We start from the raw sequence: 53,150 nt of genomic DNA on the forward strand, positions 1-53,150 counted from the left end.
GGGGCGGGCGCGGGGGAGTCGGCCCCCAGCGGGTCAGGGGCCGGAGCAGGGCCGGGCTCGGCGTTCGCCGGCGGGGTCGCGCCGGGCACCGGGAAGGCCGGGCCGCTGTCGTCGGGCTCGGACGCGTCGGTCGACCACGCGCCGCGGGCACCGGCCCACGGGTCGGTGCTGCTGTTGCTCGCCCACGGCTGGTCGGCGCCACCGCTCCACGGACCCGGTGTGCCCGGGCCGCCCCAGAGGTCGTCGGCCGGGGGCGTGGAGGCGTCGTCGGAGCTGCTGTGCGTGCCCCGGTAGGACGGTTCCTCCTCCGCCCCGTTCCCGCTCTCGGACCTCGGGATCCACGGGGGTTGACTCAACTCAGCTCCTGCCGTCGAACAGACTCGTGACCGATCCGTCCTCGAATACTTCCCTGATCGCCCGTGCGATCAACGGCGCGACGGAGAGCACCGTCAACTTGTCGAAGGTCTGCTCCGAGGAGACCGGCAGCGTGTTGGTCACGACGACCTCGCTGACCCGGCTGTTCTTGAGCCGGTCGGTGGCCGGGGGCGACAGCTCACCGTGGGTCGCGGCGATCACGACCTCCTTGGCGCCGGCCTCGAACAACTGCTCGGCGGCCGCGACGATCGTGCCGCCGGTGGCGATCATGTCGTCGATGAGCAGACACGACTGACCCTCGACGTCACCGACCACGCGGTGCGAGACGACCCTGTTCGGCACCATCGGGTCGCGGGTCTTGTGGATGAACGCGATCGGGGCGCCGCCGATCCGGTCGGCCCACTGCTCGGCCATCCGGACGCGCCCGGTGTCGGGGGAGACGACGACGAACTCGGTGCCCGCGTACTTGGTCGTGATGTGGTCGGCCAGCACCGGCAGGGCGAACAGGTGGTCGACCGGGCCGTCGAAGAAGCCCTGGATCTGCGCGGTGTGCAGGTCGACCGCCATGATCCGGTCGGCGCCCGCCGTCTTGAGCAGGTCGGCCATGAGCCGGGCGGAGATCGGCTCGCGGCCGCGGTGCTTCTTGTCCTGCCGTGCGTAGGGGTAGAAGGGCAGCACGACCGTGATCCGCTTGGCGGACGCCCGCTTCAGGGCGTCGACCATGATCAGCGTCTCCATCATCCAGTGGTTCGGACGCATGTGGATCGACTGCACGACGAACGCGTCGCAGCCACGGACCGACTCGTTCGGCGCGATGAAGATCTCGCCGTTGGCGAAGTCGTACGCGCGGGTCGGCGTGACGGTGACGCCGAGGTGCCCTGCGATCTCGTCGGCGAAGTCGGGGAAGGACCGTCCGGAGAAGAGCATCAGGCTCTTGCGGCCCGCGGTCTGCAGTGTGCTCATGGTGGGTCGTCCCCGTGTCTGTCGAGTGCAGCTGGCGGCGTGGACAGCCTACGGACCGGGCTCGGTGTCCGGAGCGGCGGCGTGACGTGCGTCGTGCGGGTCGGTGACGCCCCGGGCGCGGGCGGCGCTCTCGGCCGCGGCGGTGCCGGCGCGGCGGCGCTCGACCCAGCCGTCGACGTTGTGCTGCCGGGCGCGGGCGACGCCCAGGGCGCCGGGCGGGACGTCGGCGGTGATCACCGAACCCGCCGCGGTGTACGCGCCGTCCCCGATGTTCACCGGGGCGACGAAGAGGTTGTCGGCGCCGGTGCGGACGTCGTCGCCGACCGACGTGTGCGACTTGGTCACGCCGTCGTAGTTGACGAAGACGGTGGCCGCGCCGATGTTGCTGCGCTTGCCGATCGTGGCGTCGCCGACGTAGGTCAGGTGCGGGACCTTGCTGCCGTCGCCCACCTCGCTGTTCTTGACCTCGACGAACGTGCCGATCTTGGCGTGCGACCCGAGCCGGGCGCCGGGACGCAGGTACGCGTACGGCCCGACCGTCGTGCCCGGGCCGACCACGGCCTCGACGCAGACGGCGCGGGTGACCACGGCGCCCTCGCCGACGTGGGTGGCGGTGAGCGTGACGTCCGGGCCGACCTCCGCGCCCGCGCTGACGCTGCTGCCGGCAGTGAGTGTCGTGCCGGGCAGGACGACGCAGTCCGGGGCGAGGTCGACGTCGGCGTCGAGCCAGGTCGTGGCCGGGTCGACGATGCGCACGCCGGCGCGCATGAACGCGGCGGTGAGCCGGTCGTTGAACACCCGGTGGACCGCGGCGAGCTGGGCCCGGTCGTTGACCCCGCGGACCTCGGCGGCGTCGGCCACGACGGCACCGACCCGGCCGCCGGCGGCCCGCACGAGGGGCACGGTGTCGGGCAGGTACTGCTCACCCTGGGCGTTGTCGTTGCCGACCTCGGCCAGCGCGGCGCGCAGCGGGCCGGCCGCGAAGACGTAGACCCCCGACGCGCCCTCGCGGATCTCACGTTCGGCGGCCGTCGCGTCGAGTTGTTCGACCACCCGGTCGACGGTGCCGTCCGCGTCGCGCAGCACCCGGCCGTACCCGGTGGCGTCCTCGAACACCGCGGACAGCAGCGTCACCGCGTTGCCGTCGTCGACGTGCGCGGCGTGCAGGCGCAGCAGCGTCTCGGCCGTCAGCAGCGGGGTGTCGCCGAGCAGCACCATGACCGTGGCGTCGTCGGCGAGGTCGGGCAGGGCGACGAGTGCGGTCGAGACGGCGTGGCCGGTGCCCAGTTGCTGGTCCTGCACCACGGTGCGTGCCGGCGGGCAGATCTCGGCGAGGTGCGAGGCGACCTGGTCGCGGCCCTGGCCGACCACCACGGCGATGCGGGCGGGCTCGAGCGGCATCGCCGCGGCGAGGACGTGGCCGAGCAGGCTGCGGCCGGCGAACGTGTGGAGCACCTTCGGCCGCGACGACCGCATCCGCGACCCCATCCCGGCGGCCAGCACCACCAGCGCGGCCGGTGGGACGTGGGCGACCGGCGCTCCTGGCTCCTCCACGCGCGGCACTCTATGACAAGGGGGCGGAGCCCGGTCGACGAGCGGTCACAGCTCGGTCACCGGGTACTCACACGCTGGGTCACTCGCTGGGGGACCCGGATTCGAACCGGGACTGCAAGGCTCCAAAGGCCCGCGGGCTGCCGTTACCCCATCCCCCACTGAAGCGTCGACCCTAGCGATCGTGGCGACCCGGGTCGGACCGTCGCACCGGGAGACCGGCCGTGGAAGCGGTCCGCGCGGGAGAAGGTCCGTGGAGAAGGACCGGTCCATCCGCGTACCCGGGTGGCTGCGGTCACGTTGTACGACAGGAGTCGCCCACACCGGGACAACACGGGCGGCCCCGTAGCCGGACGCCCGTCCGCGCCCCCGTGGCGGCGTCCGACGCCGGCCGGTGACCATGCCCCCCGACGTGGTCACCGGCCCCGGCGTCAGGTGACGACGCCCGTGCCCGGGTCGACGTACTCGCCGCTCGCCAGCACCTCCTGCAGCACGGTCATCGCGCGGTCGACGTCGTCGCTCGACACGTAGAGCGGTGTGAACCCCAGTCGCAGCAGGTCGGGGTGGCGGAAGTCGCCGATGACGCCACGGGCGATCAGCGTGGCGCAGACCGCGTGGGCCTCGGGCATCCGCAACGCCACCTGCGAACCCCGTCGGGGGTGCTCGCGCGGGGTGACGACCTCGACGCCGTACCCGCGCAGGTGCGCGTCGGCGAACGCGATCACCTGGTCGGTGAGGGCGAGCGACGCCGCCCGCAGGTCGTCGAGGTCGACGCCGTCGAACACCGTGAGGGCCGCGGCGAGCGCGGTCATGCTCACCAGTGGAGGCGTGCCGAGCCGGGCCCGCCCGACCCCGGCCGCCGGCGTGAACGTCGGCGCGAGCGTGAACGGGTCGGCCGCGCCCTGCCACCCGACCAGCGGCAGGTCGGCCTCGGCCTGGTGCCGCGCGGCGACGTAGATCCACGCCGGCGCGCCGGGACCGCCGTTGAGGTACTTGTAGCTGCACCCCACCGCGGCGTCCGCGCCGAGGTCGTCGAGGTGGACGGGCAGGGCTCCCGCGGCGTGGGCGAGGTCCCAGACCATCAGGGCGCCGGCGTCGTGCACGGCGCGGGTGACGGCCTGGAGATCGTGGAGTTCGCCGGTGCGGTAGTCGACGACCGACAGCGAGACGACTGCGACGTCGGCGCCGTGTTCGGCCAGGTGCCGCGGCACATCCGCCGGGGTCAGGCGGACCGTTTCCCTGTGCAACAGTCGTCCGAGGGTGTCGGCCACGTACTGGTCGGTGGGGAAGTTGGCGCCGTCGGTGACGATGGTGGAACGGTCGGGCCGCAACCGCGCCATGGCCCCGATCGTCTGCACCAGTTGGATCGTGGTCGAGTCACCGCAGAGCACCTGGCCGGGTGCGGCGCCGACGAGTCGCCCGATGCGGTCGCCGACGGCGGTCGGCAGCTCCCACCAACCCTCGTTCCACGACCGGATCAGCCGCTCGCCCCACTGCCGGCGCACGACGTCCTCGACCGCGGCGGGCACGGCGGTCGGCAGCGCCCCGAGCGAGTTGCCGTCGAGGTAGACGACGTCGTCGGGCAGGTCGAACAGGTGGCGCCGGGAGCCGGCTTCGAAGGGCACGGGGTGAGCGTAAGGGGGCGGTTCCGGCCCGACCTGGCCTGACCGGATTGACCGTTATGCCCGGTTCCGGGAAGGTGGAACCCATGGACCTGCTGCGAACCCGCCGCCGGATCGGCGCCACCGTCGTCACCACGCTGCTCGCCGCGGGCGCGGCCGTCGGACTCGTCTCCGCCCCGCCCGCCGCCGCGGCCGAGACCGTCGTCGGGATGGACGTGTCCGGCTACCAGCCGGGCGTGGACTGGAACGCGGCCTACGCCGACGGTGCCCGCTTCGCCTACGTCAAGGCGACGGAGGGGACGTCGTACCGGAACCCCGAGTTCTCCGCGCAGTACACGGGTTCCCTCGGCGCAGGTCTGATCTGCGGCGCCTACCACTTCGCCCACCCGGACTCGTCCTCCGGCGCGGCGCAGGCGGACTTCTTCGTCGCCCACGGCGGCGGCTGGAGCGCCGACGGCAAGACCCTCCCGCCCGCCCTCGACATCGAGTACAACCCCAGCGGCGCCACGTGTTACGGCCTGTCGGCGTCGTCGATGGTGGCGTGGATCCGGGCGTTCAGCGACGAGGTGCACGCGCAGACCTCGAAGTACCCGATGATCTACACGACGTTCGACTGGTGGAGCACCTGCACCGGCAACTCCTCGGCCTTCGCCGCCACCAACCCGTTCTGGATCGCCAAGTACTCCGCCACCGCCCCGACCTCGCTCCCCGCCGGCAAGTCGTACTGGACGATGTGGCAGAACGCCGACTCCGGCGTCTTCCCCGGTGACCAGGACGTCTTCAACGGCTCCTACGCGCAACTCCAGGCTCTGGCCACCAACGCCGACTGACCTCCCCTGCATCGAGTGGCGCGGGAAGCGCTGACGTGGCGCACGTTTCGTCCGTTCCGTCGCGCCACTCGACGACGTGCGCGCCACTCGATCAGGTCGGGCGGCGCCGGGGTCGACACGGCGTCGGGTCCGAGGTGATTCGCACACCAGTCCCGTCCTGTGGACAACCCGGGAACGGGGGTGGGCGAGCACCACGCCGAGTTGCAGCGCATGCGCAGCGACATCACTCGCGGTCTGAGCTTCCACGAGGTCGACTGGCTGGTGCTGCCGGCCGGTCCTGCCCAGGTCTTCACCCATCCGGACCGGTTCCTCCGGCACGTCGTGTTCGAGTACGTCCGACGCGGTGGCCAGCTGCTCCAGCGATCGAGTGGCGCGGACGCCATCGAGTGGCGCGACATTCCGGTCAGTCTGCGCGCCACGTCAACGCTTTGCGCGCCACTCGGTGAAAGGGGTGGGTCAGCCGGCCAGTTCGAGCCAGGCCTCCTCGGCGGCTTCCTTGCGGGCGACGACGTCGCGCAGGCGGGCGTCGAGCTCGGCGATCTTGGCGAAGTCGGTGGCGTGCTCGGCCATCTGGGCGTGCAGGTCGGCCTCCTCGGCGTCGAGGCGGGCCACCGCCCGTTCCAGGCGTTGCAGTTCCTTGCGGGTCTCCCGCGACTCGGTGCGGGCGGCGGCGGCAGCGGGGGCGTCGGGGCGCGCCGTGACGGCGGTCGGGCCGGACACCGCGGCGGCGAGCGAGGCGGCGCGGCGGCGCAGGTACTCCTCGACGCCACCGGGGAGGGCGGCGAGCGAGCCGTCGCCGAGCAGGGCGACGGTCGACGTGCACACCCGTTCGAGCAGGTACCGGTCGTGGGAGACGACCACGACGGTGCCGGCGAAGGCGTCGAGCAGGTCCTCGAGGGCGGCGAGGGTGTCGGTGTCGAGGTCGTTGGTCGGCTCGTCCAGCAGCAGCACGTTGGGTTCGGCGAGCAGCACCCGCAACAGTTGCAGTCGGCGTCGTTCACCGCCGGAGAGGTCGGCGACCGGCGTCCAGTGCTGCGCCGGGTCGAACCCGAACCGCTCGGCCAGTTGCGCGGCGGTCTGCTCCACGCCACCGATGACGGCCCGGTCGGCGATCTCCCGGACGGCCTCGAGCACGCGGAGGGTGTCGGGCAGTTCGCCGACGTCCTGCGACAGGTAGCCCACCGCGACCGTCTGCCCGACCTTCACCTCACCGGATGACGGTGCAACGGTCCCGATCAACAGCCGCAGCAGGTGGGTCTTGCCCGACCCGTTGACCCCGACGATGCCGACCCGTTCGCCCGGCCCGACCCGCCACGTGACGTGGTCGAGCAGCAGCTTCGACCCGGCGCGCACCGTGACGTCCTCGACGTCGTAGACCGCGCGTCCGAGCCGGCGGCGGGCCATCGTCACCAACTCGACGTCGCGTCGGACCTCGGGGACGTCGGCGATCAGCGCCTCGGCCGCGTTGATGCGGAACTGCGGCTTCGAGGTGCGCGCGGGCGGCCCGCGGCGCAACCACGCGAGCTCCTTGCGCATGAGGTTCTGGCGTCGCGCCTCCTGGGCGTCGGCCTCGCGAGCCCGTTCGGCGCGGGCCAGGACGTAGGCCGCGTAGCCGCCGTCGTGCGCGCGCACCTCGCCGTCTCCGACCTCCCACGTGCGGGTGACGACGGCGTCGAGGAACCACCGGTCGTGGGTCACGACCAGCAACGCCTCGCGCCGCGACGCCAGGTGTGAGGCCAGCCAGGCGATGCCCTCGACGTCGAGGTGGTTGGTCGGCTCGTCCAGCACGAGGACGTCCGTGGGCTGCACGAGCGCCCGGGCGAGGTCGACCCGCCGGCGCTCGCCGCCGGACATCGTGTCGACCCGGGTGTCGAGGTCGATCGTGCTCGCCGCCGACGTCACCCCCAGGCCGTACAGGACGTCACGGATCGCGGCGTCCCCGGCCCACTCGTGCACGGCACCGTCACCGACGACCTCGGTGCGCACGGTCGCGCCGGCCGCCGCGCCGCCGCGCTGGGACACGGTCTGCACCCGCAGCCCGGACGTCCGCGAGACCCGCCCGGTGTCGGGGGCGAGTTCGCCCGTGACGATCTTCAGCAGCGTCGACTTGCCGCCGCCGTTGCGGCCGACCACGCCGATGCGCTCACCGGCGCCGAGGCCGAGCGAGACCTCGTCGAGGACGGCGCGGGTGCCGAACGAGATCGACACCCGTTCGAGGTTGACCAGGTTGCGGGGGGTCGCCGCCATCAGGTCACCCGCGCCGCGCCGGCCACGGGCCCGCTGGCGACGCCCGCGTACGGGAAGGTCGCGGCGAGGTCCCAGGCGTGGTCCTCCGACGACGCGAGGAACACGCACGTCGGACCCGACCCGCTCACCAGGCCCGCGAGTGCGCCGTGGTCGCGGCCGTGGTCGAGCACCTCGCGCAACGACGGCATCAGCGAGAGCGCCGCCTCCTGCAGATCGTTGCACAATGCATTAGCCAGCAGCTCAGGTGACCCGGCCCGGCACGCCGCGACCACCTCGGCGACCGAGTCCGAGTCCGGCACGGAGGCGTCGGGTCGCACTCGGTCGTACTCGGCGTAGACGGCGGGAGTGGAGAGGCCGGGCCCGGTCGACGGCACGACCACCCAGTGGAAGCGGCCGTGCCCGAAGACGGTCGTCAGCGCCTCGCCGCGTCCGGTGCCCACGGCCGTCCCGCCCCGCAGTGCGAAGGGCACGTCGCTGCCGAGGCCCGCGGCGATCTGCTCCAACGTCCGGGACGGGGTGCGCAACCCCCACAACGCGTCGCAGGCCACGAGCGTCGCCGCGGCGTCGGCCGAGCCGCCCGCCATGCCGCCGGCGACCGGGATGATCTTGTCGATGGTGAGGGCGACGTCGGCCGCGACCCCGGCGTGCTCGGCGAGGGCGAGCGCCGCCCGCCACGCGAGGTTGGTGGGGTCGGCGGGCACCGACCCGGCGTCGGGGCCGAGCACGGTCAGCGAGACGCCGGTCCCGGGGGCGGCGTCGACGTAGTCGTCGATCCCGATCGCGTGGAAGACGGTGGCGAGGCCGTGGAAGCCGTCGGCGCGCCTCGGCCCGACCCGCAGCGCGAGGTTGACCTTGGCGGGCACCCGGACCCGCACCCTCTCCCCGCTGCTCACGGGGCCGAAGGGTAGCCAGCCGGGTCACCTTGTACGCTGGCGAGGTTGCCCCGGCGAGGGACCACGCAGCCAGCACCGACAAGCGTGCTGGCGGACGTCCGTGATCGACGGCGCTGTGCACAGGAGTGATCTGTGTGCACCGCTCCCCGTCGCGCGCGGTCGACCTCCACGTGGTCCCCGTCCGGGCAGCGCGAACCGAGACCGCCGAGACACCGTGATGGAGTAGAACCCCGTGCCCGAGATCCGCCTCAGCATCGATTCCCGCACCGACTTCGGCAAGGGCGGCGCACGCCGCACCCGCCGTGCCGGCAAGATCCCCGCCGTCATCTACGGCCACGGCGGCGAGACCCGCCACGTCGCCCTCCCGGCCCACGACTTCGCCAACGCGATCCGCAAGAACGGCGCCAACGCGCTGCTCACGCTGTCGCTCGAGGGCAAGGACGAGCTCGCGATCGCCAAGGCGATCCAGCGTCACCCGATCAAGCCCGAGATCGAGCACGTCGACCTGCTCGCGGTCCGCCGCGGCGAGAAGGTGTCGGTCGAGGTCCCGCTCAACGTCACCGGCGAGATCGTCGCGGGCGGCCTGCTCACGCAGGAGTTCACCACCGTCGGCCTCGAGGCCGAGGCCACCGCCATCCCGTCCGAGATCGTCGTGTCGATCGAGGGCAAGGAGATCGGCGCCCAGATCACCGCCGCCGACCTCGAGCTCCCCGCGGGCTCCACGCTCACCGGCGAGGCCGACCAGGTCCTGCTCGTCATCTCCCCGGCCCCGACCGCCGAGGACATCGAGGCCGAGGTCGCGGAGGCCGCCGAGGAGCTCGGCATCGTCGAGGACGCTCCGGAGTCCGAGGACGCCGAGGGCGACGCCCCGGCCGAGGGCGACGCCCCCGCCGCCGACGAGAGCTGACCCGCGAGTCCCGGGAACCGAGCCGAGGGACGCCGGATGGCCGACGACCGCTGGTTGGTCGTCGGCCTCGGCAACCCCGGCGAGAAGTACGCGGCGACGCGCCACAACGTCGGCGCCATGACACTCGACCTGCTGGCCGAGCGCGTCGGCGGCCGGTGGAAGGCGCACAAGTCGCGCTGCGAGGTCGTCGAGGGGCGCCTCGCCGGGCAGCCGGCTGTGCTGGCCAAGCCCACGACGTACATGAACGAGTCGGGCGGGCCGGTCGCGAACGCGGCCAAGTTCTTCTCGGTGCCGCTGGAGCGGGTCGTGGTCGTCCACGACGAACTGGACCTGCCGTTCGCCACCGTGCGGGTCAAGCAGGGTGGCGGCGACAACGGCCACAACGGCCTGCGCTCGGTGTCCTCGTCACTGCACGGCAAGGACTACCTGCGGGTGCGGGTCGGCATCGGCCGCCCGCCGGGTCGGCAGGACCCGGCCGACTTCGTGCTCAAGCCGTTCGCGGCCACGGAACGGGGGGAGCTCGACTGGCTGGTGGACCGCGCGGCCGACGCCGCCGAGTCGCTGGTCGGGGTCGGTCTGCTCGCCACCCAGAACGCCTTCCACTGACCTCCTGGGCCGCGCCGCGCGCCCGACGCCGGCGCCCTCACAGCCGGTCCAGCACCACCGCCCACAGGTGGTGCGTGACGTACGAGCGCCACGGTGCCCACCGCTCGGAACCCGAGAGATCCAGACCCAGTTCGGCCGCCACCCGCCGCACCGCGAGGTCCGAAGCGAGCAGGATGTCCGGATCGCGGAACACCCGCATCCGCAGGTAGTTGGCCGTCCACGGTCCGATGCCCGGCAGGGCCAGCAACGCCGCCGTCTCGGCGTCCGCATCCGCACCGCGGCGCAGGGTCACCCGGCCGTCGGCCACGGCCGCCGCGAGTCCGACCAGCGCGCGTCCGCGAGCGCGCGGGAGGGGCAGCACGGCCGGGTCCAGCGCGGCGAACGTCGCTGCCGTCGGGAACAGCCGGTCCGGCCCGTCGCCCGGTAGCGGATCGCCGTGCGCGGCGGCGATCCGGCCGAGAACAGTGCGGGCCCCCGCGAGTGACACCTGCTGCCCGACCACCGTCCGCACCCCGAGTTCGGCACCGTCGGCCGCACCCGGTGAACGCAGGCCAGGGCGCGCCACCACCAGCGCCGCCAGGGCGGGATCCGCGGCCAGGGCGGCGTCGACGACCGCCGGGTCGCGGTCGAGGTCGAGCAGGTCGCGCACCAGCGTCTCGACGGTGTCGACGTCGGCGAGGTCGGTCTCCACCGTCACCGTGCCCGGTCCGCCGGCCCGTAGCGCGATCCGGCCCGTGGACCCGTCCGGCAGGCGCAGCGTCCGGCGGTAGGTCACCCCGTCCCACGCCTCGACGCCCGGTACGGCGTGCAGGCCGTGGAAGCGCAGGGTCGCGAGCACGTCGTGCGGCTGCGAACCGCACATCTGCAGTACATCCACACCCGCCAGTCTGAAGGCCGGTCGCGCCGCGCCGCCGTTCACCCTCGGACCTGCGTCCGCCGCGCAACGAAGTGGTGAGACAATCGTTTGCACAAGAGCGCGTCCCGACCGGACGCCACGGGCTCGCCCCTGTGTCGTTCGGTCGCTGAACATGCCAACATGCGAGGAACGGGCACAGCCACGGCAGTTGCGGCCGGTGCTCGGCGAACTGCCGCGACGAGCGGCTCGAGGGGGAGAACGAGATGGCAGCAGCAGCCGGGAGACGGCGTCGCGCGGCGGACCAACGCCGCGAGGAGACGGTGACCATGCTCGGCGAGCGCGGGGTGATGAGCCCGAGCGAACTCGCCCAGCACTTCGGTGTGAGCGTGATGACGATCCACCGCGACCTGAACGAACTGCAGCGGCGCGGGATCATCCTGAAGTCGCACGGTGGGGTCACCCCGCAGCCCGCGGGCACGTTCGAGTCGACCCTCGCCTTCCGCGAGAGTCACATGGTCGAGGCCAAGGCGGCGATCGCGACCGCCGCCGTCGAGCTCATCGGCGCGGGCGGCAGCGTGCTGCTCGACGACTCCACCACCGCGGCGCACCTCGTGCCGCACCTGGTCGAACGCGTGCCGGTGACCGTGGCCACCAACTTCCTGCCGAACATGCGCCCGCTCGCCGCGGTCGACGGTGTCTCACTCATCGCGCTCGGCGGCGACCACGACCCGGTCAGCGACGCGTTCACCGGCCTGGTGTGCCTGCGTGACATCGAGGCGGTGCGCGTCGACGCGCTGTTCGTCTCGGCCGCGGGCGTGGACGGTGGCACGGCCTGGCACGGCGACCCGCAGCTCGTCGCGGTCAAGCAGGCCATGCTCGAGTCCGCGGAGCGGGCCTACCTGCTGGTCGACCACAGCAAGCTCGGCCGCACCGCGCTGCACGAGATCGCGCCGCTGGGCCGGTTCACCGCCGTCGTCACCGACTCCGGCGCCCCACCGGACGCCCTGGCCGAACTGCACGCCACGGGCGTCGAGGTCGTCGTCGCCGACGTCTGAACCCCGACACCATCCACGACACGACAGGGGTCCGAGTTCGCGGGCTGTGCCCTCCCCGCCGCGAACTCGGACCCCTGTCGTCGTGGTGCAGGTGCGTCAGCCGGTGTTGCGCAGGCCGGCCGCGACGCCGTTGATCGTGAGCAGCAGCGCGCGCTGGAGGTCGCGGTCGGCTTCCTCGCCCGCAGCCTCGGCGTCACGGACCCGCTTGAGCAGGTCGACCTGCAGGTAGCTGATCGGGTCCAGGTAGGCGTCACGGACGGCGAACGTGCGGCGCAGCACCGGCTGCCGGTCGAGCAACGCGGTCTCCCCGGTGACGGCGAGCAGTTCGCGGACGGTGAGCGCGTGCTCGGCGCGGATGTCGTCGAACAGGTGGCGCAGCTCCTCGGGGACCAGGGCGTCGACGTACTGCGACGCGATGTCGAGGTCGGTCTTGGCGAGCGTCATCTCGACGTTGCTGATGAAGACCCGGAAGAAGTGCCACTCCTGGTGCATCTGGGCCAGGACGTCGCCGAGCCCCGCCTCGCGCGCCGCCCGCAACCCCGAGCCGACGCCGAACCACCCCGGCACGATCTGCCGGGACTGGGTCCACCCGAACACCCAGGGGATGGCGCGCAGGCCGCCGATGCCACCGCCGGAGTCCGGACGACGCGACGGCCGTGAGCCGATGTTCAGTGACCCCAACTGCTCGACCGGGGTCGAGGCCAGGAAGTAGGCGGGCAGGCCCTCGTCGTCGACCAGCGAGCGGTAGCGGGCGAACGCGGCGTCGCTGACCTGCTCCATCGCCTCGTCCCAGTGCGCGAGCTGGTCCGAGCCCTGTCGGGGTTCGCGGTGCAACGACGACGCCCGCAGGACGGCCGACACCGTGAGCTCCAGGTTCTCCCGGGCGAGTTCCGGCAGCAGGTACTTGTCGCTGATGACCTCGCCCTGCTCGGTCACCTTGATCTGACCGTCGAGGACGCCGTACGGCTGGGCGAGGATGGCGTCGTAGGTCGGGCCACCGCCACGGCCGACCGAGCCACCGCGGCCGTGGAACAGGCGCAGCCGGACCCCGTACCGCGCTGCGACGTCACGCAATGTCCGCTGGGTCTTGTGGATCTCCCACTGCGAGGTCGTGATGCCGGCGTCCTTGTTGGAGTCGCTGTAGCCGAGCATCACCTCCTGCACGTCGCCGCGCAGCCGGACCAGTTCGCGGTACGACGGGTCCGACAGCAGGTCGTCGAGCACCTGGCCGGACTTCCGCAGCTCCCCGACGGTCTCCAACAGCGGCACGAACCCGATCTGCGCGTACGGCTCGGGCCCGCGCAGCGAGACCAGCCCCGCCTCCCGCGCCAGGACGACGGCTGCGAACACGTCGTCGGCGCCCATCGTCATCGAGATGATGTAGCTCTCGATGACCTCCGGGCCGTAGGTCGCGATGGCGTCGCGGATCGCCGTGAACACCGCGAAGGTCTTCGCGCCGTCGGCGTCGAGCGGCGGCGGGAACGGCGCGAGCGGACGGCGTGAGGTGAGCTCGCGGGAGAGCAGCTTGTGCCGGTAGTCGCGGGGGACGTCCTCGTACAGCCAGGTCTCCTCGACCAGCCGGTCGATGAGCTGACCGACGGCGTGGTGGTGGGCGTCCGCGTGCTCGCGCACGTCCATCGTCGCGAGGGTGAGGCCGAACCCGTTGACCAACCGCTGCACCCGCGCCACCGCGCCGGCGGCCACCAGCTCGCCCGCGTGCTCGCGCAACGACCGGGTGACGACGTCGAGGTCGGCGAGCAGTTCGGCCGTCCCGAGGTAGTCGTAGCCGGGCTGGTGCCGCCCGCCCGTCTCGATGCGCGTGGTCGTGTGGCGCAGCTTGGACTGCATGCACGTGAGCTTGAGGCGGTAGGGCTCGGTGGCGTTGAGCTCGCGCAGCCGGGCGTCGACCCCGGGCAGCAGCTCGAGGTCGGCCGCGAGCGAGGTCGCGAGCTCGTCGGAGATCGCCACCACGGTCGTCGACGCCGAGAGCTCGCCGATGAGCCGGTCGAGCGCCTGGTGGATGACCCGCGCCGCGGTGACGTGCTGCACCCGCAGGATCGTGGTGGTGACCTCGGCGGTGACGTTGGGGTTGCCGTCGCGGTCGCCGCCGATCCAGGTGCCGAACGTGAGCGGGCGCAGGGCGGGGTCGAGCGCGAGGCCGCGGTCGGCGAGCTCGGCCGCGAGGTCCGCCAGCAGCTCGGGCAGGGTCTCGCCCGCGATGCGCGACAGGTAGTACAGCGCCCACCGCGCCTCGTCGACGGGCGTGGGCCGCACCTGGTTCAACTCGTCGGTCTGCCAGATGAGGTCGACGATCTCGGCCAGGGAGCGGTCCTGCCGGCGTCGGGCGGCGCTGCCGTCGTCGGTCGGCTCACCCAGGATTGCCGCGACATCCTGCAGCTTGGACAGCACCGCACGCCGGCTGGCCTCGGTGGGGTGGGCGGTGATGACCGGGCGGACGGCGAGGGAGCCCAGCGCCTCGAGCAGGGCGTCGTCGCCGAGTTCGTCCGCGACGTCGCCGACCGCGCCGACCAGCCACCCCTCGCTGGCGGGCCGTCGGCGCAGCCCCCGCACGCGGTGGACCTGCTCGGCGATGTTCGCGAGCTGGAAGTACGTGGAGAACGCCCGGACCAGCGCGATCGCGCGGTCGACGGGCAGACCCGCGAGCAGCGCGCGCGCGTCGGCGAGTTCGCCGTCGGTCGCGCCGACCTGCTGCTGCCGGCCCTGCTTGATGAGGCCCCGGACGGTCTCGACCAGCTCGAGCAGGTCCTCACCGTCCTGACGGACGAGCGACTCGCCGAGCAGGCGTCCGACCCGGCGCACGTCGGCGCGCAGTTCGACGTCGTCGCCCGGGGCGGCGTAGGGCAGGAGGTCGTCGTCGACGGAACCCGCGCCACGGGACGCGGACACGGCGAGCAGGAGGTCGTCGGACACGGGCGGCACGCTCCAGGACAGATCGGTGCGCGGCGGGTCCGGGGCGACGGTGCACCGGGCTTCCACGGACTGCGGTCGGACCCCATGAGTAAAGACCACCGGCTCCCGCCCGGGCAGCCCGGTGAGCGGTGCCCGTCTCCGGGCGGGCCGACGGGCGCGGATCACGACACACCCGGCCAACTTCTTTCTCGTTAACTGTGTTTTGACAAGAGCTCCGCGTGGGACACTCCTCGATGTCAGACTGGTGTGAGCTGAAGCCCGTTGTGAAGTAGATGCGAACTCTGATATCAATAAGGTGTTAGCTGTCGAGGGAACGTTCTCATCGGAAGAGAACGCGTCCCGCGGCAACCGGGGGACCGATGACCGCGCCGAGAGCGCGGCGGAGGCGAGGAACGAGACCATGGCTGCGGCACGTCGGTACGCCGGTCACACGCTCCCCGTCGAGGGGCATCGATGAAGATCGCGATGGTGGGGACGCGGGGCGTCCCCGCGCGCTACGGCGGGTTCGAGACCTGTGTCGAGGAGGTCGGGCGCCGGCTGGTCGAGCGCGGCCACGAGGTGGTCGTGTACTGCCGCACGCCGTTGACCGACGGCACCGGGTCGGCGCCTGCGCTGCCGTCCGAGCACCTGGGCATGAAGCTCGTCCAGCTGCCCGCCGTGCGGCACAAGGTGCTCGAGACCCTCAGTCACACGGGCCTGTCGGCGGCGCACCTGTTCGTCCAGCAGATGCTGCACCACGGCGGCCGCACCGTCGACGTCGCGCTCGTCTTCAACGCCGCCAACTCGGTGTTCCTGCCGGCGCTGCGCGCCGCGGGCATCCCGGTGGCCACGCACGTCGACGGTCTGGAGTGGCGCCGCGCCAAGTGGGGCGGTGCCGGCCGGACCTTCTACCGCCGCGCCGAGAGCCTCGCCGTGCGCTGGTCCGACGCCCTCATCGCCGACGCCGACGGCATCGCCGACTACTACCGCGACGAGTTCGACGCCGACACCGTGCGCATCGCCTACGGCGCCCCGATCATCTCGGCCGAGCGCATCGGCCACGCCGGCATCGCCGAGCTCGGGCTGACCCCGCAGGGCTACCACCTCGCGGTCGCCCGCTTCGAGCCGGAGAACCACGTCGACCTCATCGTCGACGGCTACGTGCGCTCGTCGGCCACCAAGCCCTTGGTCGTCGTCGGCTCGGCCCCCTACTCCGACCAGTACACGGCCCGCGTCCGCGCGTTGGGCGACGACCGGGTGCGGTTCCTCGGCGGTGTCTGGGACCAGGACCTGCTCGACCAGCTCTACGCCAACTCGGCGACCTACCTGCACGGTCACTCGGTCGGCGGGACCAACCCGTCGCTGCTGCGCGCCATCGGCGCGGGCGCGCCGTCGATCTGCTTCGACGTCGAGTTCAACCGCGAGGTGACCCGCGCCGCCGGCCGCTATTTCAGCGACGCCGACGACGTCGCCCGCCTCGTCGACGCCGCCGAGGCCGACCCGGCCGCGACCGCCGCGCGTGGTCGCGCCGGCCAGCAGCGGGCCCGTGACTACGACTGGGACGACGTCGCCGGCCGCTACGAGCAGCTGTGCGCGGAACTGCCCGCGCGTCGGGCCGCGCTGGCCGAGGGCACCCGCCCGACCGGCAAGCGCATGCCCGCCCGCCCGCTCACCCCGGCACCGGTCGCGCCCGTGACCGCCTCGGTCTTCCACGGCCGCCGGGCCCTCGTCCTCGGCACGTTCGACGTGCTGCGCAGCTCGCAGCTGGACCTGCTCGCGCGGGCGAACCGCGAGAGCGACCGCGTCACGGTCGGCGTCCTCGACCGCACCGCGTCGGACCCGGTCGCCCCGCGCGGCGAGGTCGTCAACACCCTCACCGACCGGCTCCTGCTCGCCCAGCACCTGCGCGGGGTCGACGAGGTCATCGACGTCGACGACCTCGACCCGGTCAAGCTCGCCGCCGACTTCGACGTCGTCTACCTCGACGACACGGTCGGGGTCGAGTCCCACGACAGCGAGTTCACCGACCGTCTGCTGGTCGGCGACGCCCCGCGGGAGAACGCGCCCCGGCGGTTGCGGGTCGTCACCGACGCCGACGCCGGCGAGCGCTCCGGTCTGGTCGTCGGGTACATCCCCGGCGCCTGGGACGCCCTGCACGCCGGGCACATCGCGATCCTCGACCGGGCCCGGCAGATGTGCGACCGGCTCGTCGTCGGGGTCGCCGACGACGAGACGCTGCTCGCGGTGAAGGGCCGGCTGCCGCTGGTCCCCCACGAGGAGCGCATGGCGATCGTCGCGTCGCTGTCGATGGCCGACGAGGTCGTCGCCGACCGCAGCTCGGACAAGCGGCTCGCGTGGGCCGAGGTCCACTTCGACGTGCTGTTCAAGGGCACCGACTGGCAGGACACCCCGAAGGGCCGCAAGCTCGAGGCCGAGATGGCCGAGGTCGGCGCCCGACTCGAGTACCTGCCCTACACCTGGCGGATCTCCACCACCCGCATCCGCAAGCGCCTGGACGCGCTCAGCGCGTGACCCGGCCGGGGCGGCTCACCCGGGTGCTCGACGCCCGCATCAGCCGGCTCAAGGGCGGCGACTACCGGCTCGACCCGGCGCTCGCACCCGCGGACCTGCTCGGCGAGGTGGGCCGGCGCGCGGTCATGCGGGTGCGGGGCAGGGTCGCGTTCCCCCGCCGGCCGCACCCGCCGTTCGTCGCCGCTGGCGCGCGGTTCGTCCACCGCGGCAAGCTGCACTTCGGCCGCGGGGTGACCTTCGGGCGCGACAGTCACGTCGATGCCCTGTCGCGCGAGGGCGTCCGCCTCGGCGACAACGTCAACGTCGGCCCGCGCACCCGCATCGAGGCGACCGGTCAGTTGCAGCACCTCGGGGTGGGGATGGTCGTCGGCGACGACGTCGGGCTGGGCACCGACTGCTTCTACGGGTGCGCCGGCGGGATCGAGATCGGGCCGGACACCATCGTCGGCAACTGGGTCGGCATGCACAGCGAGAACCACCGCTTCGAGCGTCGTGACGTCCCGGTGCGCGAGCAGGGTGTGACCCACCAGGGCATCGTGGTGGGTCGTGACTGCTGGATCGGGGCCAAGGTGACCGTGCTCGACGGTGTGCGGCTGGGCGACGGCGCGGTCGTGGCGGCGGGCGCCGTCCTCGTCGCCGGGGACTACCCCGGCCACGCGGTCTACGGCGGCGTGCCCGCCCGCCGGATCGCGGAGCGCTGACGTCGTGAGCAGTCCCTCGGGGTTCCGTGCCGCCTACGCCCGGACCCGGTCCTCGCAGAAGTCGCACGTCGGCGCACCGGGGTGGTCGCGCTGGGTGAACCGCCCGCTCGGGCGGATCTTCGCGGCGGCGGCCTTCCGCGTGGGGGCGACCCCCAACCAGGTGACGGTGCTCAGCACCCTGGTCACGCTCGGCGGGGTCGTGTCGATCGCCGTCTTCCGGCCGACCTGGGTGACCTCCACCGGCATCGTCGTGGCGCTCGTCCTCGGCTACGCGCTGGACTCCGCCGACGGCCAGTTGGCACGGCTGCGGGGCGGCGGCAGCGTCGCGGGGGAGTGGCTGGACCACGTCACGGACGCGGTGAAGAACACCGGCATCCACCTCGCCGTCCTGGTGTGTGTGTACCGGCACTTCGACGTCGCCGACGGCTGGTTGCTCGTCCCGATCGGGTTCACGCTCGTGGCTTCGGTGTTCTTCTTCAGCGTCATCCTGTCCGAGCAGTTGCGGAAGGCCCAGGGCAAGGGGTCCTCGCGTCGCGCCGTCACGACGACCGGCGGTCGTGCGCCCGTGCTGCGGTCCCTGCTGGTCCTGCCCGCCGACTACGGCATCCTCTGCGTCGCGCTGGTGCTGCTGCCTGCGCCGACCGCGTTCCTCACCGTCTACACGGTGCTGTTCGGCTTCGCGGTCTTCTTCCTCGTCGGCGGCCTGCGCAACTGGTTCCGCGAGATGAGCGGGTTCGCGGCCTGAGCCTGCTCGCCGGCCCAGTCCCACGCCCGGTCTGACGTTTCCGGACAAGTTCTGCAGGAAGCTGTCAACCTCTCACGAACAGGTGATGTGAGGCCCGTGTTGGGTATTGTCTTCCCCGGGTGCGACTTCCCGCGGCGAGGTCTACACAGTGGTCTCACGCGGTGAAGTGATCCGCCCGTCCGGGACCACCGGACCGTCCGTCCGACCGGCGAGGAGGCCGTCGTGCCGCTGCACACGCCGCTGTGCCGGGTGCTCGCCGCCGTCGCGCTCCCGCTGGTCGCCGCCGTCACGCTGACCGCGTGCGGCGGGTCCGATCCCGCCCCGGCACCGACGACCTCGGCCGCGCCGTCGAGCGCCACGCCCACCAGTGCGGCTCCCTCGACACCCTCGACCACGGCGGCGACCACGTCCGCGCCGAGTTCGAGCCCCACCGCTCCCCTGACGACCGCCGCCCCGCCGGCGGGCGGGGACCCGGGGACCAAGGCGCCGGTGCCGATCGCGAGCGCGGCCACCTTCACACCCGGCCTCACCGCCACGGTGATCACCATCGAGCCGATCACGACCACCGCCTCGTTGCCCGGCGAGATCGCAGGTCCGGGGGTCAGGCTCACCCTGGCGATCCAGAACCGGTCGTCGAGCCCGCTGGACCTGGGCAACGTCACCGTCGACCTGCAGGACTCCTCCGGGTCGTCCGCGACTCCCCTCACGGGGAACGGGTCGAAGCCGTTCACCGGCACCGCCGCGCCGGGCGGGTCCGCCACCGGCGTCTACGTGTTCACGCTGCCGGTCGACGACCGGTCGGGCGTGCGTCTCTACGTCACGAGCAAGGCGTCCCTGCCGGTCGTCGTGTTCACCGGCGACCTCGGCTGAGCGCCGGGGTCCACCCCCTTCGTCTGGAGTGCCCATGAGTGTCTCGTCGCTGCGCCGTGTCCCGCGCGCGGCCGTCGTCGCCGGTGCCGGTGCGGCCGTGCTGCTGACGGCCTCGCTGCTGTCCGCCCCGACCGCCCGCGCGGACGTGCCGCCGTTGCAGGTCCCCTCCGACAGCATGGTCACCGCCGACGCCCTGCCCACCGCGCAGATCGACGGCGTCGCCTGGGCGCAGGCCGTCCAGGGCAACACGGTCTACGTCGGCGGCGAGTTCACGACCGCCCGCCCCGCCGGCGCTGCGCCGCGCACGCAGACCGTGCCCCGCGGCAACCTCATGGCCTACGACCTCACGACCGGTGTCATGACCGCCTGGGCCCCCGTGGCCGACGCGCAGGTCGACGCGGTCGCGCTCAGTCCCGACGGCAAGCGCCTCTACGTCGGCGGTCAGTTCACGAAGATCACGGAGAAGGTCGGCTCGACCACCACCACCTCGAGTCGCTACCGGCTCGCGGCGTTCGACACCGCCACCGGGCGGCTGATCGCCGGGTTCCAGCCGAGCATCAACTACACCGTCAAGTCCATCGTCGCGACCAACTCCACCGTGTACGTCGGGGGTGCGTTCGCGAAGGTGAACAACGTCGCGCGCAACCGGGTCGCCGCGCTGCGGGCCAGCGACGCCGGCTTGCTGCCGTTCAACCCCGGCGCCGACGCCCAGGTCAACGCGATGGTGCTGACCCCGGACCGGTCGATGCTGATCCTCGGCGGGTCGTTCCAGAACGTCGCCGGGGGCGCCGCCTACGGGCTCGCCGCGGTGTCGTCCAGCACCGGTGCGCTCAAGCCGTGGCAGGCGAACACGGTGGTCCGGAACGCGGGCAAGAACTCCGCGATCACCTCGCTCACCACCGACGGCACGTCGATCTACGGGTCCGGGTACGTGTTCGGCACCGGCGGCAACCTGGAGGGGGCGTTCAAGGCCAACCCGACCACCGGTGCGATCACGTGGATCGAGGACTGCCACGGCGACACCTACGGCGTGTACGCGTCCTCGGCGGCCATCTACACCGCGGGTCACGCCCACTACTGCGGCAACATCGGCGGCTTCCCGCAGATCAACGGGACCTGGTACCGCGCGATCGCCTTCACCCCGAAGGCGACCGGGACGATCAACCACGACCCGACCAACGGGTCGTACCACGACTGGTACGGCCAGAAGGCGCCGTCGCTGGTCACCTGGTTCCCCCACCTCGAGCCGGGCAGCTACACCGGTGCCACGCAGGCGGCCTGGACCGTCACGGGCAGCGGGAAGTACGTCGTGTTCGGCGGGGAGTTCCCGACCGTGAACGGCGTCGGTCAGCAGGGTCTCGTGCGGTTCGCGAAGCCGGCGGTGGCACCGAACGCCGTCGGACCGCAGGTCGAGGCCGGCAAGTTCGTCCCGACCCTCACCTCGACCACCGCGGGTGAGGTCACGGTGTCCTGGACCGCCAACTACGACCTCGACGACACCGAGCTCACCTACAAGGTCTACCGCGACAGCACCGGGACCGGGCTGGTCGGCACCGTGCGCGGGACCTCGACCCCGTGGACACGGCCGACGCTGAGCATCACCGACCGCGGTCTGACCTCGGGGAGCAAGCACGGGTACCGGGTCTTCGCGATCGACCCCGACGGCAACACCGTGCGGGGCAACACCGTCATGATCACCGTGCGGTGAGTCCTCACGCGGACCGTTGGCCCATGCAACGGTGACTGCCTGGCAGAGTAGGGCGACGTGACGGGTCCGACGGTGCTGGTGGCGCACCCGTCGACCGAGCTGTACGGCTCGGACCGGGTGATGGTGGAGACGGCCCTCGGGCTGCGCGAGCGCGGCTACCGGGTCGTCGTCACCCTCCCCACGCGGGGGCCGCTGACCGACCACCTGGCCGAGCTCGGGCTCGAGGTCGTCACCGTGCCGAGCCCGGTGCTGCGCAAGAGCGCGCTCTCGCCACGCGGGCTGCTGCGGCTCGCGCTCGAGACCGCCCGGGCGACACCTCCGGGCTGGCGCCTGCTGCGCGAGCGCGGGGTGGACGTGGTCGTGGTCAACACCATCACCGTCCCGTGGTGGCTCGTGCTCGCGCGGTGGTCGCCGTCGGGCTCGCGGCCCGCGCTGTGCCACGTTCACGAGGCCGAACGTTCGGCGCCCCGGCTGGTGCGGCGGGCGCTCACGCTGCCGCTGCTGCTCGCCCGACGCGTGGTGACCAACAGCCGGTTCAGCCGTGACGTCATCGCCGACGTCGCGCCGCGCCTCGCGCGGCGCACCGAGGTGGTCCTGAACGCGGTGCCCGGCCCGCCCGTCGTCGTCCCGGCGCGCGACACCCTCGAGGGGCCGGTACGTCTGCTGTTCGTCGGGCGACTCTCGCCGCGCAAGGGACCGGACGTCGCGGTCGCCGCCCTGGCCGAGCTGGTCGCGTCCGGGGTCGACGCCCGGTTGGACCTGCTCGGCGCGGTGTTCCCCGGGTACGAGCCCTTCGAGGAGCAGCTGCGCGCCGACGTCGCGCGGCTCGGCCTGGGGGACCGGGTGACGTTCCTCGGCTTCGAACCTGACGTGTGGCCGCGGCTGGCCGCCAGCGACATCGCGATCGTGCCCTCGACGGTCGACGAGCCGTTCGGCAACACCGCGGTCGAGGCGGTGCTTGCGGCGCGGCCCGTGGTGGTGAGCCGGACCAGCGGACTGGTCGAGGCGGCCGCGGGGTACCGCGGCGTGGTGCAGGTGCCGCCCGGCGACGCCGGCGCACTCGCCGCCGCGGTGCGGACGGTCGTCGAGGACTGGGGACGGTTCCGCGCGGCCGCGCTGGCCGACGCCGCGACCGCCGCCGACCGGCACGGGCCGGAGGTCTACCGGACCCACATGGCCGATCTCGTCGACGCGCTGCGGGTGGCGCGGCCGCCTCGACGGGAGCGCGGATGAGCGCGGACGCGGAGGTCGTGGTCGCGATCGTGAGCTACCGGCGCCCCGACGACCTGCGGACCGCCCTCGCGGCCGTCGTCCCGGAGGCTCGCCGCCTCGACCCGCCGGCCGGGGTGCTGGTGGTCGACAACGACCCGGAGGGATCGGCCCGCGACGTCGCGGCCGCGGTCGACGGCGTCGGGTACGTGGTCGAGCCGGCCCCGGGCATCGCCGCCGCCCGCAACCGCGCCATGGACCACAGTGCTGGCAGTCGGTTCCTCGTGTGGCTCGACGACGACGAGCACCCGGAGCCCGGATGGCTCGCGGCCCTGGTCGGCACGGCGCGGAGCACCGGCGCGGCCGCCGTCGCCGGCCCGGTGGTCTCGGTGTTCGACACCGCGCCCGACGCGTGGGTGAGCGCCGGACGCTTCTTCGACCGGCGCCGCCTGCCCACCGGCACCCGGATCGACCAGGCCGCGACGAACAACCTGTTGCTCGACCGCGACCAGCTGGACGGTCTGCGCTTCGACCCCGCCTTCGGGCTGACCGGCGGATCGGACACCCTGTTCACCCGGACGCTGGCGCGGCGCGGGCGGTTGCTCGTGTGGTGCGACGAGGCGGTCGTGCTCGACCGGGTGCCGGCCGACCGGGTGTCGCGCTCGTGGGTGGTGCGACGTGCGTTCCGCATGAGCAACACCGGGGTGCGGGTCGATCTCGTCCTGGCCGGGGGGACCGGCGCACGGCTCACGGTCCGGGCACGGGACGCCGCCCGTGGTCTCACCCGGGTGGCCGGTGGGAGCGCGCGGATGCTGCTCGGGGTGGTGCGGCGCTCGCCCGGCGACCGGGTGCGGGGTCTGCGCACCGTCGTGCGGGGCGCGGGCATGGTGTCGGCCGCGACCGGCTACGTCTACGCCGAGTACCGCCGTGACCGCGCCGGCCGGGGGTGGCGCCCGTGGCGTCGGTGACCCCACGGCCGGGTCTCGCGATCGTGGTCGTGAACTACGGCGCGGCGCACCTGGTCGAACCCAACCTGCTGCGGGCGGCCCCGGCCGCCACGACCGTCGTGGTCGTCGACAACCTGGCCTCGGCCGCCGACCGTGCCGCGGTCCGCGTCGCCGCCGATCGGCACGGGTGGGAGCTCGTCCTGTCACCGGGCAACGTCGGCTTCGGGGCCGCGGTCAACGCGGGGGTCGCCCGCGCGACGGCGCTGGGGAGTTCGCGCTTCCTGGTCCTGAACCCCGACGCCACCGCCGATCCCGAGGTGGTCGCCGCGCTGGCCGACCACGTCGACGAGCACCGCATGTCGCTCGTGAGCCCGCGGATCGAACGACCGGGCCGCGCCAAGGCGTGGTTCGTCGGCAACGTCGTCGACCCCCGTTCGGGTGATGTCCGGCGCGACCCTTCGCTCGGGGCGGCCGACGACACCTGGGGGTGGTTGACCGGTGCCTGCCTGGCGTTCCACGAGCAGGTGTGGAACGCCGCCGGCGGTTTCGACGAGCGGTACTTCCTGTACTGGGAGGACATCGACCTCAGCCGCCGGGTCGTCGAGGCGGGCGGCACCCTGACCGTGCGCTCGGACCTGGTGGCCTGGCACGACGTCGGCGGGACGCAGAGCGAGGAAGCCCCGGCGGGCACAGGTAAATCTCCGGTGTACGTGTACCGGAACTGTTGCAACCGGCTACGGTTCGCGGCCTACCACCTCGGCCGGCGTGAGCGGCTGGGCTGGCTGCTGCGCACGCCGGTGGCGAGCGCCAAGATCGCGCTGCGCTCCGGGCCACGCGTCGCCCTCAGGTCGCCGGCCACGATGTGGGCGGCGATCCGAGGATCGTTGGTGGGTGCAACGATCGCACTGACGGCCCCGACTCCGGGTGGGGCTCAGCGGCGGTCGAAGCGGTAGACGGCGTCGGACGGACCCCGCCACACCTCCGAGCCCGCGAAGCCGGCGTCGGTCAGCACGGCGTCCTCCGCGGCGATGTCGGCCGCGGACTCGTCCAGGCGCCGCACGACCCACACGACCGGCAGCCCGTCGAGGCGGTCCCGCGCGTCCGACAACCGCGCCGACGTCCCCCACAACGAGCCGTCGGCCGCGCCGGTGGTCAGCTGCGTGACGTCGACCAGGCCGCGGAAGGCGTCCGGGTAGGCGGTCTCGACCGTGCGCATCGTGGTGGTGACCGGTTTGCCGGCCGGCACCGCACCCCGCGGCGCGAAGTACACGCCCTCGCCCGCCCGCGCGTGGTCCTCGACGTAGGCCGCGAGCGCTGACCAGTCCGTGCTGTTCTTCGCGAACGCCGTGCGCTGCGAGACGTAGACCGGCGCCGCGAGCACGACCGCGACCGCGAGCACCACCACCGCGCCCCGGCGGGTGCGGGTCGCCAGCACCGCCCCACCCCGCGCGACCAGGATCGCGAGGGCCGGGGTGGCGAAGGTGAGGTACCGCGGCACGTACATCGGTGCCACCGCGACCGAGTACAGGCCGATCACCAGTGCGGGCACGGCGATCCACAGCACCAACCACCACCGCAGGTCCAGCCGGCCGTCCGCCCGGCGGGTGAGCGCCACCAGCACCAGGGCCCACCCGACGAGCGCGAGCGCGACCGCGGCGACGCTCCACGTCACCGTGAACGCCGACGGTGAGCTCGGACGCAGCGCCGCGGTGACCGGTGTCGGGGTGTCGCCGAGGAACCACTCGGTGACGACCAGGGATCTGGCGAGGTCGGGCAGCGAGAGCTTCGACGCGATGCCCAGCTGCGAGGTCTGACCGGACGACCGGAGCACCACCGGCGCGGCCAGGACGGCCCCGACCACCGCCGCGGCGAGCCACGAGAGCACCACGGCACGGGCGGCGGCGGGCGTCGTGCGGCCCCGCCCCAGCAGGAGCAGGGCGCCGTGCACGACCACGAGCAGGGCGAGGTAGACGAACAGGGCGACCCCGAACCCCGCGAGCACGGCGTAGGCGGCCCACCCGAGCAGGCGGGTCCGCCGGGTGGCGAAGCCGCCGTCCGCGGCCGTCACGGCGAGGACCGTGAGCCACACCGCGACCGCAGCCGTCAGCGCGTACGGCCGGGCCTCGATGCCCGCCCAGGTGACACGGGGCAGCACCGCGAAGACCACACCGGCGAGCAGGGCGGTGCCGGGTCCGTACGCCCGGCGGGCGAGGACGACGACACCCACCGCCGCCAGGCCGATCGCAACGGCGCTCGGGGCGCGCAGTGCGGTGGGGGAGGTGCCCGCCACCGCGGTCCACACGTGCAGCAGCAGGTAGTAGACGCCCTGGGCCGCGTTGGTGTTGCGGGTGAGGTCGAGCAGGTGGCCGACCGAACGCTCGGCGGCCGAGACCGAGGCCGCCTCGTCGTACCAGAGCGAGACGTGCCAGGCGGGCACGATCGCGACCACGGTGGCGGCGAGGAACAGCGCGACCAGCAGGAGCGGGGAGTGCGCGGCGGGTGCGGTCCGTGCGGTGCGCGGGCGCGGCGCCTCGACCATCGACCACTCCCGCCCCGCCGGCAGCTCGTCGACGACGTCCGCGCGCGCCGCCGGGGGTGCGCGCGAGCGGTCGCGACCCTATCAACGGCAGGAGGTCCCGCTCCGGACGCGCGTCGCGTCCTGACCGGGTCACCGCGGATCTCGAGCGCCGGACCCGACCCGACCCCGCTGGCGTTCTTGAGGAACTGAGTCCCTCGCTTCTTGAGGAACGCGAGGAGAGGGCCGGCTCCGCCACCTCTGATTCTCAAGAAACCAGAAACCTCAAGTACCGCAAGGGATTCAGTACGTCCGACTGTGTCCCCTTGTGTCCGGTTCGTTCCAGCAAATGTTGGATCAATGTGAGTCGGACGCGAGTAAAACTTGAAACTTGCGGGCATCTAGAGCTCGCTGCCTTCCCCCGAGGCGATTTCCCCGATCGTCAGCACAAGGAGTTCCCCCGATGTCCCAGACCTCTCGTGTCCTCCCGACCCCCGCCCCGCTCGCGTTCCGCTCGCGCAAGGCCGCCGCTGTCGTCAGCGGCGTCGCCGTCGCGGCCACGGTCGCCGGCGTCGCCTTCGCGGCCACGTCCCACGCGACCGACGCCACCACGATCCGCATGGGTGTCGGCGCCGCCCCGGTCGCCGACTCGCGCGGCGTCACCTGGGCCCCCGGCTCCGGCTTCACCGGTGGCCGCCTCGCCTCGGCCCCGCCGGCCGGCACGGTCATCCGCGGCACCGACGACCAGGGCATCTACAACGCCTCGCGGTTCGGCATGACCGGCTGGGCCGCCCCGGTCGTCAACGGCTCGTACGACGTCACGCTCCGCATGGTCGACACCTGGTACGGCAAGGCCAACAACCGGATCTTCTCGGTCACCGCCGAGGGTCAGCCGGCGCTCACCAACATCGACATCGCCGGCGCGGTCGGCATGTACGCCGCCTACGACCGGACCTTCCGCGTGACCGTCGCCGACGGCACCCTCAACCTGGGCTTCGCCGCCGCGAAGAGCGCCTCGACCGTCAGTGCGATCGCCGTCGTCCCGGTCGTCGTGACCCCGCCGACCCCGCCGTCGACCCCGCCGTCGACCCCGCCGAGCACGCCCCCGAACCCCGACGGCGGCATCACCAACCCGCCCACGACGCCCTCGACCCCGCCCAGCACCCCGCCGTCGACCCCGCCGAGCACCCCGCCGAGCACCCCGCCGTCGAACCCGCCGACGTCGAACCCGCCCACCCCGCCGAGCACCGACGAGCGTCCGGGCCCCACCAACACCGGTGTCCCGGCGGGCACGGTGCTCACCCGCCTCGACGGCTTCCAGGTCTTCAACCGGGCCGGCGCGACCTACCAGAACCTCGACATCCACGGCCGGGTCCGGATCGCCGCCCCGAACATCACCATCAAGAACTCGATCATCCGCGGCGACCGCTCCACCACGATCGGCTCGATCGTCGACGTCAACTACCCCGGCATCGACCACTCCGGCTTCGTCCTGCAGGACAGCGAGCTGGTCCCCGAGTTCCCCTCCTGGAAGCAGGACGGCATCCTCGGCAGCGGCTACACCGTGCTCCGCAGCAACATCCACGGCACGACCGACGCGGTCAAGATCACCGGCAACAACGTCACCGTCCGTGACTCGTGGCTGCACGACACCCTGTACTGGGCCCAGGCCGACCCGAACGGCAGCTACCCCGACACCCACAACGACGGCATCCAGGCCGTGGCCGGCAGCAACTTCACCTTCGTCCACAACACCATCACCGGGAACCGCAACTCGGCGATGATGCTCGGCCAGAACAACACCAAGATCTCGAACGTGACGTTCTCCGACAACTACGTCGGCGGCGGGTCCTGCTCGGTCAACACCGCGGCGCGGGCCAACGGCGCCATGGGTCCGCTGACCATCCAGGACAACACGTTCCTGGCCGACCAGACCAACCCGGGCTGCGCGATCATCGGCAACCCGGTGACCACCACCTTCATCCTCGGCGGCAACGTCTGGGCCAACGGCAGCCCGGTCGTCCTGTCCCGGGGCGCCTGACCAGAGCGACCACACGTCCCAGCGGCCGCAGCCCTCGCGGCCCCGCTGGACCCCGGCGGGGTGACACCCGCCGGATCTCGGGGGCGGAGCCCGACGACACCACCCGGTGTCGTCGGGCTCCGACGTTCCCGGGGTCGACCGGTCGAAACCGGGGGATCACCTCCCCGAAGCTGGCCGGTCGCGCAAGATATCCTCAAGCTCAGTGTCTTTCCGGGAAGGCTCCAGTACGGTCTTTGTTAGGTCGCGAACGGTCAGCCACCGTTGCACCACACACCTGGGGGAACGTCCGGCCTTCGAGCCGCGGGCGGCGGGTGCGACCGACGTACAGCGAGACGCTGTTCCCCCTCGGAGGGGAACCGTTTCCGTGAACCAACCCGCGTCGTCCGCACCTCGGACCCGTGCCCGGCACCTCGCGCGTACCGGCGTGACCGCCGTGGCGGTGGCGGCACTCGCCGCCGCCGGCGCCGTCGTCCTCGCCGCTCCGGCGCAGGCGGCGGGTCTCTCGCCGGTGGTCGCCCCGGGCGCCGGCACCGTGACCGGCGACGCCCTGCCCACCGCGCAGATCGACGGCGTGGCGTGGGCTCAGACGGTGGTCGGCAACACCGTCTACGTCGGTGGTGACTTCGCCACCGCGCGCCCCGCCGGCGCCGCACCGGGTACGGGCACCGTGCCCCGGACCGACCTCATGTCCTACGACGTCACCACCGGTGTCATGTCGAACTGGGCGCCCGTGCTCAACAACCAGGTCTACGCGGTCGCGGTCTCGCCCGACGGCCGACGCCTCTACGTCGGCGGGCAGTTCACGACCGTCAACGGCCTGACCCGCACGCGGATCGCCGCCTTCGACACCGCCACCGGGGCGCTGGTCTCGAGCTTCGCGCCCAAGCTCAACTACACGGTCAAGACCCTCGCCGTCACCAACACGACGGTCTACGCGGGTGGCGCGTTCGGCACCTCGGGCGCAGTGACCCGCAACCGGCTGGCGGCGTTCGACGCGACCACTGGTGCGCTGCTGTCCTGGGACCCGAACGCCGACGCCACCGTGCAGGCGATGGTGCTCACGCCCGACGGCTCGAAGGTCATCGTCGGCGGTGCGTTCCAGAACATCGGCGGCAAGCCCGCCTACGGCCTCGCCGCCGTCGACCCGGCCTCGGGTGCGCTGCTGCCGTGGGCCGCGAACCAGACGGTCCGCAACGCCGGCACGCAGTCGGCGATCCTCAGCCTCGCCACCGACGGCACCGCGATCTACGGCAGCGGCTACACCTACGGCGCCGGCGGCAACCTCGAGGGCGCCTTCTCGGCCGACCCGAACACCGGCGCGGTCAACTGGGTCGAGGACTGCCACGGCGACACCTACGGCGTGTACTCGACCGGCTCGACGGTCTACACCGTGAGCCACGCCCACTACTGCGGCAACGTCGGGGGTTTCCCGCAGACGAGCCCGTGGACCTACTCCCGCGCGATGGCGTGGACCCCGCAGGCCACCGGCACGATCGGCCACGACCCGCTGGGTTACCACGACTGGTTCGGCACGCCCAGCCCGTCGATCGTCAACTGGTTCCCCGACGTCGCGCCCGGTTCGTACACCGGCGTCACGCAGGCGGCCTGGTCGGTCGCCGGCGACAGCCGCTACGTCGTGCTGGGCGGGGAGTTCCCGACCGTCAACGGCATCGCGCAGCAGGGCCTGGTCCGGTTCGCCGTCCCGAGCATCGCGCCCGGCAAGGAGGGTCCGCGACTCTCGGGTGCCAACTGGACCCCGACGGCGCTCGCGCTGCCCGGCGGCGCGGTCCGCGTCTCGTTCCCCGCGAACTGGGACCGCGACGACACCTCGCTGACCTACAGCGTCATCCGTGACAGCAACACCGCCTCGCCGGTGTACCGCACCACGGCGACCTCGACCTACTGGCAGCGGCCCAACCTCGGCTTCGTCGACAACTCCCTCACCCCGGGCGCCAAGGCCACCTACCGCGTGGTCGCCGCGGACCCGCGCGGCAACCAGGTCAGCAGCGCGACCGTGACCGTCACCGCCTCCGGCGGGGCCCCGATGGGCGCCTACGGCCGGGCGGTCGTGGCCGACGGCGCGAGCCACTACTGGCGCCTCGACGAGACCAGCGGCAACACCGGCTACGACCAGGCGGGCTTCGACGACCTCACCGCCTCGGGCGGGGTGGGCGGTGGCGCCGCGGGCGCGCTCGACGGCGACACCGACACCGCCGCCACGTTCGACGGCTCGAACGCCGGGTTCGCCGCGAGTTCGACGGCCGTCCCGGGTCCGGACACGTTCACCGAGGAGGCGTGGTTCAAGACCACGACCACCAACGGCGGCAAGATCGTGGGCTTCGGCAACAGTCGCACCGGAACGTCGAGCAGCTACGACCGGCACATCTACATGGACACCTCCGGACGTCTGTTCTTCGGCGTCTACAACAACGCGTCGTACACGGTGAGCACGACCGGTGCCTACAACAACGGTCAGTGGCACCACGTGGCCGCCACCCTCGACTCCACCGGCATGACGTTCTACGTCGACGGCGTGCGGGTCGGCCGCAACGCCGGCACCACCGTCGGCCAGCCGTACAGCGGGTACTGGCGCGTGGGCGGCGACTCGTCCTGGAGCGGCAACGCGTTCCTCGCCGGCACGATCGACGAGGTGGCGATCTACCCGACGGCGCTCACCAGCGCGCAGGTCACCCGCCACTACACGCTGTCGGGCCGCACGCTCGCGGGCGGACCCACGCCGACGGACCGCTACGGCGTGGCCGTCGTCGCGAACGACCCCGACGTGTTCGTCCGCCTCGACGACGCCGGCCCACCCACCGCGCTCGACTCCTCGGGCTACGGCGCGAACGGCACCTACGTGGGGGGCGAGACGTTCGGCGTCAGCAGCCCCGTCACCGGTGCCAACGGGCGGGCGGTGCGTTTCGACGGCAACGAGGGCAGCTCGCTGGCCATCGGTCCGGTCTCGAACCCGACCGTGTACTCGCAGGAGTTGTGGTTCAACACCACGACCACCCGCGGCGGCAAGCTCATCGGCTTCGGCAGTGCGGCGAGCGGGCGCAGCGGCAGCTACGACCGCCACGTCTACATGGACCCGAACGGCCAGCTGAACTTCGGCACCTACACGGGTCAGCTCAACATCGTGACCTCGCCGCGTTCGTACAACGACGGCGCGTGGCACCAGGTCGTCGCGACGCAGGGCCCCGACGGTATGAAGCTCTACGTCGACGACGTGCTCGTCGGCACGAACCCGCAGGCCGCCGCGCAAAACTACAACGGCTACTGGCGCATCGGCGGCGACACCGCCTGGAACAACACCGCGTACTTCGCCGGGACGATCGACGAGGTCGCGATCTACTCCACCGTGCTCACCGCGGCGCAGGTCGACGCCCACTTCCACGCCTCACCGGTCGGCGGCGTGCGCAACACCGCCCCGCAGGCGTCGTTCACCTCGTCGACCGCGGCGCTCACGGCGAGCTTCGACGGCACCGGGTCCTCCGACAGCGACGGCACGGTCGCCTCCTGGGCGTGGGACTTCGGCGACGGCACCACGGGCAGCGGCGCCACCGTGTCGCACCCGTACGCGGCCGCCGGCACCTACCCGGTCACCCTCACCGTGACCGACGACGGCGGGGCCACCGCGACCCGCAGCGGCACGGTCACGGTCGTCGCGCCGAACCGGCCGCCGGTCGCCGCGTTCACCTCGAGCACGTCGGGCCTCACGGCCTCGTTCGACGGCAGCGGCTCCAGCGACCCGGACGGCACGGTGTCGTCGTACGCGTGGTCGTTCGGTGACGGCGCCACCGCGAACGGCGTGACGGCGTCGCACCCCTACGCCGCGGCCGGCACCTACACCGTGACGCTCACCGTCACCGACGACGCCGGGGCCACCGCGACCGGCACCGGCCAGGTCACGGTCACCGCACCGGTCAGCCCGACCGTCGCCGCGGACACCTTCGCCCGCACCACCGCCCGCGGCTGGGGCAGCGCCGACACCGGTGGTGCCTGGACCGTCAAGGGCCCGTCCGCGGCGAACTGGTCGGTCGGCTCCGGTCGCGGCTCGGCGGTCGTCGCCGCGGGCATCACCTCCCAGGCCGAGCTCACCGCGGTGTCGGCCACCGACACCGACTCCCGGGTGGACGTCTCGCTGAACGCGGTGCCGAACGGCGGCGGCGCGATGCTGTGGCTCGGCGCTCGTCACACGGCCTCGTCGGACTACCGCATCCGGGCCAAGGTGCTCGCCACCGGCGTCGTGCAGATCTCGCTGAGCAAGGTCGTCGGCGGCGTCGACACCGCGCTCGCGTCCTCGACGCTCACCGGGGTGACCTACAAGGCCGGCACGACGCTCACGATGCGTCTCGCCACCGTCGGGTCGTCGTCGGTCGCGCTGACGGGCAAGGTGTGGGACGCCTCGACGCCGGAACCGGCCGCCTGGCAGCTGTCGGCCACGGACTCGTCGTCGCCGATCGGGGCCGGCGACACCTGGCTCTCGGCCTACCTGTCGGGCTCGGCCACCAACGGCCCGGTCACCTGGAACGTCGCGAACCTCGCGGTGGTGCGCAGCACGCCGTGACCCGCGGTCGTTTTGCCGCCCCGCCCGCGACACGGGACACTGGCGGCGTGGCGGTGCGGGAACGGGCGGCGACCCTGCGCCGTCCCGGCGCCGGTGGCAACGCCGCGGTGCGGGGGGTGCTCCGCAGCGGCGGCGCGAGGCTCGCGGTGCTGCCCGTCAGCGCGGTGCTGGGGATCGTCTGCACCCGCCTGATCATCGACCACTACGGCACGGCGGCCTACGCGCAGTACACGCTGCTGGTCGGCATCATCAACGTGCTGCCGTTCGCGGACCTAGGCATGTCGGCTGCGATCATGAACGCCGTCGCGTCGTCGCGGGACCCGGCGCACGACCCGGCCGTGCACCGGGTGCTGCTGACCTCGATCCGGGTGCTGTTCGCGTCGATGGCGGTGTTCCTCGTCGCCGCGCTCGCGTTCCTGTTCTCCGACGTGTGGCCCGGGGTCCTCGGCGACGGACTGCTCCCCGTCAGCGGCCCGGTCGCCGCAACCCTGTGTCTGGTCGTCATCGGCATCTCGCTGCCGGTGGGGTTCGGGCAACGCATCCTGTCCGGCCTCGGGCGCAACCACGTCACGGTGATCCTGCTCGGGCTGCAGACCCCCGTGATGCTCGTGGTGCTGCTGCTCATGACCTCGCTCGACCTCCCGGGCGGCGCCTACCTCGCGGTCATCGCGTACCTGGTCACCTTTGTCATCTCGGCCGTCACGTGCTGGACCGCTGCGCGCCGCATCACGCCGGCGGTGGGCACCGCCCTGCACGACGTGCCGCGGCTGCGCACCGAACGCGGCGCGGAGGTGATGTCGACGGCGTGGCCGACGCTCGTGCAACTCATGGCCCTGCCGATCGCGTTGCAGACCGACCGCATCGTGCTCTCCCACGTCACGAGCCTCGACCAACTCGCCCAGTACAGCCTCGCCTCGCAGATGTTCACGCCGGTCGGGGCAGTCGTCGCCGCCGCGGGCTTCGCGTTGTGGCCGGTGTTCGCCAAGGCCCGGGCACAGGGTGGGCGCACGGCGTCGCCGCAGAAGCTCTCGCTGGCGTTCGGCGCGACCGCGGCCCTGGTGTGCCTGCTCATCGCCCTGGTCTCACCGTGGCTCGCGCGCGCGGCGTCCGGTGGCGAGATCAGCCTGTCGATCCCGCTGATCCTGGCGTTCGGCGCGTTCATGGTGGGGCAGGCTCTGAAGAACCCGCTCGGCATGTACATGACCGCGCCCGAGGGGTTGCGGTTCCAGGCCTGGATCATCCTGTTCGCCCTGGTGCCGGCGAACCTGGCGCTGTCGATCGTGCTGGCCCACGCGATCGGCGCGCCCGGGCCGGTGATCGCCTCGGCCGTCACGGTGCTGCTGTGCCAGGTGCTGCCCAACTGGTGGTGGGTCCGCCGCGACCAGCGCCGCCGGGCGGCCGCCGAGGTCCCCGCGGGCGGACCCGGGACCTCCGGCGGGGCCGAGGAACCAGCGGCTCAGCCGGGATAACCGAGTTCGCGCAGCAGCGGCCCCGCCTCCGCCTCGACCTCGGCCAGCGCCTCGGCCGACAGGTCGGTGCGCCAGCGACCGGAGGCGGTCGTGCGGGCCGCCGCGAACGCGCGGACGAACTCCGTCTCGCGGTCGCCCGCGTCGAGGAAGGCCGCCACCCGCCGACCGGTCGCCGCGGGATCCGCGACCATCTCCTCGTAGCGGATCGCGAGCGCCCGGCCGGGGAGTTCGGCGAGGCTCGCGCTCGCGGTGGTCTCGTAGCGCCGCCACACCCACGCCGCGCGGCGCACCTCGCTCGCGGCCTCGAACTCCTCGGCGCGGCCCGGCTCGACCCAGAACCGTGCCGACCGGCCGAACACCTGGCCGACCTCGTCGGTGCGCTGCGTCTGACCGAGCCACCCCTTGGCGAGCAGCGACGCCACGACGTCGCGGCCGTCGCGGGTCAGGTGCACGAAGCGGGCGCCGGGCAGGTCGGTCGCGATCGCCGGGATGAGGAAGGTCGTCTCCGGGGTCTGTTCGATGCCCCGCTCGCCCGAGGTGAGCCCGACCCGCTGCGACCGGGCGAGGATGCGGCGCACCCGACGACCCGCCACCTCCGGCGGCAGTTCGACCAGTTCGGGCAGCCGGCCCTTGAGCGGCTTGAGCTCGCCGAGGTCGACGAAACCCGGTACGGCGGCGATGGTCTCGGCCGTGAACGTCGTGCCGCTGCGGGGGCTGCCGACCACGAACACGGGGCGGTCGTCGAACCGGCGCAGCGCCCGGCGCGGGTGCATGCCGTTGAGCCGGTGGCTGTGGCGGGTCGCCTGCAGGTAGCGACCGAACACCTGACGGCCGGCGGCGAGCGGGCGGGCGACGGCCGGGGGGACGGCGCTCACGGCTCCGCCCCGACGGCGCGGGCGGCGGCGGCGCGGACGGCGACAGCGGACCGCAGCGGCACGAGGACCGCGAACGCGAAGCAGACGTCGCGCCAGTTGGTGTAGATCGGACCGAACGCCAGCACCCACAAGGCGACCAGCCCGGAGTAGAGGCCGAGGCCGCCAATGGTGCGGTCGGCGAGGCCGCGGCTGATGAAGGCCACGATCAGCGCGAACGACAGCAGGCCCAGCGCGAGCCCGATCAGACCGAACTCGGCCCACAGGTCGGCCACGACCGAGTGCAGGTTGAGGCTGTCGCCGAACATGTAGTGGTCGACGTAGCCGTTGTGGGTGACGTCGAGCCCGACGCTCGCGAGCCCCTGTTTGGCCTCGACGATCTCGCTCCACTGGGGCAGCACGTCCGGGCCGAAGCCGGTCGGGTGCACCCGCATGAGCTGCAGGGTCGCGGCCCACTCGGGTCGTCCGCCGACGATGAGCGATCCCGCGGCGTCGACCTGGGTGAGCGACTCGGTCTGCAGGTCGGCGCCGAGGAAACCCCGGGTGAGCGCGAACGTCGCGAGCCAGTAGGTGGCCCCGGCGAGCGCGGCGACGAGGATCGCGGGTGCCGCCCGGTTCATGCGGCGTCGACCCGAGGAGCGCATGGCCATCCAGACCAGCAGCACGGCGGTGAGCACGCAGTACCCCATGTAGCTGCGGGCGTCGTCGACGATGCCGGCGAGCCCCAGCACGACCGCGACGGCCGCGGTGGTCACCTTGCGACCCAGGCGGTCGGCCAGGGAGAGGGCGATGATCGCGACCGGGCCGGTGAAGTAGTACTTGTAGCCCGTCGGGCCGTAGGCGGCGCCCGTGCCCGCGGCGGCGAGGAACAGCCCGAGGCCGTAACACAGGCCGACCCGCCACAGCGGCAGCACCGTGCGCGCCCACGTCACGATGAGCACGACGGCGGCACCGGTGGCGAGCACCGTCACCTGACCCAGCGCGAGGCCACCGGTGGCACCGAGGGGCAGGTCGGCGGTCGAGCGCAGGACGTACCCGGAGATCAGCGCGGCGACGGCCAGGGCGGTCCAGAGCTGGACCAGCCGGCTGCGGCGGGTCGCGGCGGCGACGACCGGGGCGAGCACGACCAGCAGCACCAGCGTCGCCGACACGTACTTGGTCAGCGCGTACTGGTAGCCGGCCGCGGCGAGGACGGCCTGCGCGATCGCCGGTTCGACGAACCGGGGCGCGTCCGAGGGCGGGGTGGTGCCGGCGCCGACGGCGGCGGACCGGGGCAGCACCGGGGCCGCGCGATCGGTCACGGGACGGGAATCTACGGTCTCGGGCCGACCGGTGCGCGGCGCAGCGCCCGTCGCCTCAGGCGGCGGGCGAGCAGGAACGCGTCACGGTGGGCCACCGCCGCGTCCGGCCACCGGCGGGCGGACAGGTCGGGGGAGCCGTCGGGGGTGCCGACGGCCAGCGCGGCGGCGAGGTCCTCGGCCTCGAGCGGCGCGGTGTACCGGCGCACCCACGCCTCGCCGACCTCGGTCGCCAGGGCGCGCGTGGTGGGGGTGTCGGGGACGAGCACCGGCCGGTCGAGCGAGAGGGCCGCGAGCGCGCCGCCGGAGTTGTGCAGCTCCTGGTAGGTCAGCGCGACCAGTTCGGCCTCGCCGACCTCCCGAACGAAGGTGTCGTCGTCGACGTGCTCGAGCCGGAGGGTGATCCGCGGGTCGGCGTCCGCCGCCGCCACCACCCGCCTCGCGACGCCGGGGTCGGGCACGGCGCCGACGACGTGCAGCGACGACCCCGGGACGTCGGCCGCACGGAACACCTCGACCAGGCGGTCGACCTGCTTGTACGGCCGGACGATCCCCGCGCTCACCACCCGACCGGGGACGGCCTCGGGGTGGGGGTGGGGTGCGTACCAGTCGCGGTAGTCCCCGTGCAGGACGACCCGGTGCGGGACGGCCTCCCCGGCCGCGGTCCGCCCCTCCGGCGTCTCGGGGTTGAGGTGGATGCGCACGGTGGTGAGGGCGTCGAGGCGGGTGAGGAGGAACCGGGCGATCCGCCCGACGTCCTCGTGCGGACGCAGGTTGTGCACGGTGCGCACCACCGGGGTGCCCGCGGCCCACCACCGCAGCAGGAGCAGGGCGAACCGCAGCTGACCGGCGGCCGCCCGGGCCGGGGTGCGACCCGCGACGAGGATCTCCGGCCAGTGCAGGTGGACGACGTCGTAGCGGCCGAGCAACGCCAGGCGCCAGTCGAAGGTGAGGACCTCGACGTCACCCCGGGCGGCGAGGCTCTGCGCCAGCTGCACCACGTAGGGGTTGGTGGTCGGGCGGGGCGCGCGGAAGGACTCCAGCACGACGATCGGCCGCGCCGCGCTCCCACGTCCCACGGCGTCAGCTTGCCGGGCCCACCTGGGGATGTGCCGAGCGGGGATCGTGGCGAGGTGCCCAGGGGCCGATCGGCGGTTACGATCCGACCGCCATGATCACAGCCCTGTCACGTCGGGACGCCCGGCCGACCTCCGAGGCCTCCCACGTGCGGTGGGTCTCGTGAACCTGCGCACCTACCTGCGGGCGATCCGCAAGCGGTGGTGGTGGGTGGTCGCCCTGACCGTGGCCGGCGGTGCGCTCGGTGTGGCCGCGGTGGTCGCCGCGACCCCGATCTACGTCAGCACCGTGACCTTCTTCGTGTCGACGTCCCCGGGTGGCGACGGCAACAACTCCGCCGTGTCGGCCGACCAGTTCGCCCAGCTCCGTGCCACGTCGTACGCCCAGCTGCTGAGCTCGGATCGGGCCGCGCAGGCCGTCATCGAGCAGTCCGGCATCGACCTCGGGCCGAAGGACGTCGCGAGCCGGATCTCCGGATCCGTCACCCTCAACACCGTCCTGCTGACCGCGACCATCACCGACGACGACCAGGCCCGGGCGTTGCTCATCGCCCAGGCGCTCGCCGACACCTTCCCCAAGCTCGTCCAGCAACTCGACGCGCCCCTGACCGGGTCGACCGAGACCACCGTGTCGCTGGAGCCGGTGAGCGGGCCGTCGGTGAGCAGCCACGCCGTCTCGCCCAAGCCGACCCTCTACGTCGGGTTCGGGATCATCGCCGGGTTGGTGCTCGGCCTGTTCGCCGCCGCGGTCCGCGACCGCTTCGACACCGCGGTGCGGTCCACCGACGACCTCGAGGGCGTCACCGACGCGCCGCTGCTGTCGGCCGTGCCCGAGGACAACACGGCGAAGGTCGCCCCGCTGGTCTGGGGCAGCCGGGCGGTGTCGCAACGCGCCGAGGCGTACCGGCGGCTGCGGACGAACCTGCAGTTCGCCGACGTCGACAACCCGGTGCGGGTCATCGTCGTCACGTCGGCGGTGGCCGGTGAAGGCAAGTCCTCGACCTCGGCCAACCTCGCGCTGTCGTTCGCCGACTCCGGGCGCCGGACCGTGGTCGTCGAGGCCGACCTCCGACGTCCGAAGCTCGCGGACTACTTCGAGGTCGACCGCTCGCTCGGGCTCACCGACGTCCTCGCCGGCCGCGCCGACCTCACCCACGTGCTGCAGCCGTGGGGCGGCACCGGCCTCTACATCCTGCCGAGCGGGTCGATCCCGCCGAACCCCTCGGAGCTGCTGGGCAGCCGCAACCTGCGCGGGCTGATCGAGACGCTGCGCGAGCAGTTCGACGTCGTCATCGTCGACACCCCGCCGGTGCTGCCGGTGACCGACGCCGCGGTCGCCGCCGCCGCGCCCGGTGTCGACGGCGTCGTGTTCGTCATGTCGTACGGCCAGACCAAGCGGGCGCAGGTCGCCGCGGCGATCTCCTCGCTCGAGGCGGTGGGCGGCCGGGTGCTCGGGCTGGTGCTCAACAGCAGCCCGTCCAAGACCAAGGGCTACGGCAGCTACAGCGCCTACGAGAGCGGCGCGGGTCTCACCGAGGTCATCGACGTCAACGCCGACCAGTACGCCACCGCGCCGCGGTCGCGCGTGCGGGCCGGTGTCGAGGGACGCCCCACCCGTGCGGAGTCGCGGGCGCTCAACGGTGCCCGCAGCGACGGCACGGAGTCGTCGGCCCCGAGCACGCCGGGAGTCAGCGCGGAGTCGGAACCGCCGCCGCGATGACGGCTGACGCCGCGGCGATCTGTGCTGCGGTGCGCTGGTAGGCCTCGAACGGGCCACCGATGGGGTCGGTCAGGTCGTCGTCGTCGGCCCGGGCCGGGAACGACAGGCCCCGCCCGCCGGCGGCGGCGCGTAGGAGTTGGTCGCCGGGGTGCTCGTCACCCTCGGACCCGACCTCGACGCCGGTCGCGCCCGCGGCGCGGATGAGGCGGGTGAACTGGTGCAGCGTGAAGATGCGGCCCGCGGCCATCGGGGCCAGCGCCACGGCGGCTCCCCGGTGCGCCCGGGTGGCGGCGAGGACGAGGTCGCTGCCCTCGACCAGCTCGGCGGTGAGCGGCCGGGAGCGCCAGTCGTCCGGCAGGGCGAGGCCTCGCTCGGCCAGCGCCGCGGCCGTGAGCGGGTGGACGCCGAGACCGGGACGGGCGCGCACTCCCGCCGACGACACCGCCCACGAACCCGGCACCGCGGCGAGGTCGGCCCGCAGTTGGGCCTCCATGTCCGGCGAGCGGCACAGGTTCGCGGTGCAGAGCGTGAGGACCTCGAAGCGGCGGTGGCGACCGGCGGTGGCTCCCGCCCGCTGCACCGCCAACCCCGCCGTCATCCCCCCAGTGTCGCCCGTCGCGCGGGCCGCCGCGACCTGACCGGGCTCACGCTCAGGTGGTCCTGACCTCGGAGCCGGGTCCACGCTCGTCGGTCGTGGCCCACGTCGTCGGTGGTGTTCCGTACCGTGGAGGGCGACACCCGCACCCCGCCCGTCGGCGGTTCGGGTGCCCGTCGTCATGCCTCGAACACCATGGAAGAAGGCCCCGCCGTGAGCGGACTGCTCGACCTGGTCGCCGCCGATCCGGCGCTGGCCCGCCTGCGTGAGAGCGCCGGCAGCGCGTCCCTGACCGTCACCGCCCCGGCCGCCTGGCGGCCGTTCGCGCTCGCCGAACTGGCCCGCACCACCGGCCGGCCGGTCTTCGCCGTCGCGAGCACCGCGGCCGAGGCCGACGAGTTGGCCGCGGCGGTCGGCACCCTGCTGCCCGAGGACTCCGTCGCCGTCTACCCCGGCTGGGAGACCCTCCCGCACGAGCGGCTCTCCCCGCGGGCCGACACCGTGGGGCGCCGCCTGGCCGTCCTGCGTCGCCTGGCCCACCCCGAGACCGGACCCGACGCCGACCCGGCGGCGGGGCCGCTGTCGGTCGTCGTCGCGCCGGTCCGCTCGCTGCTGCAGCCGCAGGTGCCGGGCCTGGGCGACCTGGTCCCGGTCGAACTGCACGCGGGCGACACCGGTCGTGAGCTCACCGAGGTCGTCGAGGCGTTGGTCCGCGCGGGGTACTCGCGGGTCGAGCTGGTCGAGCGGCGTGGGGAGCTCGCGGTCCGCGGCGGCATCCTCGACGTCTTCCCGCCCACCGAGGAACACCCGTTGCGGGTGGAGTTCTGGGGCGACGACGTCGAGGAGATCCGCTACTTCGCGGTCGCCGACCAGCGTTCGCTCGAGGTGTCGCAGCACGGTCTGTGGGCGCCGCCGTGTCGCGAGCTGCTGCTGACCGACGACGTCCGCTCGCGCGCCGCGACCCTCGCCGGTGAGCACCCGGAGCTCGCGGAACTGCTCGACCCGGTGAGCCGCGGTGAGGCCGTCGAGGGCATGGAGTCGCTCGCGCCGGCGCTCGTCCCCGACCTGCAGCTGGTGGTCTCGGAGCTGCCCGCCGGCACCCACGTCGTCATCTGCGACCCCGAGCGGGTGCGGGCCCGCGCCGCCGACCTGGTCGCGACCTCGGCCGAGTTCCTCGCTGCGTCCTGGGCGGCTGCCGCCGGCGGTGGCAAGAGCCCGGTCGACCTCGAGGCCGCGTCGTTGCGGTCGGTCGAGCAGGCGCAGGACGCCGCGAGAGAGGCCGGTGTCCCGTGGTGGTCGTTCACCCCGTTCGACGTCGACGAGGAGACCAGCGGCGTGGGCGAGGTCGTGCGCTCGGCCTTCGAGCCCGCCGCGGCCTACAACGGCGACATCGATGCACTGAGCAACGATCTGCAGAAGTGGGTCTCGGCGAGCTGGCGCGTCGCCATGGTGTTCGAGGGCTCCGGCACCGCGAACCGTGGCCAGGAACGCCTCTCCGGCGCGGGGATCCCGGCGCGCCTCGGCCCGCGCACCGACGAGGTCGAGTCCTCGGTCGTGGCCGTCACCACCGGGTGCCTCACGGGTGGTCTGGTGGCGCCGTCGTTGTCGGTGGCGTTGCTCGCCGAACCCGACGTCACCGGCCAACGTGGCTCGGTCACGCGTTCGCGCATGCCGGCGCGCCGGCGCAACGTCGTGGACCCGCTGCAGTTGCAGGCGGGCGACTTCGTGGTGCACGAGCAGCACGGTGTCGGCCGGTACGTCGAGATGGTGCGCCGCACGGTCAACGGCGGTGACCGCGAGTACGTCATCGTCGAGTACGCGCCGTCGCGCAAGAACCAGCCGCCGGACCGGTTGTTCGTCCCGACCGATGCGTTGGACCAGCTCACCCGGTACGTCGGCGGCGAGGCGCCGTCGCTGTCGAAGATGGGCGGCAGCGACTGGGCCAAGACCAAGGGCCGCGCCCGCAAGGCGGTCAAGGAGATCGCCGCCGAGCTCATCCGCCTGTACAGCGCGCGGATGGCCACCGAGGGTCACGCCTTCGGTCCCGACACCCCCTGGCAGCGCGAGCTCGAGGACGCCTTCCCCTACACCGAGACCCCGGACCAGTTGGCCGCGATCGAGGAGGTCAAGGCCGACATGGAACGCACGGTCCCGATGGACCGGATCATCTGCGGCGACGTCGGCTACGGCAAGACCGAGGTGGCGGTGCGGGCGGCGTTCAAGGCCGTCCAGGACGGCAAGCAGGTGGCGGTGCTCGTGCCCACCACGCTGCTCGCGCACCAGCACCTCACGACCTTCACCGAGCGGATGGCCCAGTTCCCCGTGACGATCCGCGAGCTGTCGCGGTTCACGCACGGCAAGGAGGCCGACGCGATCATGGCGGGCGTGCGCGACGGCAGCGTCGACATCGTCATCGGCACGCACCGGATCCTGCAGCAGACCGTGCGGTTCAAGGACCTCGGCCTGGTGATCATCGACGAGGAACAGCGTTTCGGTGTCGAGCACAAGGAGTACCTGAAGTCGCTGCGCACCTCGGTCGACGTGCTCGCGATGTCGGCAACCCCGATCCCGCGCACGCTGGAGATGTCGTTGACCGGCATCCGCGAGATGACGACCATCCTGACCCCGCCGGAGGAGCGGCACCCGATCCTCACGTTCGTCGGGGCGCACGACAACCGCCAGATCGCCGCGGCGATCCGGCGGGAGCTCATGCGTGACGGCCAGGTGTTCTACATCCACAACCGGGTGGAATCCATCGACCGGGCCGCGTCGAAGCTGCACGAGCTCGTGCCCGAGGCGCGCATCGCGGTCGGCCACGGCCAGATGTCCGAGGGTGCGCTCGAGGAGATCATGGTCGGCTTCTGGGAGAAGAAGTACGACGTCCTGATCTCGACCACGATCGTGGAGTCGGGCCTCGACATCCCCAACGCCAACACCCTCATCGTCGAACGCGCCGACACCTTCGGCCTCTCGCAGCTGCACCAGATCCGCGGCCGCGTCGGCCGTGCCCGCGAGCGCGGGTACGCGTACTTCCTGTACCCGCCGGAGAAGCCGCTGACCGAGACCGCCTACGACCGCCTCGCCACCATCGCCCAGCACAACGAACTCGGCGGCGGCATGGCCGTGGCGATGAAGGACCTCGAGATCCGCGGGTCGGGCAACCTCCTCGGCGGCGAGCAGGCCGGCCACATCGCGGGCGTCGGCTTCGACCTCTACGTCCGGCTGGTCGGCGAGGCGGTGGCGGAGTACCGCGGCGACACCGCCGAGGAGCAGCCGCTGGAGGTCAAGGTCGACCTCCCCGTCGACGCCAACCTCCCGCACGACTACCTGCCGGGCGAGCAGTTGCGGCTGCAGGCCTACCGGTCGCTGGCGTCGGCCACCACCGACGAGGCGGTCGACAAGGTCCGTGAGGAACTGCTCGACCGCTTCGGCCCGCTCCCGCCCGAGGTCGAGAACCTCCTCGCCGTCGCGCGGTTCCGGGTCGTGTGCCGGCGCTACGGCGTCAGCGAGGTCTCACTCGCCGGCCAGACGATCCGGTTCTCGCCGGTGGAACTGCCCGAGTCGGCCCAGCTGCGGCTCAAGCGTCTCTACGACCGCGCCCTCTACAAGCAGGCCGTCTCGACCGTCTCGGTGCAGCGACCCAAGGGCGTGATCAAGCCGGACGGAACGGTGCAGACTGCAGCGTTCGGCGGCGAGCCGATCCGCGACGTCGCCCTGCTCGGCTGGTGCGGCAAGGTGCTGTCGGACCTGCTGGACTGACCGCGGGGGCACGGAATCCGACCGCCTCCGTCACGACCGCCTCTGTCACGACAGGGGTCCGAATTCGCGGCTCAGCGTCGCGTCACCACGAATTCCGACCCCAGTCGTGGGGTCGCGCGTTCAGCTGAACGCGCTCAAGCGCGGACGACGCCGCCCTCGTGGCTGTGGTGCGCGACCTCGGGGTCGTCGAACCACCGGCCGCCGGAGCCGAGGTAGCGGAACGTCACGGCCTCGCCCGCGGGCACGGCGACCGACACGCTGCGGGTGCCGTTGCTGCGCCGGACAAGGCGGTGCTTCATGGGGTCCCAGCCGTTGAACGTCCCGACGGCCGACACCGGCCCCTCGTGCACGTCGTCGGGCAGGACGAACTGCACCTTGGTCTTGCCGGACTTCCTGTCCGTGGTGATGCGGATGGCCATGCGCCGCAGGTTAGGTCGCTCAGGCCGCCGCCCCGCTCCGACACGGCTGGCCGAAACCGGAACGTCACGGAACCCGTGTGGAGCCCGCGCCCGCTCCGATCATCCGGACGGCGGCACCCAGGTCACGAGAGCGTTGCCGCCGCCGATCACGGTGGCACCGTCGAGGCCGCCGACGTGCACCCAACCGGTGTCGACACCCGGTGTCCGGTCCCAGACCTCACCGTTCACGGTCAGTACCCGTACGGACGGGATGTAGTCGAACCCCAGGTCCTCGACGTCGACGTAGCCGCCGGCGAGCGCCTTCGCCGTGATCCCGGGAACGGTCTCGTCGACGACCGGCTCGTCGTGGACGGACACGCTGTGCACCGCGCCGGCGCCGTCGAGTGCGTAACAGGCGAAGTCCCAGCCCGCGACCGACGCCACGGCGTGGAGACCAGGGGCGCGGTGCCAGGCGCCGTCGTAGGCGCGCACGTCCACGCTGCCGTCCTCGTACTGGACGCACTCCTCCTCGGTGTCTCCCGGGAACAACACGACGTTGTGCACCGGTCCGCGTAGACCGGTGACCGGCGTCGGCGCCGGGGTGATCGGCCCGCCCCACTTCACCACGCTGCCGTCGTCGAGCACGGCCTCGGCGCCACCGTCGCCCAGCACGATGTCCCGGACACCGTGCAGTCCGGCCACCGCCCCGAATCCGTGTCCCTCGCCGGGAACTCCCCGCATGCCGTCGCGGTAGTCATCGGTCCACACCGAACCGTCGGCGCGGACGACGTAGACACCGGTCAAGGTGGCGGCGACCTGGAGGCCGTTCGTCACGAGCGGCGTCGGAACGCCCGTGACCTGGTTCCACATCTGCGTGGTTCCGTCGGCGAGCAGCGTGACCACGTCGTTGTAGAACGCGCCGGCGACCGCCACGACGTCACCGGCCACCCCGGGCACCCGACTGTTCCACCCGGTCTTGTCGGGGCCGGCCGCCCCGCCCTGTGACCACAACCCGGTCGCCGGCTGCGGCGTCTGCACGAAGATCCCGGCGATGTCCACGACGAGTTCGGCGCGCGCGTGACCGTCGGGATCAGCGAAGACGTTCGTCGTCGTGCTGCTCATCCCGCGATCGCCGAGCGCCGCGAGCACCGCGTTCGGCGTCACGCCCGCGTCGAAGTTGACGTCCGACGAGCCTGGCGCGTGCTGTGGATCCTGCGGGCTGCCGCGGGTCGGCGCCGCGGCGAGCCAGCCGTGCGACCTCGGTGAGACCACTGTGAGCGACAACCAGGCCGCGGTCGGACGGAACAGGGCGCCTGTCGGCGGCACGATCGTCCTCGTCCCGGGGATCGGCGTTCCCGCGATCGGCACGGTCGTCAGCAGTCGGTAGTACGGGTGGACGAAGCCGCCCGGGAAGTAGGAGCCGTTCCGGTCGCGGGTGTCGCCGAGTCGAGCCGGGTCGAGCGGGACGAAGCGCGAACCCGTGGTGTCGGTGGTGAACCAGCCCGAGAGGTCGACGACGAGGTCCGACCGGCCGGCGTCGAGGAAGACCGTGACGGACCGGTCCGGCGCGATCGGGACGATGGCCCGGTTGGACCGGACGTCGCCCTTCGAGACGTTGATCGACGAGGTCCCCGGCCGTGCTCCCGAGCCCCACGCGGTCATGTACACATCGCCTGTGGGCCCCACGCCCGTGAGGTTGACGGCCACGGCCGTCGCGCCGGCGGGGACGGAGGCCAACGCGATCCGTCGGGTGCGGCCGCCGATCAGCTGGCCGCCGGAACCGGCGACGCGGGAGTCGAACAACCTCCGCGGGGTCGACGGCTGGTAAGTCGAGCCGATGGCTGCGTGGTCGGAGTCGGTGAACCAGCCCACGACGTCGGCGATCACCTGGACCCTGGCCGACGACGTCAGCACGACCCGGCCGGATACGTCGACCTTGCTCGTGACGAGCTGGGCCACGCTGCGGCCGGCGGCGTAGTTCACGTTGGAGGTGGGTGTCGTGCCGGTGGGCGACACCGCGAGGAAACCCGAACCGGTGGCGCCTGTGACCGTCACGTTCAGGACGACGGCGCCGATCCCACCGGTCGGTAGTCCGCCCCGGCCGGCCACCGTCAGGTCCACCCGCGTCGTGGCACCGGACGACGCACCCAGGCCCGCCCGGGTGTCGAGCACCCGGGCCGGCGCCACCGCGACGTAGGTGCCACCCGGCCACGCGGATGCCGTGGCCACGGGATCGGCGTGCGCCGGCCCGGGCGCGACGAGCAGCGGCGTGGCCACGGCAGCAACCACCGTGGTCACAACGAATGACCTGCGCACCAGCGAGCGCCCACTTCCGGTCGAGCCCGTACGACCCGACCACCGCGAGCCCGGCGGAGTCTCACACGACGCGGCGGGCATCAGCGGTCCGCAAGACCAGAGATGTGTTGGATGCCCGGAAAGTGCTGTGTTCGGGTCTGGTCAGCTTCAAGGAAAGGCGCGCACGCGAACCCCGGCTCCAGTCGACGGGTGTGCGTTCAGCTGAACGCTCCGACCAGGATGTGCTGGTTCCCGGTGCGGAAGTGACCGGGGCGGCCCCGCACACCAGCACACCGGCACACGGACGAAAACGGCGGCCTCGCGACACCACGGTCGGGGCGAGCCGCGCACTCAGTTCGAGGGCGGGACGAAGGTGTTCAACGACCACACCCCGCTGATCGCCGTGGCGCCGTCGAGCCCCGGCACGTGCCTCCAGAGGAGATCGTCCACGCCGCCCGAACCGTCTGCCTCCAGGTCCCAGACCGAGCCGTCCACGGCGAGCATGCGCAACACCGGGGTGGCCGCGCCGTCGAAGCGCTGCACCCGGGTCTCGTTGCCGACCACCGCGGTAGCCGGGGGGCTGTCGAGCACAAGATCGTCGACACCCTCCGCGCGGGGGGTGAGCAGGTGGATCCGGTGCGAGCTGTCGAGCACCAGGCACCGGGTGCCGTACCCGTGATCGAACCCCACGACGGTTCGCGCATCGACGCCGCGGGCCGTGGCGGGGGCGGGTAGCACCCGGCTGCGGATCTCGACGCTGCCGTCGGCGAAGGAGGTGCACACCCGGCCGTCGTGGTCCAGGCCCACGGCGGTGACCGGCCCAGGAAGACCTCCGACCTGCCGGGCCGCCGGCGCTCTGCCGCCCCAGCCCACCACCCGACCGTCGGACTGGATCGCGAGGCCGAGTCCCGATCCGTACCGCACCTCGATCGACACGGCGTCGGAGACGCCCACCACCGGGCTGAAGCCCTCGACGCGGCCGGGGACGCCGTGCGCGCCCGGCGAGGCGTCATCCGTCCAGACGCTGCCGTCGGCCCGGAGGACGTAGATGCCGTAGTCGCTGGCTGCGATGTGTCCCGCGTTCGTCGTCAGGATGACCGGGTCGGTGTCGCGATCGCCCCACCGCAGCACAGTTCCGTCCTGGCGGAGCACGGCGGTCTCGCGGATGGATCCGACGACCTCGACGACATCCTCAGGTGCACCGGACATCGCGCGGTCCCAGCCGTTGGCCTCGTCCGTGTCGTGGAAGACGTTCAGGCCGCCGTTCCACAACCCGACCGCGGGCTGTGGCGTCTGCACGAACACGCCGGCCACATCGACGAGGTCGGGGCCCGGCGGGTCGTTGGCGGCCACGGCGCCGCCGCTGCCGGTCGAGCTGGTCATGCCGCCGTCCCCGAGCGTGGCGAGGACGGCGTTCGGCGTCACCCCGGTCCCGAAGTTGACGTCGGACGACCCGGGCCTCAGCTGCGGGTCGTCGATGCCGCCCCGGGTCGGCGCCAGCGCGAGCCATCCCGCCAGGCGGGCGAGACCACCGTGACCGTGAGCCACGCGGCGGTCGGGCGGATCAGCGCGTCGGTCGGTGGCAACGGGATGCTGGTGGTCTGTCGGCCTGCGACGGCGACAGTGTTGAGCAGGGGGAAGTACTGGTTGGTGTAGATGTTCCTGTTCTCGCCACGGGTGTCACCGAGCCGTCCGGGCACGATCGGCACGAAGCGCGAGCCGCCTGCCGCACCGGCGCCGGCGGTGAACCACCCCGAGAGGTCGACGACCAGATCGGACCGGCCGCCGCTGAGGAACACGGTGATCGAGCGGTCGGCGGCGATGGGGACGATGGCCCGGTTCGAACGGACCTCACCCTTGGCGACGTTCATCGACGACGTCGCCGGGCGGGTACCGGAACCCCAGGCGGTGACGTAGACGTCACCCGTCGGGCGGACCGTCGTGAGGTTGACCGCGACCGCGGTCGCGCCGGCCGGCACCGACGTGAGCGGGATGCGTCGGGCCGCCCCTCCGATCAACCGGCCCGCGCTGGCGGCCCGGGTGTCGTACAGCCGACGGGGGGAGACGCCCCGGTAGGTGGCGCCCGAACCCGCGTGGGTCGGATCGGTGAACCAGCCGACGACGTCGGCGATCATGTGAACGGCCGCGTTCGACGTGATTGCGACCCGGCCGTCCTCATCGACCTTGCTCACGGCCAGCTGCGCGATCGCACGGCCCGGCCCGAAGTTGACGTTCGAGCTCCCGGAGTGCAGCTGGGGCGCCACCACGAGGTAGCCCGACCGCGTGGCCCCGGTGACGGTCACGTTGAGGACGACCGCGGCGACACCGGTGGTCGGCACGCCGCCGTGACCGGCCACGGGCAGGGTCACCTCGGTGGCGACACCGCGCGGCGCACCGAGGCCGCGGCGGGTGTCCAGCAGCCGGGCGGGAGCGACCGGGACGTATGTGCCACCCGGCAGGTCCGCTGCGGTCGCGCCCGGAGCGGCGGCGGACGAGGCCGCCGTGCCGACCCCGACGAACAACCCCGACACCACGGCGAGGACCGCTCCGGCCACCACTGCTCGACGCACCACGGACGCACTCCCACCGGAACCGACGTGGCCGCCCGATGACGACCGAGCAGGAGTCTCACACGACCCGGTGACAATCCGAACCGGACGCGATCGACATGCCCGAATTGTCCGGAAGGCCGCCGCGTTCAGCTGAACGCGGCCAGCAGTCAGGTCCGGTCCGTCGTCTCGAACCGCAGTTCCTCGAGGTCGAGGCGACCCTGGATGTCGACCAGGACGTCGTCGTCGATGCGGTCCTCGTCGCGCAGGCGCAACAGCACGTCGCGCTCGTGGTGCAGGGCGGCCAGGGCGAGGCGGCGGTAGGCGTGGCGTTCGTGGAGCAGGGGCGAGTCGTCGGTGTCGTCGACGGCGCGGGCGTGCTCCGCGTAGCGGTCGCGCAGCCGGGCCGTCACGTGCGGATCGACGTGCAGGTGGGCCGCGAGACCGTCGAGCGCACCGAGGGTCTCGTGCAACATCGCCGACGTCGCCAGGGCGTTCTCCTGCTCGCGGCTGTCGTCCGGCGGCAGGTGCGCCCAGCGGACCACGGCCGGCATGACCAGCGCCTGACCGAGCGACAGCACGATCACGCCCGATGCCACGAAGACCAGCAGGTCGGCCTGCGGGAACGGGCTGCCGTCCGACGTCGTGCGGGGCACGCCCAACGCCGCCGCCATCGACACCGCACCCCGGAATCCCGCGACCACGTAGACGAAACGTGCCCCGGCTCCCATCCGCAACCGGCGCTGCTGCGGTCGACGGTCGACCACGCGCAACAGGTACGGCGTCGTGAACAACCAGGCGAAGCGCACGCCGATCGTCACGCCGGTGACGGCGGCGACGAGCACCAGTCCGCGACGCAGGTCCGCGCCGGACAACGCCCACGCGGCGGCCTGCGCCTCGATCCCGATGAAGCAGAACAGCGTGCCGTTCAGGACGAACACGGCGAGCGTCCAGAACGCGTCGCGCTGGTGACGGCCCGACGCGCGCCCGTACCGCGGGGCCTTGCGCAGCGCGATCAGCCCGCAGGTCACGACCGCCAACACACCGGAGGCGTGCCACGCCTCGGCTGCGAGGTACGCGGCGAACGGTGCGAGCAGCGAGTTGACGTTGGCGGTGAGCGAGTCGTCGAGCCGACGTCGCGCGGCGTTGGAGAGCAGCCCGACCACGACCCCGCTCGCGACACCGCCGAGGTAGCTCACCGCGAGCGACCCGGCCACGTACGGCACGGTCACCGCGTGCGTCCCGACGGTCGCGGCGACGGCCACCCCGTAGATCACCAACGCCGTGCCGTCGTTGACCAGGCTCTCGGTCCGCAGGGTCGTGACCATCCGTCGTGGCAACCGGCGCGTCAACGCCGCGGCGGCCGTGGCGTCGGTCGGGGCGAGCGCGGCGCCGAGCACCCACGCCGGTCCCCAGTCCATCCCCGACGCGTGCGCGACGACCGCGACCACCGCGGCGGTGACGGCCACGAGCACGGTCGACAGCAGCACGATCACCCGCAGGTTCGCCCGCACCGTCCGCAACCCGGTGCGCAGGCTCTCCCAGTAGAGGAGCACCGGCAGGATCAGGACGAGCACCACCTCGGGCGGCAGTTCCACCTCCCGCAGCCTCGGCACGAAGCCCAGCGCGATGCCGCACAGCAACTGCAGCACCGGCGGGGGGATCCGCACGTGCTCGGACGTCACCTGGGCGACGAGCAGCACCACTCCGAGCAGGACGACGACGACCAGGGCGGTCACGACGGGGCGGCCGCCGGCTCCGATCGTGTCGCTCCGGCGGTCCGTCCACGTCGTCGGGGCACGGCCACCAGATACAGGGTCAGGGCGATCGAGGTCAACACCAACCCGGCCCACACCGTCGACAACGGCCCGCCGCCGGCGTCGATCAGCACCGCTCCGCCGATCGCGCCGAGGGAGTTCGCGAGGTTCAGGGCCGCGAGGTTGAGCGCACCCATGAGGGTCGGGGCGTGCGGGGCGAACTGGGTGAGCCGGACCTGGATCGTCGGTACCGCGGTCATCATGAACGCGCCCACGCCGAGCAGGCACGGAAGCAGCACCACGATCGACGAGCCGGCGGTGCCGATGATCACCAGCAGTCCGAGGGTCGCAGCGAATCCCAGGATGAGACCGAGTGATTCGTAGCGGTCGGCCAACCGCCCGCCGACCGCGTTGCCGATGGCCATGCCCACGCCGAACACCGAGAGTGCCACCGGGATGAGCGACGGCGAGCGGTGAGCGGCATCGGTGACGAACGGCCCGATGAACGTGTAGACGGCGAAGATGCTGGAGATCCCCGCGGCGGCGACCGCGACCATCACCCACACGGGCCAGCTGCGCAGGTCGTGCACCTCGTGCCCGACGCTGCCGCCCGCGAGGTCGTCGGTCCGCGGCACCCAGACCACCAGGGCGACCAGTGCGAGCGCGCCCAGCCCGGCGACGGTGAGGTACAGCGACTGCCACCCGGCGTGCTGGCCGAGGAACGTCCCGAGCGGTGCGCCCACGATGGCCGCGACCGTCAGCCCGCCCATGACGGTGGCGAACGCCTTGCCGCTGCGGCCGCGTCCGTACACGTAGCCCGCCACCACCGCCGCCGCGCCGAAGTAGGCGCCCTGCACCGTCCCGGTGAGGAAGCGGAACGCGACCATCGCCGCGATGTCCGAGGCGAGCGCCGAGAGCAGGTTGCCGACGACGAACAGCACCATGACGCCGAGCAGCAGCACCCGCCGGTTGAGCCGGGCCGCGGCGACCGTGATGAGGGGCGAGCCGATCACCACGCCGCCGGCGTAGGCCGTGACGGCCCACGTCGCGGTGGGGACCGAGGTGTCCAACCCCTGCGCGAGCAGCTGGACGATCCCGTTGCTGCCGAACTCCCCGGAACCGATGGCGAAGGTCCCGAGGGCGAGCGCGAACAGGGTCAACCCCCGGGACGGTCCGCCCCGACCGCCCCGACCGCCCCGACCGCCCCGACCGCCCCGACCGCCCCGACCGCCCGGACCGCGCCGCCCGGAGGGGTCGGCGCCGTCCGGCCCGGTGTCGTCGGGGTGACCGGCTGCGCGCTCGGGCGCGGCCTGGCACTGGGCGTGGAAGGCGCGATCGTGCACCGCACGATGCTCGCCACCCGGGCACCGCCCGGAATCCGCCACGGGCCTGCCGTCGCGGCGGACCTGGCCAGTCGGGAGGTTGTCCGATCACCCTCTTCCGGCCTACGGTTCCTGAACCTGGACTTCAGAACCGTGGAACGGGGGACGACGCGTGGCACTCGTGGGGCGGGAGCGCGAACTCGCGAGCCTCGCCGCGGTCGTCGACCGGGCCCGGGCCGGGGACGGCGCCGCCCTGGTGCTCGTCGGCGAGGCCGGGATCGGCAAGTCGGCGCTGCTGGACGCCGCGTCGGAGGCCGCGGCCGGTCTCCACGTGCTGCGGGTGTCCGGGATCGAGGCCGAACGCGAGCTGGCGTTCGCCGCGGTCCACCACCTGCTCGGCGAGGACACCGACGCCATCGACCGTCTCCCCGGGCCCCAGCGCACGGCGGTCCGGACCGCCCTCGGGCTCGACGACGGCGCGGTCACCGAGGTGTTCAACGTCGCCCTCGGGGTCGTGCGGTTGGTCCGCGAGCGCGCCGCCGACCGACCCGTGCTGGTCGTGGTCGACGACGAGCAGTGGCTGGACCGGACTTCGTCGCGGGCGTTCGCGTTCCTCGCGCGACGGGTCGCGGGCACGCCGGTGGCGGTGGTCTTCGCCTCCCGTGCGCCCAGCCCGGACCTGCGCGGGGTGCCGGAACTGGTCGTCGGGGGGCTCGCACCGCCCGCAGCGGGCACGGTGTTCGACGCCGCGTTGACCGGACGCATCGATCCGGTCGTTCGGCAGCAGGTCCTCCACGAGGCACGGGGCAACCCGCTCGCGTTGCTCGAACTGCCCCGCGGCGTCACGCCGTCCGACCTCGCCGGCGGATACGGCCTGGCCGCCGTCTCCCCGCTCTCGCACCGCATCGAGGCGACCTACCGGCGGCGCCTGGAGCGGCTGCCCGAACCGGCCCGTCGGTGGCTCACCCTGGCCGCGGCCGATCCCGTCGGGGCGCCGGACACGTTGTGGGCCGCGGCGAGTTGCAGCGGACTCGGCCCGCGCGCGGCGCGGTGCGCCGAGGCGAGCGGGCTGGTCGCCCTCGACACCCGGGTGACGTTCTGTCACCCCCTGGCCCGGTCGGCGGTCTACCGCGCGGCGGGGGTGGAGCAGCGGCGGGAGGCCCACCGCGCGCTCGCCGAGGTGACCGACCCCCACGTCGACCCCGACCGCCGGGCCTGGCACCTCGCCCAGGCCGCGACCGCCCCGGCCGACGACGTCGCCGACGAACTGGAACGGGCCGCCCGTCGCGCCCACGACCGCGGCGGCCAGACGGCGGCCGCGGCGTTCCTCGAACGGCCGGCCACGCTGACCGCCGCGCGGGTGGCGGGGGCGCAGCGGATGCTCGCC

36 protein-coding genes, 1 tRNA gene and 2 pseudogenes are annotated in these 53,150 nt (G+C 73.0%); 19 read left to right on the forward strand and 20 right to left on the reverse strand.

Annotated features, from left to right (window positions below; translation table 11 throughout):
* From ACXR2U_RS17015 to kynU, 5 genes and pseudogenes are all read right to left on the reverse strand, one after another.
* Positions 1-356: pseudogene (locus ACXR2U_RS17015) on the reverse strand (hypothetical protein); the annotation flags it as partial.
* Position 357: 1 nt separating this feature from the next.
* Positions 358-1,338 carry a ribose-phosphate diphosphokinase gene (locus ACXR2U_RS17020; protein ID WP_458826259.1) on the reverse strand — a complete coding sequence of 327 codons (981 nt, stop codon included), beginning with the start codon at positions 1,336-1,338 and terminating at the stop codon, positions 358-360.
* Positions 1,339-1,386: 48 nt separating this feature from the next.
* Positions 1,387-2,892, reverse strand: coding sequence for a bifunctional UDP-N-acetylglucosamine diphosphorylase/glucosamine-1-phosphate N-acetyltransferase GlmU (gene glmU, locus ACXR2U_RS17025; RefSeq protein WP_458826260.1), 1,506 nt, complete (start codon positions 2,890-2,892; stop codon positions 1,387-1,389).
* An 86-nt stretch (positions 2,893-2,978) separates the two neighbouring features.
* Positions 2,979-3,050, reverse strand: a tRNA-Gln gene (locus ACXR2U_RS17030).
* Positions 3,051-3,320: 270 nt separating this feature from the next.
* Positions 3,321-4,514 carry a kynureninase gene (gene kynU / locus ACXR2U_RS17035; protein ID WP_458826261.1) on the reverse strand — a complete coding sequence of 398 codons (1,194 nt, stop codon included), beginning with the start codon at positions 4,512-4,514 and terminating at the stop codon, positions 3,321-3,323.
* 83 nt (positions 4,515-4,597) lie between these two features.
* On the opposite strand from kynU, the gene ACXR2U_RS17040 reads away from it, so the two are divergent.
* Positions 4,598-5,341, forward strand: coding sequence for a lysozyme (locus ACXR2U_RS17040; protein WP_458826262.1), 744 nt, complete (start codon positions 4,598-4,600; stop codon positions 5,339-5,341).
* 456 nt (positions 5,342-5,797) lie between these two features.
* Here the strand turns inward: ACXR2U_RS17040 and ACXR2U_RS17045 are convergent, their stop codons facing one another.
* The gene (locus tag ACXR2U_RS17045) at positions 5,798-7,588 is read right to left on the reverse strand and encodes an ABC-F family ATP-binding cassette domain-containing protein (protein ID WP_458826263.1); all 1,791 of its coding nucleotides are present in this window, start codon (positions 7,586-7,588) and stop codon (positions 5,798-5,800) included.
* Positions 7,588-8,481, reverse strand: a complete 894-nt coding sequence (locus ACXR2U_RS17050) for a 4-(cytidine 5'-diphospho)-2-C-methyl-D-erythritol kinase (protein ID WP_458826264.1) — start codon at positions 8,479-8,481, stop codon at positions 7,588-7,590. The genes ACXR2U_RS17045 and ACXR2U_RS17050 overlap by 1 nt, the downstream gene beginning before the upstream one ends.
* A 232-nt stretch (positions 8,482-8,713) precedes the next feature.
* Here ACXR2U_RS17050 and ACXR2U_RS17055 point away from each other — a divergent pair, with 232 nt between their 5' ends.
* Positions 8,714-9,388, forward strand: coding sequence for a 50S ribosomal protein L25/general stress protein Ctc (locus tag ACXR2U_RS17055; protein ID WP_458826265.1), 675 nt, complete (start codon positions 8,714-8,716; stop codon positions 9,386-9,388).
* Between the two features lie 36 nt (positions 9,389-9,424).
* Positions 9,425-9,994: an aminoacyl-tRNA hydrolase gene (gene pth, locus ACXR2U_RS17060; protein ID WP_458826266.1), complete on the forward strand. Its 570-nt coding sequence runs from the start codon at positions 9,425-9,427 to the stop codon at positions 9,992-9,994.
* A 37-nt stretch (positions 9,995-10,031) separates the two neighbouring features.
* On the opposite strand, the gene ACXR2U_RS17065 is transcribed toward pth, so the two are convergent.
* Positions 10,032-10,871, reverse strand: coding sequence for a DNA-3-methyladenine glycosylase family protein (locus ACXR2U_RS17065; protein WP_458826267.1), 840 nt, complete (start codon positions 10,869-10,871; stop codon positions 10,032-10,034).
* A gap of 242 nt (positions 10,872-11,113) precedes the next feature.
* Here ACXR2U_RS17065 and ACXR2U_RS17070 point away from each other — a divergent pair, with 242 nt between their 5' ends.
* A complete protein-coding gene (locus tag ACXR2U_RS17070) occupies positions 11,114-11,905 on the forward strand; it encodes a DeoR/GlpR family DNA-binding transcription regulator (RefSeq protein ID WP_458826268.1) in 792 nt (263 codons plus the stop codon).
* A gap of 96 nt (positions 11,906-12,001) precedes the next feature.
* On the opposite strand, the gene ppc is transcribed toward ACXR2U_RS17070, so the two are convergent.
* Positions 12,002-14,770 (reverse strand): phosphoenolpyruvate carboxylase, encoded by a 2,769-nt coding sequence (ppc, locus tag ACXR2U_RS17075; RefSeq protein ID WP_458826292.1) that lies wholly within the window; start codon positions 14,768-14,770, stop codon positions 12,002-12,004.
* A 519-nt stretch (positions 14,771-15,289) separates the two neighbouring features.
* On the opposite strand from ppc, the pseudogene ACXR2U_RS17080 reads away from it, so the two are divergent.
* The 9 genes and pseudogenes from ACXR2U_RS17080 to ACXR2U_RS17120 form a co-directional block, all read left to right on the forward strand.
* Positions 15,290-16,468 (forward strand): annotated as a pseudogene (locus ACXR2U_RS17080) (DUF1972 domain-containing protein); the annotation flags it as partial.
* Positions 16,469-17,347 (forward strand): adenylyltransferase/cytidyltransferase family protein, encoded by an 879-nt coding sequence (locus tag ACXR2U_RS17085; RefSeq protein WP_458826293.1) that lies wholly within the window; start codon positions 16,469-16,471, stop codon positions 17,345-17,347. It begins immediately after the preceding pseudogene.
* Positions 17,344-18,048, forward strand: coding sequence for a DapH/DapD/GlmU-related protein (locus ACXR2U_RS17090; protein ID WP_458826269.1), 705 nt, complete (start codon positions 17,344-17,346; stop codon positions 18,046-18,048). Before ACXR2U_RS17085 ends, ACXR2U_RS17090 begins: the two co-directional genes overlap by 4 nt.
* Before the next feature lie 4 nt (positions 18,049-18,052).
* On the forward strand, positions 18,053-18,793 hold the full coding sequence (locus tag ACXR2U_RS17095) for a CDP-alcohol phosphatidyltransferase family protein (RefSeq protein WP_458826270.1): 741 nt from the start codon (positions 18,053-18,055) through the stop codon (positions 18,791-18,793).
* 222 nt (positions 18,794-19,015) lie between these two features.
* Positions 19,016-19,663, forward strand: coding sequence for a hypothetical protein (locus ACXR2U_RS17100; protein WP_458826271.1), 648 nt, complete (start codon positions 19,016-19,018; stop codon positions 19,661-19,663).
* Between the two features lie 34 nt (positions 19,664-19,697).
* Complete coding sequence (locus ACXR2U_RS17105; protein ID WP_458826272.1) at positions 19,698-21,371, forward strand: fibronectin type III domain-containing protein; 1,674 nt, start codon at positions 19,698-19,700, stop codon at positions 21,369-21,371.
* 57 nt (positions 21,372-21,428) lie between these two features.
* Positions 21,429-22,604, forward strand: coding sequence for a glycosyltransferase family 4 protein (locus ACXR2U_RS17110; protein ID WP_458826273.1), 1,176 nt, complete (start codon positions 21,429-21,431; stop codon positions 22,602-22,604).
* Positions 22,601-23,548, forward strand: coding sequence for a glycosyltransferase family 2 protein (locus ACXR2U_RS17115; protein ID WP_458826274.1), 948 nt, complete (start codon positions 22,601-22,603; stop codon positions 23,546-23,548). Before ACXR2U_RS17110 ends, ACXR2U_RS17115 begins: the two co-directional genes overlap by 4 nt.
* Positions 23,536-24,480, forward strand: a complete 945-nt coding sequence (locus ACXR2U_RS17120; RefSeq protein WP_458826275.1) for a glycosyltransferase — start codon at positions 23,536-23,538, stop codon at positions 24,478-24,480. Before ACXR2U_RS17115 ends, ACXR2U_RS17120 begins: the two co-directional genes overlap by 13 nt.
* On the opposite strand, the gene ACXR2U_RS17125 is transcribed toward ACXR2U_RS17120, so the two are convergent.
* Positions 24,459-26,066, reverse strand: a complete 1,608-nt coding sequence (locus ACXR2U_RS17125) for a glycosyltransferase family 39 protein (RefSeq protein ID WP_458826276.1) — start codon at positions 26,064-26,066, stop codon at positions 24,459-24,461. The genes ACXR2U_RS17120 and ACXR2U_RS17125 overlap by 22 nt on opposite strands.
* 439 nt (positions 26,067-26,505) lie before the next feature.
* On the opposite strand from ACXR2U_RS17125, the gene ACXR2U_RS17130 reads away from it, so the two are divergent.
* The 3 genes from ACXR2U_RS17130 (at position 26,506) to ACXR2U_RS17140 (ending at position 34,122) form a co-directional block, all read left to right on the forward strand.
* Complete coding sequence (locus ACXR2U_RS17130) at positions 26,506-28,083, forward strand: malectin domain-containing carbohydrate-binding protein (protein WP_458826277.1); 1,578 nt, start codon at positions 26,506-26,508, stop codon at positions 28,081-28,083.
* Between the two features lie 424 nt (positions 28,084-28,507).
* Complete coding sequence (locus tag ACXR2U_RS17135; RefSeq protein ID WP_458826278.1) at positions 28,508-32,653, forward strand: PKD domain-containing protein; 4,146 nt, start codon at positions 28,508-28,510, stop codon at positions 32,651-32,653.
* 47 nt (positions 32,654-32,700) lie between these two features.
* On the forward strand, positions 32,701-34,122 hold the full coding sequence (locus tag ACXR2U_RS17140) for a lipopolysaccharide biosynthesis protein (protein ID WP_458826279.1): 1,422 nt from the start codon (positions 32,701-32,703) through the stop codon (positions 34,120-34,122).
* On the opposite strand, the gene ACXR2U_RS17145 is transcribed toward ACXR2U_RS17140, so the two are convergent.
* The 3 genes from ACXR2U_RS17145 to ACXR2U_RS17155 are packed head-to-tail and all read right to left on the reverse strand — an operon-like array spanning position 34,110 to position 37,371.
* Positions 34,110-34,997 (reverse strand): sulfotransferase family protein, encoded by an 888-nt coding sequence (locus ACXR2U_RS17145; RefSeq protein ID WP_458826280.1) that lies wholly within the window; start codon positions 34,995-34,997, stop codon positions 34,110-34,112. The two genes, ACXR2U_RS17140 and ACXR2U_RS17145, sit on opposite strands and share 13 nt — an antisense overlap.
* Positions 34,994-36,295: a hypothetical protein gene (locus ACXR2U_RS17150; RefSeq protein ID WP_458826281.1), complete on the reverse strand. Its 1,302-nt coding sequence runs from the start codon at positions 36,293-36,295 to the stop codon at positions 34,994-34,996. Before ACXR2U_RS17150 ends, ACXR2U_RS17145 begins: the two co-directional genes overlap by 4 nt.
* Before the next feature lie 11 nt (positions 36,296-36,306).
* Positions 36,307-37,371 (reverse strand): glycosyltransferase family protein, encoded by a 1,065-nt coding sequence (locus ACXR2U_RS17155; protein WP_458826282.1) that lies wholly within the window; start codon positions 37,369-37,371, stop codon positions 36,307-36,309.
* Positions 37,372-37,531: 160 nt separating this feature from the next.
* On the opposite strand from ACXR2U_RS17155, the gene ACXR2U_RS17160 reads away from it, so the two are divergent.
* Positions 37,532-39,088 (forward strand): tyrosine-protein kinase domain-containing protein, encoded by a 1,557-nt coding sequence (locus ACXR2U_RS17160; protein ID WP_458826283.1) that lies wholly within the window; start codon positions 37,532-37,534, stop codon positions 39,086-39,088.
* Here the strand turns inward: ACXR2U_RS17160 and ACXR2U_RS17165 are convergent.
* A complete protein-coding gene (locus ACXR2U_RS17165) occupies positions 39,057-39,686 on the reverse strand; it encodes an arsenate reductase/protein-tyrosine-phosphatase family protein (protein ID WP_458826284.1) in 630 nt (209 codons plus the stop codon). The two genes, ACXR2U_RS17160 and ACXR2U_RS17165, sit on opposite strands and share 32 nt — an antisense overlap.
* Positions 39,687-39,878: 192 nt before the next feature.
* On the opposite strand from ACXR2U_RS17165, the gene mfd reads away from it, so the two are divergent.
* Complete coding sequence (gene mfd / locus ACXR2U_RS17170) at positions 39,879-43,442, forward strand: transcription-repair coupling factor (protein ID WP_458826294.1); 3,564 nt, start codon at positions 39,879-39,881, stop codon at positions 43,440-43,442.
* A gap of 134 nt (positions 43,443-43,576) precedes the next feature.
* On the opposite strand, the gene ACXR2U_RS17175 is transcribed toward mfd, so the two are convergent.
* From ACXR2U_RS17175 to ACXR2U_RS17200, 6 genes are all read right to left on the reverse strand, one after another.
* Entirely contained in the window at positions 43,577-43,861 is a 285-nt protein-coding gene (locus ACXR2U_RS17175; protein WP_458826285.1) for an early set domain-containing protein, read from the reverse strand.
* A 99-nt stretch (positions 43,862-43,960) separates the two neighbouring features.
* On the reverse strand, positions 43,961-46,117 hold the full coding sequence (locus tag ACXR2U_RS17180) for a hypothetical protein (RefSeq protein WP_458826286.1): 2,157 nt from the start codon (positions 46,115-46,117) through the stop codon (positions 43,961-43,963).
* Between the two features lie 369 nt (positions 46,118-46,486).
* Complete coding sequence (locus ACXR2U_RS17185; RefSeq protein ID WP_458826287.1) at positions 46,487-47,683, reverse strand: RCC1 domain-containing protein; 1,197 nt, start codon at positions 47,681-47,683, stop codon at positions 46,487-46,489.
* Positions 47,596-48,708, reverse strand: coding sequence for a hypothetical protein (locus tag ACXR2U_RS17190; RefSeq protein ID WP_458826288.1), 1,113 nt, complete (start codon positions 48,706-48,708; stop codon positions 47,596-47,598). Before ACXR2U_RS17190 ends, ACXR2U_RS17185 begins: the two co-directional genes overlap by 88 nt.
* Before the next feature lie 146 nt (positions 48,709-48,854).
* Positions 48,855-50,423 carry a Na+/H+ antiporter gene (locus tag ACXR2U_RS17195; protein ID WP_458826289.1) on the reverse strand — a complete coding sequence of 523 codons (1,569 nt, stop codon included), beginning with the start codon at positions 50,421-50,423 and terminating at the stop codon, positions 48,855-48,857.
* Entirely contained in the window at positions 50,420-51,784 is a 1,365-nt protein-coding gene (locus ACXR2U_RS17200; protein ID WP_458826290.1) for an MFS transporter, read from the reverse strand. Before ACXR2U_RS17200 ends, ACXR2U_RS17195 begins: the two co-directional genes overlap by 4 nt.
* A 151-nt stretch (positions 51,785-51,935) precedes the next feature.
* On the opposite strand from ACXR2U_RS17200, the gene ACXR2U_RS17205 reads away from it, so the two are divergent.
* Positions 51,936-53,150 (forward strand): AAA family ATPase (locus ACXR2U_RS17205; protein ID WP_458826291.1); only part of this gene is annotated, 1,215 nt, incomplete at its 3' end.

This window comes from Jatrophihabitans sp. YIM 134969 (assembly GCF_054456675.1).

What these genes read in the sequence shown, in the direction of transcription:
- ACXR2U_RS17105 (WP_458826272.1), top strand. Translation starts at nt 19,698, where the DNA reads ATGAGTGTCTCGTCGCTGCGCCGTGTCCCGCGCGCGGCCGTCGTCGCC.
- ACXR2U_RS17115 (WP_458826274.1), top strand. Translation starts at nt 22,601, where the DNA reads ATGAGCGCGGACGCGGAGGTCGTGGTCGCGATCGTGAGCTACCGGCGC.
- pth (WP_458826266.1), top strand. Translation starts at nt 9,425, where the DNA reads ATGGCCGACGACCGCTGGTTGGTCGTCGGCCTCGGCAACCCCGGCGAG.
- ACXR2U_RS17040 (WP_458826262.1), top strand. Translation starts at nt 4,598, where the DNA reads ATGGACCTGCTGCGAACCCGCCGCCGGATCGGCGCCACCGTCGTCACC.
- ACXR2U_RS17125 (WP_458826276.1), bottom strand. Translation starts at nt 26,066, where the DNA reads ATGGTCGAGGCGCCGCGCCCGCGCACCGCACGGACCGCACCCGCCGCG.
- ACXR2U_RS17175 (WP_458826285.1), bottom strand. Translation starts at nt 43,861, where the DNA reads ATGGCCATCCGCATCACCACGGACAGGAAGTCCGGCAAGACCAAGGTG.
- ACXR2U_RS17130 (WP_458826277.1), top strand. Translation starts at nt 26,506, where the DNA reads ATGTCCCAGACCTCTCGTGTCCTCCCGACCCCCGCCCCGCTCGCGTTC.
- ACXR2U_RS17045 (WP_458826263.1), bottom strand. Translation starts at nt 7,588, where the DNA reads ATGGCGGCGACCCCCCGCAACCTGGTCAACCTCGAACGGGTGTCGATC.
- ACXR2U_RS17085 (WP_458826293.1), top strand. Translation starts at nt 16,469, where the DNA reads ATGCCCGCCCGCCCGCTCACCCCGGCACCGGTCGCGCCCGTGACCGCC.
- mfd (WP_458826294.1), top strand. Translation starts at nt 39,879, where the DNA reads ATGGAAGAAGGCCCCGCCGTGAGCGGACTGCTCGACCTGGTCGCCGCC.
- ACXR2U_RS17165 (WP_458826284.1), bottom strand. Translation starts at nt 39,686, where the DNA reads ATGACGGCGGGGTTGGCGGTGCAGCGGGCGGGAGCCACCGCCGGTCGC.
- ACXR2U_RS17020 (WP_458826259.1), bottom strand. Translation starts at nt 1,338, where the DNA reads ATGAGCACACTGCAGACCGCGGGCCGCAAGAGCCTGATGCTCTTCTCC.
- ACXR2U_RS17070 (WP_458826268.1), top strand. Translation starts at nt 11,114, where the DNA reads ATGGCAGCAGCAGCCGGGAGACGGCGTCGCGCGGCGGACCAACGCCGC.